Below are 44,454 nucleotides of genomic sequence, written 5' to 3' on the forward strand. Positions count from 1 at the left end.
AGACCCCCTGCACAAGGGTTGGTTGGTGAGGTAGGAGATTTCTTAAGTCAGTGACATTCAGCTTAGGACAGATTGAACGGCTAAAACGACCATGTACCAGTAAAAAACCTTCTGCCTTCTGCCTTTTGCTATACAATCACACCAGACACCCTCCTATTGTGTAGCCAGTTGTTCTTTAAGACCGTTTTAATGGCAGCCAGCAGCCAATTACCCGATGAATCCGCAAGAAAATCAAGATTACAATCGCAGACTTCAGGATCTAGAAGCAGAACTCAACAAAGATCGACCCCTGTCATCAGTAGAAACACCGTTCTGGCAAGCGCTTGACCGCTATATCAATCGATCGCAAGTGGAAGCGATTCGCACTCGAGTCGTCAATTGGTTTAATAGCCTGCCCACTCCCGGTAAAGTGACTGTTGTTGCGATCGCAGCAATCGTCGGTATTTCGCTGTTCTTGAGCGTACTCCAACTCGTGGCTTCCCTGATGAGTCTTGCCATTCTAGGAGTAATACTGTACTTGGTGTATAAATTCTTCGTGACACCCCAGTCTCCCAAGTAACTACAAATCCTTTCCTCATGGCGTGAGGTTTAAGCATGGCTAGCCCTAGCATAAAAAGAAGTCAAAATCAAGAGGTTGGCCAGTCGCTTCCGCTGCGACTTCGCTGGGTTTTGCCGATGGTGATGCGGCGTTGTGCCGCTGTCGTGGTTGAAGTATCCCTGGTGGCGGGGAGTGCGCTAATTCCTTACAGCATTGGTTGGTATGCCAAAGACCACTCCAAGGCCGAAGCCGTACCTCTTAACCCAGTGCTGGCTTCAACAGAGGAGGCGATCGCCAAAACACTCGGCTATCCCTTGCGCGAACAGCTGACTCAGGAGGTTGCCCCTCTTACCAATTTATTCTGGTGCGGAGCTTTAGTGATGCCTGTTGTGGTGACAGGCTGGCAACTCTATCTTTTGGGAAAAACGGGTAAAACTACGCCCAAACGTTGGTTTGGAGTACAAGTCGTCACCGCCTATGGTCATCCTCCAGGCTTGATTCGTGCTATTTGGCGTGAGGCTGTCGGACGCTGGGGAGTGCCGATGGGAACGGCTTATCTCTTATGGCGCTATACGGGAGCCTTTCCCGATGTCGGGATTTTACTAGGACTGGCAGGATTAATGCTCTTGGCAGAGAGCAGTTGTTACCTGTTCAACTCTCGACGCCGCACCCTGCATGACCAACTGGCAGGAACCTATGTCTTGGATGCGCGAAATAATTTCTCATCCTACCCAAATTCCGTTCAAACTGGGCGATCGCTCGGACGTGACCAGACCGTTACCCTAGATATGGAAGACGGTTGGTACTCCTCACAGGAGGAAGGCTCAACGGGTCAACCCTCAAATCGAACCGTCACAACCATCGTTCTCACCTCCCAGGCACCCAGGCGACAACCGCTAAATCTTTGGCTGTGGATGCGCCGATATCCTGGTCTTACCTTGCTGATTATCGCCTTTGCCAGTATGGCGTCTATCCTGGGAACGTTTGTGGGTACCCAAATCTATATTCAAAGTCAGGCTAATCGGCGGGAGTTCAAAAATCAGGATAATCAGGTGTTTCTGGGGCTGGTGAAGCAATTAAGCTCGACTCCTGGCAATGCCATAGAAGAGCGACAAGGAGTCATCTTGGCGCTGGCAAGGCTTGACGATACTCGTGCAGTTCCTTTTTTAGTGGATTTGCTAGCTCAGGAAAAGACGCCCAGTGCGATCGATGCGCTTCAACAAGCACTGGTGAGTAAAGGGCCGGAGGCGTTAACACCTCTGCAACGGTTGAATCAAGCTCTGCAAAACGACCAAGAGACGCTACGGCGTCGAGGCACACCTCAATCTCAGCTGTTGGTTGCGTTGCGGCAACGAGCCACGAAAAGAGCGATCGCTAAAATTCTCACCATCTATACGGGTCAACTCCACGAAACTGACCTAAGCCGTACCGAGCTGAGCCAGGTTAGTAGCGGTTCTGCCCAATTTACCCTGGTTCTGGACAACCTGATTTTGTCGGGCATTAACTTCCGCTCAGCCAAGTTGACCAATGCCAGCTTACGCAATAGCATCTTCTACGGGCCAGGTAACGATGAACGCTTAGGCACCTTTGATGATTGGATTGTTGACTTAAGCGGTGCTGACCTCAGAGAAGCCGATCTAACGGGCTCCAATTTGACGAATGCCCTCTTGAATGGCACCAATTTGATGCGGGCTACACTCAGCCGAGCCAAATTATCTAACAGCCGCCTGAGAAACGCAAACCTCAGCAGCACCGAGCTGATTAGTACTGATTTGCGTCAAGCTGTTTTAGAAAATGCCAGCCTAACGGGTGCTCATTTGGGAGAGGCAAGATTAGCCCGTGCTAATCTGCATGGTGCCCGCCTTGGACAAGTTAAAGCCGTAAGAAGTGATTTTACGTTTGCAAATTTGTCTGAATCGAACTGGCACAGTGCAGATCTTTCAGAGGCCAATTTAAGCAACGCTGACCTCCGAGAGGCTGACCTCAGCTCTACCAAACTCACGGGAGCCGATCTGAGGAATGCCCAATTGCAAAATGCCACGTTACGTAATTCCAATCTGAGCACGGCTGACTTACGAGGGGCGAATCTGGCAGGAGCCGATTTACAGGGAGTCAATTTTGCTAGTGCACCTCGCGTCCAGTCGAATCAATTTCTAGCCAAGCCCCCAATTGCTACCTCAGCTGCTCGCATCAAGGGCGTTAATTTTGCCCAAGCTATCAATTTAGGTACCGAGCAGCTTAAGTTTATCTGTAACAATGGTGGGCGGCATCCGCAATGTCTTAATGATAGATAATTGCAGTCAAAAGCCGAAATCAAAAAATGTTTCTTGATGTTGGTTCTTTCTGAATACAAATCTTTTTCTTCAGGATACAAATCTTTTTCTTCAGGTAGTTATGGATGCTGTTTAAGGCAAAATCTGTGAGACCAACACATCATCAAACAATCAAAACCAGTCCTGTGCCAGCTATCAGTTGATGTCGATTTTCCGATGAGCTTGACCAACTCGTGCGGTCTTTAGGTCACAGCTTGTCCATAGTGACACCAATATGAACAGAGGATGTAACAGATCTATAGATTCAAACCATTGCCTCCAGAAGGCTGGTACCATCCACAATCGAAAATCCAACATCCAAAATCGTATGACAAACTATGGACAAGTGTAATCAACAATCCGGTTGCCTTATTTAAAGCTCTTGGAGTGAAGAATGAGGTGGTGTAGAAATCTGGCTGGGAGCGCTCAAAGCCTTATCTGCCTCAACCGCTACATCAGCTTTATCCTGAACCCGCTGGACTTTTGCTCCCAATTTCCGCAACTTCCCTTCGAGGTCGTCGTAACCCCGGTCTAAATGGTGCAGACGCTGAATCGTTGTTTGCCCATCGGCGGCAAGCGCGGCTATCACGAGGGCTGCCGACGCTCTGAGGTCTGTTGCTACCACAGGGGCACCCGATAACATAGACACTCCTCGGATGAGGGCGTGCTTCCCTTTTACACGAATATCTGCGCCCATGCGATTCAACTCAGGCACATGACCCAGTCGATTTTCAAACACCGTTTCGGTGATAACGCCATCCCCTTCGCTCTTGGTCAGTAGTGCCATAAATGGCGCTTGCATATCAGTAGGGAACCCTGGATAGGGCAAGGTTTCAATATCTGTTGCTCGTAGTCTGCCCGGAACAAGCCGTAAGCAGTTGGGACCTTCAGCGATTACCTTAGCACCAATATCTTGCAGCTTAGCAATCACAGCGGTGAGATGGTCTGGAACCACGGGTGAGATGGTAAGTTCCGAGTAGGTAATTGCCCCAGCCACTAGAAATGTTCCGGCCTCAATGCGATCAGGAATGATCGGATAGTCCACCGAGTGCAAGCTGGGAACACCGGAAATGACAATAGTGTTTGTGCCAGCACCACGAATCCTGGCTCCCATTGCTCTACAAAAATTTGCCAAATCTACCACTTCTGGCTCTTGGGCGGCGTTTTCAAGGGTTGTTTCCCCTTCTGCTAATGTTGCCGCCATCATCAGGGTTTCCGTGGCACCCACGCTGGGGTAGTCCAAGTAAATTTTTGCCCCCTTTAACCTCCGATTGCTTCCAGGGACATAGGCGTGGACAATTCCATGATCGATGTGTACCTCAGCTCCCATAGCTTGTAAACCCCGGACGTGCAGGTCTACAGGTCTAGCACCAATGGCACAACCGCCAGGTAGAGGCACGCGAGCCACTCCCATTCGTGCCAGCACTGGACCAATCACAAAGAAACTGGCTCGTAGCTGGCTGACCAACTCGTAGGGCGCTTTCGACTGCCCGATGTGACTGGCATTGATCTCTAACGTGTCACCATTATGTTCAATCTTCACGCCCAGAGCCGCGAGAATCTGGCTCATCCGCTTAACGTCTACAAGAGACGGTACATTGCGCAGTCGGCAATCTGTAGGACAAAGTACAGCCCCTGCCATAATCGCCAAAGCCGAATTTTTGGCTCCGCTAATTTTGACATGCCCGTGAAGAGAGTTATTGCCCCAAATCTGCAAGACTGATTTGTCTTCTTCAGGTAGAGAGTGGGTATCTGTCAGGTTCAGAGAGTGATTGATGGGTCTATCCTCCAGAATCAGCTAATTTCTTGGCATTTTTTAAAATTTGGTTCTGATTCTACCTGAAAGATTCTAAATGTCCAGATTTATCAGGCAGCTTACTGGTTTACCAGTTTCGGATTGTAACCTGTTCTAGCTCATATCTTTAGAAAAAAAAATTAGTTGACGAATTCCCGCAATTGCGGCATCATTGGAAACTGCATGGAAAAATACAACGCAAGCGGAACTGGCGGAATTGGTAGACGCGCTAGATTCAGGTTCTAGTGTTCGCAAGGACTTCCGGGTTCAAGTCCCGGGTTCCGCATCCCAAGTTTGGATTTTGGATTCACGGCTGATAGGCTCAGCTAGAGCCGATGAATTAATTGCAGGTGCAATTAATTCCGTCAGCAACGGCGACATGGAAAAAGTTTTCAGCGATTCTGAGCAATTCGCCAACGCAGTCCATCCCTAATCCAAAATCTAAAATCGTGATATCGTGATGCTGACAAGTACTCAGAATCCTCTGGTAAAGCAAATTAGGAAACTGCACAGTGCCAAGGGACGGCGAGAGCAGCAACTCTTTTTGCTAGAGGGAACTCATCTTTTAGAAGAAGCTTGTGCGGTAGATTATCCGTTGGTAACGGTCTGCTTTACGCCAGAATGGCAAGAGCGTCATCAGCAACTTGGGCAAGAGGCGGCTTCCCGATGTCAACGGGCAGAATTGGTGAGTCCGGAAGTTCTGAAGGCAATCGCAACGACTGTGCAACCGGATGGGGTCGTGGCAACGGCACAGCGTAGTCTTACCCCGAATTCAACGCCTCTTCAAGGGGTGCCTCTCCTCACGGGTGTAGGTCTAGCTTTGGAGACGCTGCAAGACCCAGGCAACCTCGGAACAATCATTCGTACAGCAGCCGCAGCAGGTACCGATCGCTTGTGGTTGAGTACGGACAGTGTAGACGTTGACAATCCGAAGGTGTTGCGCTCTTCAGCAGGTCAGTGGTTCCGGCTTCCTGTAACAGTCAGTCCTGATTTGCAAGATGTTGTTACCCAATGCCAGACTCAAGGAATACAGGTTATGGCAACGCTCCCTGATGCCACCTTGAGTTACTGGGACGTAGATTTACTTTGTCCCACCCTAATTCTGTTAGGGAATGAGGCCGCTGGACTTAGAGCTGACTTAGCCATGCGAGCTGATCGGCAGGTAAAAATTCCTCTGATGCCAGGAGTAGAGTCATTAAATGTCGCGGTCGCAGCGGCCTTGATGTTATACGAAGCCCAACGCCAACGTCGAAACAAAGCTTGAAGGTGGTTAGACGATTGAAGCTTAGAAAGTTGTTAGGTTTATCTCCTACAAAGGCTAAATTGGAGAGTTGGAAGGTTCAAACTCGTCTTCATAATCCGCTAATTGGTAAACTTGCAACTTGCAACTTCTTAACTTGCAACCCTTCTACTCCCTCTCTTGATCCAACATCACATTTTGTAGCGGCTCTAGGTTGTCAAAGAAGGCATCAACATCAGCCCCCGCTTCATGGGAGGGTAAGAAATTCAGTGACAGGTTATTTCTGCCAAGCCGATCTAGAACACTTGAGATTTTAGTTGGACAGAGAAACTCAAACCACAGTTGTTGCCACGCTTGTCTCTATGGCAGCCAGATGAACAGGTGAATTAAACTAAATACTTGTGTTCATGGATTACTCAAGTTAAGAATAGGGAGGCGATAGGCATTACACAGATGAATGTGAGTCAAGAATTTGATTACGATTTGGTCATTATTGGAGCTGGTGTAGGGGGACATGGCGCGGCTTTACATGCAGTCAGCTGTGGATTGAAAACCGCAATTATTGAGGCGGCTGAGATGGGCGGTACCTGTGTTAATCGAGGCTGCATCCCGTCAAAAGCGTTATTGGCGGCATCGGGTCGGGTGCGGGAGTTACGGAACGCCCACCACCTCAAGTCTTTGGGTATTCAGGTGGGAAGTGTGGAGTTCGATCGCCAAGCGATCGCAGACCACTCGGGTAATCTGGTAAATAAGATTCGCGGAGATCTAACCAATAGCCTCAAACGCTTAGGCGTCGATATTATTCAGGGTTGGGGTAGGGTCGCTGGACAGCAAAAAGTCTCCGTGGCAACAGACAGCGGCGAAAAAACCATCACAGCAAAAGATATTCTGCTATCCACAGGTTCCATTCCTTTCGTTCCTCCGGGGATAGAGATTGATGGCAAAACGGTGTTTACCAGTGACGATGCCGTAAAGCTCGACTGGTTACCCGACTGGGTCGCCATTATTGGTAGTGGTTACATTGGCCTGGAGTTTGCTGATGTTTACACGGCACTAGGGTCTGAAATTACGATGATCGAAGCCCTTGACCAATTGATGCCGACCTTTGACCCGGATATTGCTAAGCTGGCAACACGAATTCTGATCACACCCCGCGATATTGAAACCCATGTGGGCGTGTTTGCTACAAAAGTTATCCCTGGTTCGCCAGTAGTCATTGAATTAACTAATCCCAAAACTAAAGAAGTGGTCGATGTTCTGGAAGTGGATGCCTGTCTGGTGGCAACCGGGCGGATTCCAGCCACCAAAGATTTAGGGCTAGAGGCTGTCGGGGCACAAACCGATCGCAGGGGCTTTATTCCTGTGAATGAAACGATGGCAGTCCTTTCAGGGGGTGAACCAATACCACACTTGTGGGCAATTGGGGATGCTACGGGTCAAATGATGCTAGCTCATGCGGCATCGGCTCAAGGCATTGCGGCAGTAGAAAATATGTGCGGTCGTCACCGTACTGTAGATTATCGCAGCATACCGGCAGCGGCCTTTACTCATCCAGAAATTAGCTATGTGGGACTGACAGAGCCAGCCGCCAAAGAGCTAGGTGAAAAGGAGGGGTTTGAAGTCGCAACGGTGCGGTCGTACTTTAAGGGCAATTCCAAAGCGATCGCAGAAGGAGAAGCGGATGGTATGGCTAAAGTCATCTACCGCAAAGATACAGGCGAAGTCCTCGGCGTTCATATTCTGGGACTGCATGCCTCGGATTTGATTCATGAAGCATCTAATGCGATCGCACAGCGCCAATCCGTTAACACCCTCGCCTACTTAGTCCATGCTCACCCCACACTGTCGGAAGTTCTGGACGAAGCCTACAAACGTGCTGTGCTTAGTCATTAGTCAATTCAGCGTTGTTAGTTGTTAGTTGTTAGTTGACCAATGACCAATCACCATGACCAATGACCAATGACTAGTAACCCATTCATGCAAATTCGCCGACGCCCACCCAGTCCAGCGGTTGATGTGAGCATCATTCGTTATCAAGTTAAAGTCCCAGACGCTGAGCCACGCCATATCCTGGAAGAAATTGTCTGGCACAAAGAGACGGAAGTTGACCAGATGCGGGAACGCCTGTCTTTGGTGGAGTTGCGCAAACAGGTGCAAGCCGCACCTGCCCCCCGCGACTTTAAGGCCGCCTTGCTCTCTGGTAAAACTCGTCCTGCGCTGATTGCTGAAGTCAAGAAAGCATCTCCCAGTAAGGGGGTCATCCGTGAAGATTTTGATCCAGTAGCGATCGCTCTTGCCTACCATCAAGGCGGTGCAACGGCTATATCTGTGCTAACCGATCAAAAATTCTTTCAAGGAAGCTGGGAAAACCTAAGGAAGGTTCGTGCTGGTATTGACCTGCCAGTCTTATGTAAAGAGTTCATTATCTATCCTTATCAAATCTACCTCGCCCGCTCTTATGGAGCTGATGCGATTTTGCTAATTGCTGCCATTCTGTCGGATCAAGACCTCCAGTACTTTGTCAAAATTGCCAAGTCTTTGTCCATGACCCCTTTGATTGAGGTTCATACTCTTCAGGAGTTAGACCGCGTCTTATCTCTAGATGGGGTTACCCTAGTGGGTATTAACAATCGAAACTTGGAAGACTTTTCGGTCGATCTGCAAACGACCCGCCAACTGCTGGAGGCGCGGGGAAACCAGCTCCAAGAGCGTGGCATTTCGGTTGTCAGTGAGTCAGGACTTCACACAACAGCTGATTTGGATACGGTGGCTTGTGCAGGAGCCACGGCTGTTCTTATCGGTGAATCATTGGTGAAACAACCTGACCCCGCTTGTGCGATCGCTGATCTGTTTTCCAAGGCGTAGCTCGTGTCCTACGAACGCTTTTCCAACAGGGAGAACCCTAAAGGCTTTCACTATGCGCTGGCGACGAGACCCCTGCTTATCAAAAGCGCAATCGCCCTAACAGGATGCTCCGCTATCGCAGATTCGTCCATTTCGAGGTAGACCAGCTTTCATGGAGCCAATTCCCCTTCCTTCTTATATCCATTACGAACTGCTTCTCCAACTTCTAGAGCGTCAAACGTCGTTTGCTGTTAGTCAAAAACCAGCCGTTCGCGAGCAGGTTCATCAACTGATCGGCACCCTCCGCAAAGCTTTAGCCCAACAGAAGCAACTTGAACAAAGCTGTCAGCGATCCAACTTACCCATTGAGTATCGTTGGTCTCTCAACAGCGCTAACTTGGAGCCAAACCATTCCCCAGATGTTTTTCCCCTAGGTCAGAAGCCTGAAGTTAGCAAGTGATATTAGAGCCCGTTACATGGGCACGTTAAGCCAAAGGAATTAAAAATTGGTAAGGTGTGATGCGTAATTCATAATACCGTTTTGGATGAGGATGCTCCCATCTCCTCATCCTCACCTACGGCTCAAGTCATCTCTGGTTAACCTGGGCGGTCTACAGTGAGCTAGGCATTCTCACCCGTCTTTAATTACGAATTCCGAATTAATCATTATGAATTATGTTGATCCACTCCCACGGCTTGAATCGGTTAAGGGATAGCCCAAACAGGGAAGAGGGGTGGAGGTGAGGGCTCCCACCTCGTCAAAGATGAGCATTTGAGCTTAAGTTAACGCCAATGGCTCTCTAGGCACAAATTACTTGTTTGCCGATCCTGGTTCAGTGAGCTGGCGGTGCTGTTCGGCATTGACCGTATCAGGCAAAGCCTTACTGACGTTGCCCTGAATCTTCGTTTTGAGCGAACCTGCGATGATGTGGTCTTTGCCTGTCATCAGTGCCTCGAACCCCTGTTTAGCGACTTGAGCCGGGTCATCCTTCTCGTTCGCGCCCGCCTTGGTGTCATCCATACCTGCGCGATGGAAGAAGTTGGTATCGGTTGGCCCCGGCATCAGGGCAGTAACGGTGACGCCCGTATCCTTCAACTCGTTACGCAGCCCCTCCGAGAAGGAGTGTACAAACGCTTTGGATGCGGCGTAGACGGCCTCAAACGGTCCGGGCATGATGGCTGCGATGGACGAAGTGAAGAGGATACGACCCTTGCCGCGTTCGACCATGTCCTTCACGACCCGTTTGGCGAGATGCACAGATGACACGACGTTCAGGTTGATGAGATTCAGCTCGTCCTTCAGGTCAGTCTCGCGAGCAAAATCACCGCCGACACCGACACCTGCGTTAATTGCGATCGCCTCCACCGCTCGACCAGTCGCCTTAATCTGGTTGTAGAGTGTCTCAACACCTTCATACGTGGCAAGATCTGCCTGCACTGTCTCAACCCCCGCACCCAGCCCCTCGAAGGCTTGAGCGGCTTCATTGATACTCGGTCCGGTGGCTGTGACGAGGAGATCGAAGCCGTTTTGGGCGAACTGTTTGGCGAGTTCGTAGCCGATGCCCTTAGAGGCACCCGTCACGACAGCCAAGGGTCGGGTCAACGAATTGTTCATTGCTCTTATCCTTATGTAAGACTACTCAAGCGTGTTTTGAAGCTTTCTGCCCTAAAGCCATCCTAAAGATTGAGAAGTCTCCTCTCCTCTGACTAATGAAGTGCGATGCTTTCTCTACTGCTCTATCTAAGGGATGAGCCAGTGGCACAGCTATTGCAAGTTTTAGGGGAAATATGAGGCAATAACTCTGGCTTATCCTCAAAGTCGGCTTTCGCCGGACTGCCGGACTGTAGGGAAACTTTTTCTTATAGATGAAAGTTGAGCAACGGTACTTATTAACTGAAGGATAAGCTGTTAATTTGAGGTGAATAGGTAACGGCGAACCCAAAATGCAGCTATTAAAATAAACTTTTAGTTCTTGCGATTTCTCTCAAACCCAAGACGGATTAAAGCAATTCCTTAGCCTGACACAATTTATTTATAGGATTTGACTCAGATTATAAACAGTAATGATTTAGCTCAAGTATTGGGGGAAAAATGCTAAAATCTTGGATGATAATTGGTGGTGTAACCTTTTTAGTTGCTCTAGGTAGTAGTTTGATTAAACCAAAGGATATCTCTTGGTCTCAACGCCTAGATCGACCGAAGTGGCTATTCTTTGAGCCAGCTATCCCATTCATCTGGACTGTCATTTTTGCTTGTGGAGCCGGGTCAGCTATTCTCGTCTGGGAAAAAGAGCCAGGGAGTCTTAGAACTTGGTTACTCATGGGATTTTACCTGCTAGTCGAAGTGATCACAGTCGCTTACATCCCTGCTACCCTGAGACGACGGAGCCTGGAAGTTGGCACGGTTTTAGGGTGGATTGGTGTAATCTTAGGAGCTCTGCTGACGCTGGTTGTTTGGCCTATTTCTCGACAGGCTGCTCTTTTACTACTTCCTTACCTAATTTGGAGTCCGATTGGAAGTTACACAACCCGGAGGATGATTGACCTCAATCCTGATGCTGCATAGGAGTTTAACCTTAACATCAGATCAGACAAAACAAAAAAAATTTCTCGCTTCCATCACACCCAAGCAAGTTGTGCGATCCTGGATTATGCGCAGTGAGAAGATGGAGGACTAGGAAATGGACAACAAGCTCATGCTGATGATTCCAGGGCCAACGCCAGTACCGGAACAAGTGTTACTAGCCTTGGCTAAGCACCCGATTGGGCACCGTACCGGCGATTTTAGCGCCATTATGGCAGAGGTGACCCAAAACCTCAAATGGCTCCACCAGACCGAAAATGATGTCTTGGTGTTAACAGCTAGTGGTACCGGGGCGATGGAAGCGGGTATTATTAACTTCTTGAGTCCGGGCGATCGCGTTCTGGTGGGATGTAATGGTAAATTTGGCGATCGCTGGGCAGATTTGTGTGCAGCCTTTGGTCTTGATGTCGATAAAATTACAGCAGAATGGGGTAAAGCCTTAGATACCGAGCAGTTTAGAGAAAAGCTAACGGCTGACACTGACAAGAAAATCAAAGCCGTCATTATCACCCACTCTGAGACATCGACAGGCGTCCTCAACGACCTAGAAACCATTAACCGTCATGTCAAAGAACACGGTGAAGCATTGATGATTGTTGACGCCGTTACCAGCTTGGGGGCGGTTAATCTACCTATTGATGCCTGGGGGATTGATGTCGTGGCTTCAGGTTCCCAAAAAGGCTACATGATTCCCCCCGGACTGGGGTTTGTTTCCGTGAGCCCTAAAGCCTGGGAAGCTTATAAAACCGCTAAGCTACCACGCTTCTATCTGGATTTAGGGTTGTACAAAAAAGCGGCGGCGAAAAATAGTAATCCCTTTACCCCGCCCGTCAACCTGGTTATAGCACTACAAGCGGCGCTACGTATGATGCAAGCTGAAGGGTTAGAGTCCATCTTCGCACGCCATCAACGTTTGATGAGGGCGACAAGGGAGGCGATTAAAGCGCTTTCCTTACCCCTGTTTGCTTCTGATGAGGCGGCTAGTCCGGCGATTACGGCTGTGGCCCCCGTGTCCGTTGAGTCAGAACAAATCCGTGCCGTGATGAGAAAGCGCTTTGATATTGCTCTAGCGGGAGGACAAGACCACCTGAAAGGGAAAATCTTCCGCATCGGTCACCTCGGCTTTGTTAGCGATCGCGACATTCTCTCTGCCATTGGCTCTCTTGAGGCCACCCTTCAGGAGTTGGGATACGAATCTCTGACGCCTGGAGCGGGTATTGCGGCGGCGGCTAGGGTGTTTGCTCAATCATAAGAGTTGAATGTTGAAAGGTTGAATGTTGGAATGTTAAATATTGAAGCTTGAAATGTTCCTATTACTCTTATAACCTGCAACCTGCAACCTAAAAAAAGAGCGAGTCGCTCATTGACCCGCTCTTTTTTGTATGGGATAAATTGTGAATGAAAACAAATTATTGGAATTTGCCTGGGAGTTATGCCAACCCAAAGGCGTAAGCGCTTGGACATGATTCGTTTGCTCCTTGCGGATTTGTCCAGTCTTAGACGGTTTCCAGCCAGTCATAAATCCGCTCTAGCTGATCGAGCGTTACTAAACCGTACTGCCAGAGAATCATCGGCAAGGGGCCTGGGTCTTGTTCCCGATATCGTTGCGCCATTGCCAGCGAATCTGTGGGAATGGCTAACTCGTCTTGAAGAAAACGAAGGAATCGAGTATAAGTTGTAGGGTTCATATTTGCTTTCACCTCCTCTTGTCTGCTCTATTTTGGATTTAGAGGTCTGCGTCTTGAAAGTCTCGGTAGCCAGTCTTTCATCCGTCCACTGTTTGCCGATTCTGATTCTCTATATTGAGGGTGAGAACCTTAGCAACTTGTGTCCGAAATCACCAGCTATCGAAGATTTTCGTCAACTAAGTTTTTCTTCTACGCTTGTCGCCTTACGAAATTTCCGTACCAGAGGCACTGCCACTAGAACGTTTCCAGTTCGTAAGAGAGCTTATTGCGCTGCGCTGAACCGGTTAGAAAAAACCAGACGCGGCGGTCTTAAGCAGCGCTTGCTTAATTTATTAGCTACTCAAGCGCTTTTATTAAAGCCATCTGTAAAATGGCAGATTCAGAAACGAGCCTACGCTGTGCCTTAAACTTTCCCCACACCATAACGCCAATGGTAATCCGATTGGCATGACCAGCGTAAAACCCCACCTTCTCTGCTCCCCCTCTGGAACTGAAGCGCGAGTAGGCTTTTCTTTTCATAGTCAATAATACTTATATTATTGACCCTTGAAGTCTGCCTAAGGAAAGAGTAGCTCATTTTCTCTACAGAACTATAAGATGTGAATTAGTTTTTTTAATATTCTTAATAATAATTTAAGAAGTTGGTCGCACGGTAGGGGGTTTATTACCGTTGAGGAATTTAACGTTGACGCGATCGCCCACCTTCAAACCGAGTTCAGCAGCACGTCCCGCACGTAGTTCAATCACTTGGTCAATAATAATCGTGTTCTCAGGGCCATAGGAGGGACAGGGGTCGGCGGTACAGGGGGGAACATTCGCGGCGATCGCTTTGACTTGTCCTTCTCGCAGAAAAATCATATCGAGCGGAATTTTGGTGTTCTTCATCCAAAAGTTAACGGGTTGTGGCGGATCGAAGGGGAACAGCATCCCTCGGTTACCAGCCAGAGAGGTTCGGTACATCAACCCCATTTGCTGCTGCTGGTGCGTCCGTGCCACTTCGAGTAAAATCCGTTGAGCTTTAATCTCGGCTTGAGCAGAAATTGGTAACATTTGACCAGCGTTCGTGGGAGATGATGAGACGACAGGGGAAGCTAGAGGCTGTTTGCCTAAGAGTACCTCGCTTCCCTGTTCAGCGGGCACTGATGACGCACAACCCATGAGCAAAAGACTCAGTACTATTCCTGATAAACCCATTTGACACTTCATCAAAGTTTTCCCGCTCGATATCCGATCTGTTCGTTACAGGGTGTTCAAAAACAATCCTTGTAGGGAACACCATTAATATCTAAGCGATCGCTGGCCTGTTGATAAAGTTCCCTACTGAAAATAGCTGATTTTGAAAACGGGCGATTTCAAGAAAACCCAGCCCCCATTTCCTACACCCTAAGACTCCCGCAACACGTAACCGACGCCCCTTACTGTCTGAATCAAGCGCTTTTCGCCCTCATCTTCAATTTTGAGACGTAAATAGCGAATATAAACCTCAATGACATTCGACTCTCCCATAAAATCGTATCCCCAAACATTTTCGAGAATCTGTTCGCGGGTTAAGACCTCGCGGGGATGCATCATCAAATACTTGAGGAGTTCAAACTCTTTCATGGTCAGGTCAATTGCCCGTCCTCCGCGCATAGCACGACGGGTAGTCAGGTCTAAAACCAACTCCCCAAATCTTAGCTGCTCTGTCGCACTTGTTTTCGGCTCTAGATAGAGGCGCACCATCTGTAAAAAGGGTTCAGTGCGATAGGGTTTGAGGAAATAATCATCGGCTCCAGACTCTAAACACGCCACGCGATCATCAACAGTGTCACGAGCCATAAGCAACAGGATCGGTACGCGAGAGCCTGAACTTCTAATCTGAGTACACAATTTCAGTCCTGATTCGCCAGCAAGCGCTCGATCCACGACGACCATCGCCGGTTGCAGTTCACAGGCTTGATGCCAGCCACTAATCGCATCATGAGCAACAATAGTACAATATCCTGCTTCTTTCAAATCCAGGCTCAGTCGTTCAGCAAAAGCTTCGTCTGTTTCTACAACTAAGACACAGGGATTAGGATCGAGGATAGCAGAGTGCATAGGCAGAACTTGTACTTTCAACTTGGGTACTGTACCTAAGTTATCTCCCTTTTTGTCGCATGTCTTGGCGATCTGTTACAGGCGAGGTTTGCCTGACAGTTTACCACTAATTGGGACAGGTGAAGAGAGGGTCACAGATGAGAGTGTTGAGCAAAGAAACTTCATGCTGGAATTTTTAAGAATCCTTGGAGATGCAAGGGGGTTTATTCCTCACGGACACTGCTATCTCTGGAAAGCAGAGTTGATCTGGCTTCATATCGTCTCGGATTCTTTGACGGCGATCGCTTATTATGCAATTTCCTTCATGCTGGTCTATTTCGTCCATAAAAGACGAGATGTGCCCTTTGACTGGATTTTTCTAATGTTTGGCAGCTTCATCGTCGCCTGTGGTACGACCCATTTATTTGAAGTATGGACGCTTTGGCACCCGACTTACTGGCTATCGGGTTTGATCAAAGCCATTACCGCTTCGGTTTCATTAGCGACGGCTGTGCTGCTAGTTTTTTTAATTCCTCAGGCACTTATTCTCCCAAGCCCTGCCCAACTTGAGGTGATCAATGTTGCACTGAGAAACGAAATCACTCAGCGAAAGCTCTCAGAGGAAATGTTGCAACGAGCTAATGAACAGCTAGAAGTCCGGGTGGGAGAACGCACCGCAGAGTTAGCTTTAATTAATGAATCACTGCAAGCGGAGATAGAAACGCGCAAACGAACTGAGGAAGAACTCCAAAAATCTCTCAAAGACTTGTCAGATATCAAATTTGCTTTAGATCAATCGGCAATTGTAGCGATCACTGACGCCAGGGGAGTCATTACCTATGTTAATGATAAGTTTTGTGAGATCTCCCAGTATTCTAAAGAAGACCTGACAGGAAAAACCCATAAAATCATCAATTCGGGTTACCATCCAAAAGAATTCTTTAAAGACCTTTGGTCAACGATTTCGACGGGTAAAGTTTGGCAAGGGGAAATTAAGAACCGAGCCAAGGATGGCACCTATTACTGGGTTGATACAGCAATTGTTCCATTTTTGGATGAACAAGGAAAACCCTTTCAATATTTAGCGATTCGATTCAACATCACCGAGCGCAAGCAGTCAGAGGAGGAACTGCAAAAAAGCTATAACCTCTTACATTCAGTCATTGAAGGCACACCTGATGCTATTTTGGTCAAAGACCTCCAATGTCGCTACGTCATGATCAACTCGGCGGTTGCCAGAATCCAAGGGAAGCCTGAGTCAGAAATTCTGGGTAGAGATGATCGTGAGTTGTTTGGATGTGAGTTCGGGCTTCCCCTAATGGGAAATGACCGCCGCATCATGACGACGGGTAAAACTGAGCTCCTTGAGGAAGATGTACTAATAGGGGGCACTCTGCGGACGTATCTCTCCACAAAAAGCGTTTGGCGGGATGCCCAAGGACGTGTCATCGGTTTGATTGTGATTTCCAGGGACATCACCCATCGCAAACGAGCCGAGCAATCAATCCGAGAACTGAATCACAACCTGGAACGCCGTGTTGCTGAACGCACAGCCGAACTCGAAGCAACCAATCAGGAACTTGAGTCATTCTCTTATTCTGTTTCCCACGACCTCCGGGCACCGCTGCGGGGGATTGATGGCTTTAGCCAAGCCCTTTTAGACCGCTACGCCGACCAGTTAGATGATAAAGGCAAGCATTATCTCCAACGTATCCGTGTCGGTACGCAGCGCATGGGAGAACTGATTGATGATTTGCTTAAGTTGTCACGGGTGACCCGTAGTGAGATGCAGCGCACGCAAGTCGATTTGAGTGCCCTGGCAAGGGAGATTGCCACAGAACTCCAGCATACACAACCCGAACGGCAAATCGAGTGGGCGATCGCACCTGGACTGGTGGTCAGTGGAGATGCGAGGCTTTTGCGAATTGTGCTGGAGAATCTGCTGAACAATGCTTGGAAATTTACTTCATTGCAGGTACTAACACAGATTAAATTTGATTTCATCCCTCAGGAAGATGCTAAATCTGTCTATTTTGTGTGTGACAACGGTGCTGGTTTCGATATGGCTTACGTTAATAAACTATTCGCAGCCTTCCAGCGCTTACACAGCCAAACACAGTTCCCCGGTACTGGGATTGGACTAGCTACTGTCCAACGTATTATTCACCGACATGGAGGTCGAGTGTGGGCTGAAGGCGCGGTTGAACAAGGAGCCACATTCTACTTCACGTTGTAACCTAAAGACTGTTCTTTCCCTGTCCCTCAAGACTAAACTAGGACTTACGCACTGAAACGAAATCTCGTTGTTCTGGGTGTTGGCAAAGAAGCGGGAAGCCTTATTCTACCGTTGCGAATCTGGCTGAGTGCGTAAGTCCTATAAACTTACTCGGCAAAAGTTTTCCATCCGTTCGAGCGCTATCGGAGGGAGAGGCAAGAAGGGGGAAATTTGCAGGGGTGGGTTATTTCAGCCAAGCGGGTGTAATCATCTGACCCAAGGAAGTGCCCTTCTTTTGATAGAAGACAACCTGGACGATTAAAAGTTAACTTTTCTGACGTTTGAGCAAAACAGCTTATCCAACAAGTAGTCGTAGAGTAATGGGATTTGTCATAGCTGCTCCTCAACGAACTGCTGCCCATATAAGGAACTGATAATGAAGAGGCTATTGCGTGTTCTTCTCGTTGAAGACTCACTAGACGATGCAGAACTGCTAGTCATTGAACTAGAGAACAGCGGCTATCATCCCATATATAAGCGAGTGGATAGATCAACCTTACTCGCAGCCGCAACAGACAATCTGACGGACTCTGAGTTCGACGTAGAGGTGAAAACCTATACCAACACAGAACCGTGGTTTTTAACCCATGTCCAAAGCCTTGACATTGCGATTCAATACCTGGGTGGCGATGGTGTTTTGCGCACCGACAAAAGCGATCGCTATGATGTTGTTTTATTAGACCTCTCCCTCCCCGACTCAGTAGGATTGGATACCCTCAAAAAGTTTCAGCATCTTGCACCCGATCTCCCAGTTGTTGTACTGACGGGGGTAGACAATCGCTCACTAGCCTTAGAAGCTATGGCAGTCGGTGCGCAGGATTATCTCGTCAAAGGTCAAATTTCAGGGGAATTGCTAGAGCGTGCGATCCGTTATGCGATCGAGCGCAAAAAAGCTGAAGCACACCTGAGAAAAGCATTGGAACAGGAACGGGAACTCAACCAGCTCAAGCTGATTCACAGCGAAAAAATGGCGACATTGGGACAACTCGTTGCCAGTGTTGCCCACGAAATCAATAATCCTGTTAACTTTATCTTTGCCAACCTCACCCATGTTGATAACTACACGCGAGACATACTCGCTTTAATCGACCTTTACCAGCAGGGTTCTATCCACTGCGAGCCTGCAATCCCAGACAAAATTGAAGAGATTGACCTTGATTTTTTAAAGGAAGATTTGCCCAAAATTATAGGCTCCATGAAGATAGGAGCTGAACGCATTTATGAACTTGTGCTGACGTTACGGAACTTCTCCCGTCTAGATGCAGCCCAAATGCAACCCGCCAACATTCATGAGGGCATTGATAGCACTTTATTGATTTTGCAGGATCGTCTGAAGGAAAAGTTAGGGCGTCCGGCGATTCAAATAATTAAAGAATACGGCAACCTTCCCCTAGTTGAATGTTATGCCGGACAATTGAATCAGGTGTTTATGAACATTCTGAGCAATGCCATTGATGCGCTGTCTCAAGCTAGCTTGCAGAGAGCAAATAAAGCCAATAAAAACAGTTTTTTAACTATTATAATTCGTACTCAAATTTTAGAAAAAAATCAGGTAAAAATTAGTATTAAAGATAATGGATTGGGGATGAATGAATCTGTTAAAGCAAAATTGTTCCAGCCTTTTTTCACAACAAAAGAAGTGGGGCAAGGTACAGGTTTGGGATTATCTATCAGCTATCAAATTGTGGTAGAAAAGCACGGTGGGCAGCTGCAATGTATCTCAGCTTTAGAGCATGGGGCAGAGTTTATTATGGTGATTCCCATTAAGCAAAAGAGTCAGTCATAACGTCCGGCTACAGGCATCCTATTTGATTTTTGATAATTATTAACGAACCACAGAGGCACAGAGGAGACCGAGGGAGTTCATCAGGAAAGAAGGAGCCTCTCATAAATGATTGAGGCGTAATCTAGTCAAATCAATTTGAATTATATCCTCTAGGAAGATGCTGAATTGGCCTCTTTGTGTTCAACAAAAACATTGGTTTGAGATGGCTTAAGCAAACCCACTAGTCGGAGCTTTTGGGCGCTGACACTCAAAAGTTCGGTTCGTTGATTCCGGCATCGGATGCGCAACTGTACAGCGGGATTATTACCCGCTTGGGAGTCAAGTTGAGTTTGAACACAGGGTAGAACCAGGAGCAACCTTGTCCTTGAGGCTGTAAGCTGAAAGGAGGTTCTTTATTTGCTCTCAATAGGCTAAACAGGTGGCTCAAAAAAACGCTCTACTCCTAGTGGAAGATAATCCTGACGATGAAGAATTAACTTTGCTGGCTTTCGAGCGAAGCAGGATTACCAATGAGGTCGTGGTAGCCCATGACGGAGAAGAAGCGCTAGACTATTTATTCGGTACAGGAATGTACGCAGGTCGTGACCTGAGCATCATGCCAGCTCTAATCCTCTTAGATTTACAATTACCGAGAATAAATGGATTGGAAGTATTACAGCGACTGCGTGCTGACAACCGGACAAAATTGCTTCCCGTCGTTATTCTCACAACATCCAATGAGCAGCAAGACTTGATTAATAGCTACAGTTTTGGATGCAACAGCTACATTCGCAAACCTGTAGATTTTCAACAATTTATGACAGCCGTACAGCAATTGGGGATGTATTGGCTAATTTTGAACGAACTACCATCATTCTAAGGACTTTGCTCATAATGAATAGGCCACTGCGTGTTTTGATCGTTGAAGACTCGGAGGATGATGCCGAGCTGTTAGCGTATGAACTAGAGTGCAGGGGTTATGACTTCGTCTATGAACGAGTAGATACAGCAGCGGCGATGAACGCCGCACTCGATAAAGAAGCGTGGGATATCATCATCGCTGATTATACCTTGCCCAGTTTTAGTGCCCCAGCCGCATTGACTTTGTTGCAGGAAAGAGAGCTAGATTTACCCTTTATTATTGTGTCTGGCACGATTGGTGAGGATATAGCGGTTGCGGCGATGAAAGCGGGTGCCCATGATTACCTCATGAAAGGTAAATTGGCACGACTTGGCCCCACGATTGAGCGTGAGTTACGCGAGGCGAGTGAGCGACGCAAACGGCGTGAAGCGGAACAAACTGTGCGTCAAAATGAAGAACGATTTCGAGCATTGATTGAAAATGCCTTAGATATTATCACAGTGGTTGACTCTGATGGAATTATTAAGTATGAAAGCCCCTCTCTGGAAAAGGTTTTGGGTTACAAACCAGAGGAATTAGTCGGGAAAAATATTTTTGATTACATTCATTTTGAGGATAGGGCAACCCTCAGAAAAACGCTGAATCAGGTCGCCCAAAACCCAAGCCTGACTCTATCCATCGAGTTTCGTTTCCAGCATCAAGATAGATCTTGGCGAATTCTTGAAGCAGTAGGTAAATATTTTCTTGATCACAATCACGATATCTGTGTTGAAGGGTCTGGTGTAGCGAGACTTGAGAGTAGCGCCATCCCTACCAAACAGTCGAGCATTGTACTCAACTCCCGTGACATCACCGAGCGTAAGCGATCTGAAGAAATTCGCAATAATCTGTTAAGGGAAAAAGAACTAAGTGAAAGTAGATTCAACTTTGTTTCTATGATGTCTCACGAGTTCCGCAACCCGCTTACCCGAATCCGAGTGTCTAGCGAATTACTCAAGAATTTCAGAAACAGAACGACGGAGGAACAACAAGAACGCTGTCTCAATAATCTTGAATCTGCTGCCAGAGAGATGACGCAACTCTTAGAAGATATTTTGATAATTGCTAAAGCAGAAGTTGGGACATTAAAATTAGAGTTTAAACAATTTGATTTAGCAGAGTTTTGCTATAGCTTAGTAGAAGAAACGCAGGATTTAGCGGATAATAAACATACCCTGAATTTTGCGGCTAAAGGTGAATGTAGACAAGCTTGTATGGATGAAAATCTCCTGAAGCACATCCTCAATAATTTGTTATCGAATGCGATTAAATATTCACCCGAAGGCGGTGATATCTGGTTTGAAGTCACTTGCCAAAATGGAGAGGCTATCCTGCAAATTCAAGATCAGGGAGTCGGCATTTCACTAGATGATCAACCAAAACTGTTTGAGCCGTTTCATCGGGGGCGAAATGTCGCTAAGATTCCCGGTACAGGTCTAGGATTGTCCATTGTCAAACGGTTTGTGGACTTGCACGGCGGCAAGATTGCTATCAAAAGTGAGGTAGGAGTAGGCACCACGTTTACAGTTACACTGCCCTTAAATAGTCAGAACTCTATACAAGGACAGCGTGATGCAAGGGAGTGCCATGCCATCTAATGGGACAATCATGCTGAAAAGCCTAGTGCAAGAAGGCAGTTCGCGTAGCGTTCTCCTTCTTGAGTAGACAGGAGGCAGTTCGCGCAGCGTTCTCCGCAGGAGTAGGCAGAAGGCAAGAAAGTTTGTACAGTAAGCTTTTTAACCTTTTTCAACTGGATAGTTATTTAGGCCACGCTGCACTAGAGTTCTCTTTATGGCAAGGAGGGAATCGCTCTACTCCTGCCAGCACCCGATCGCAAAAGCTAATATCGGAGATATACCGCATTAGCGAGTTTTGATCGTAAAAAGGAAGTTGTATCAGTGACCCAATCTATCTCTAAATTGGTCGATAACCTGCCAACCAATAGCATGACAGTTTACATGCTGCGATCGCTAGATTTTATCGTCCCCGGTGAATGGCAAAACGTTGTGGGGTTTGAAAACACGATTCGTGCGGTTACGGGTGTTACGGATAGAGACTTAATTGGGGAAATTGGTGACAGGGCGATCGCACTTTACAATAACCCTTCTGAAGTTTATCAACAAACCTTATGGCTTTATCAAACCGTTGATCGGGCTGATAATGCGATCGGTGCAGCCGCACTTGCCAACAAAATTGGCGAAAAAATCAGCTTTTTAGGTTTCTTAAACCAGCTAACTCCCAAAGCGGACACCGTACAAACCATCGATCTGTGTCTGAAACTTGTTGTCGAGGCGATCGCCTTTTGTCGGCTGCATGGTATTCCTACAAGTATTGAGGCGTTTAGCTCATCTTTAGCTAACTATCATAATGAATCCGTAATCCGCATGGCTGCTCTGATTGCGGTTGATGGATTAATTCCCCTTGGCCCCAACTTTATCCTAAAAGCTCAATCTGTTCTTGGGCAATTAAATACCGCTCAATTAGAAGGAAATCCGACCTTTCAAAACCTCAGCAGCGCAATCCCTGGCGGCAGTACTGCTGGTAAATTGGGCTTTATTGGCGAAAATTTCGCCTCAGTTAAAGGCTGGATGAATAATTTTGTTATCTCTCGGAGCTTAACCCCCGATAAAGTAGTCGTACACTTGCAACAGTTTATGAACGTCGCTGATAGTAAGTTAGACTATGTAGCCGCATTTCTTGATATGTCAACTAACTACTATGAACACACGGGTACTCAGACTGTTGCCCGAAACCTAATTTTACGAGCAGCTCAAGAGACGAAGGGGAAAGGAAAGGGTAAAGAGAAAAAGAAGAAAGACAAAGACAAGGATAAAGAAAAGAAGAAGAAAAAAGATTAATTAATCTGTCTTAAATTTAATCAAGGCTGATAGCTACATTTTCTGATTATGAAAATATTAGACTGTGAGCAAATGAGTGTTTGCTCTTTTCTTTCTTTTTTGGAGGCTTCAACGTTAATATGGCTAGTGAAAAACAAAGCTTGACGATTTTTTTATTGGCTTTGAGCATCTTGACTGGAAGCCTCGTCTCTTTTTCCAAGTCTGTCGTTGCTGGCATGATTCTGGTAGATGACCGCTGCCGACCCAACTCAAGATTACCAGAGTCGGGCGGAGCCTTTGTCAATTATCAATCGGAGTTTAAAGCGAAGTTCCAAACCTATTGGTTTTCAGCAGCTCGCTATCAGGATGGGGCTTACATTCTTTGTCTTTCTAAACCCAATTTTAAAGAGCCTCAACCCTTGAAGGCGAGTCAACTGCAAAATCAATTCATTCGCAAAATCGTCAAAGCCCCTAACAGCAATACTGTTTTTGTGGTTACGGTAGCAGAAGGGAATGGCAGCCGTGTACCTTTGACAGAGTATCAGTTGAATCTAAGCAATCCTAACCAACCGAGTGTGACTCGGCTGCGGAAGAAATAGCGCTACTTGAATCTATATAGCAAAAGGCAGAAGGCTCTAGGGCAGTTCGCGCAGCGTTCTCCGCAGGAGTAGGCAGAAGGATTGTTACCGATACATCGTCGTTTCAGCTGTTAAATCTGCCCTAACTTTTATGGGGATAGCTATAAAAGTAGTGAAGTAAGGTGTATTATTTAACGCACCCTACAACAGACGTTCTAAAACACAACAAGGAGAAAGATATGATTAAAAATTGGTCACATTTTTTATTAGCTCTAGCTTTGTCCGCTTCTGCGATTACTGTAGGGCTACCCGCTCAAGCCGCACAAGTTTGCAAAGTCACCGACCCTACGGGTACTCCACTCAATGTTCGATCTCAACCAAATGGTCGAGTCATCAATAGTTTAAAAAATGGCAGAGAAGTCACTATTGAAGCCATAACCAATGATAGTAAAGGTCGTGCGTGGGCTAAGGTAGGTGGTTATGACAAGGGTAAATACAGGGCGTGGGGCTGGGTACTTCGAGAATTTATTAGCTGTTATGAGAGCTAAAATCTCCCAACTCGACGATTAGGCATCACGCTGGAGTGTTAATGAGGATAAGGCGATTTACACAAGAAGATAAGCGCGATCGCATTAAAAATCCGGAATTCGTAATGTGTCATGCGTAATGATGATGATGACCTGTCACAACGCAATCTCTGTACTCAAACACTCACTGCTAAAATGTTGGGTCGGAGATTCATGGCTCATTCATGTCTATTTGGGTTTGGTTATCAAGAGTAACGTTACTGAGTTTGGTGGGGACTGCTGCCCTTGCCGCTTTATTATTCTCAACGCCTGGTAAACACAACAGCGATCGCGCCAAGGCTACCGACGAAGCTAATCGCCTCCAAGCGGCGGCTATCACGCCAGAGGAAATGACAGTCCTCAATTTGTCGGCTCCTATGCCACCGCCGCCCATACCTCAATCCGATTTCCCGATGGAAGCTGGGGATGGCGAAAAGGTTCCAACGAAACCTGAGGATGCCAAAACAGCTTCTACGAAGCCTGAGAAGGACAAAGAAGCTTCAAAAAAGCCTAAGAATGGCGAAAAAACTTCAACAAAACTTGGAGATGACAAAGAAGCTTCCACGAAATTTAAGAAGGACAAAAACACTTCAACAAAGCCTAGGAATGGCAAAACAGCTTCAGCAAAGCCTAGGGGTACTCAGAAAATCCCTGCTCCTCCTTTCAATCTTCAGAAAAGCCTGATTACCTTGTCCCCTCTGTTTGCCACCCCTACCTCCTTAGGAATGGTAGCAATTGGTGCAGCTGAGGGAAATTATCGATTGGTCGTAAAAAACGGCGTCCTCTACGTGCAGCAGACGCCACTTTACTTCGGACATACCGATCCGGGAAACTTATCTTGGGGTGCTGTGGTGACCAATTTTGGCCCATGTAGTGACCAAGGGCGTAGTGGTGGGAATATAGCTTTGGCGGAGCAAATGTGCTTAGAGCGATCGCGCAATGCACTGCCTGTTCAGTTGGTAGATTTAAACGCCGTTGGGATTAATCCAATTGAGGATATCGAAGCCTTGCTCAACACGGCAGATTTATACAATCAGGCAAGCCCGATTCACTCCCGTTTCTTTCCTAAAGCCTTGGCGATCGCACGCCGGGGAGGGCTAAGCGGAATTGAAGCGATCGCTTGGGCAAGAACTGCCTCTTTCTACCTCAATTCCAATAATGAGCTAGATATAGAAAAGGGTATAAACCAAGCATCGGGGTTGTTAGGTATCTGTGCCCGAGAGAATCGTCCGGTAACGGAGTGGCAATGTGTCTATGGCGATCAGATGCGACGGGTTAAAGAGATTACCAACGTTTTAGACAAATATCGGCGTCTCGCCCGAAAGTAGAGTGATTGTGATACCAGCCTAAACCCAGCGACATTAGAATTAGGCCAATAGTGGGTAACCCATTCTGACCCCTTTCGCGATGATGTCAACCTGATTGTGTAACAGCAGGTAGCAGCAACGAAAGGGGTTGATCTGTTGGCGTGTAGAAGAGCAGAGGAGCGATCAACAACGCTTGTACTCCTTGGGCGATCGTCAAAAAACTTTCCCAGAATTGTTCCTGCTCACTTTGAGATGGGAATAGTAAGAGCAATGGTTATTTACGAACTTTTACACCACTGCTCACAACGCTGATAGAGGAAGAATTCTAGGGCGCTTGTCACCCCCTGAACTCCCAATGACCCTCAACCCATTTACGACCTATTCCTAAGAAGCCTGATTCCCAATGCCCAGGAATCCAAACTCTCTTAGGTGCATCCCGACGAATTTCATCCCGACGAATTTCGTTTCGACGAATTGCCTCACGAGCTTCCTGATGTTGGTCATACTGGCGGTGGTTATTATAGGCTTGAGCGAGAACCAAAGGTGCTTGCTTCACTAATGGGAGAGATGCCATTTCTCTAGCTGAGACGGGCTTGGCTATTAAGGATATCAATCCCAGTGGAAATATCAATGTGGCTATTGTAATCCTAGGATTCATACTCCATTCTCCTGAAAGTATTTACTGCCTTAATGATAGGAATCCTTCCTTGGAAGCATCAGGGAAGAAAGTCACAAATCCTGGCATGACTTTTTTCCTGCGATCGCCCCGGCTCGCCTTCGCCTCACCCGCCTCCTAAATCCTTTTTTTCCACCAAGCAGAATTTTATCTCAGGAGATTTCTTGGGTTGGAACTTTGGTTTAGCGGAGAAAAATTATCGATTGCTTGTAAAAATATAAAATAAACCTTAGAGAGTTGTCTGAGCAGATTGCGGAAGAGCTAAAAGCTTCGACAAAGACGTATGCATTCTGTTTGCATCCTAATCGTCCTGGCGCTCACTTACACTACGATCGCTTTGATGTTTTCGTTTTGCAAATTCAAGGCTATAAGAAGTGGCAAGTCCAGTTGAATCGTTGAAGAAAACCGTATTTGGAGTGCGTGTTAAAGCCAGGAGACTTGTTATATCTGCCAAGGGGACATTGGCATAAGGCTGTTGCCTCTAAAGAGCCGTCTTTACATTTAACCTTGGGAATTTCATTCAATAATTTTAATGATAGTCCTCTCAGAGAATCAACGTTCTCTCCAGTCCTACTAAGACTCACAAATAAATTACTTCAAAGATTTTAACTTTGAATGAGTGTTGCCGTCATGGGTTCAGCCTGAGAGAATTTCTCTCTATGGCAATTCTACCGATGTAGGTTTGGCAATGTGAGGTAAACCCCAACCTAACTTTTCGCGTAAAATTCGGAAAAACTCCGGGGGTTGCAAGCGAATGAATCGAGCTGAAAATTGCGATCGCTCCACCTTGACACTATCATCCGGTAACACGTAACACCCCGCATTACCATCTACTACCAAAATTAGCTGATTGGGCGCTGCCGGAAAAATCGTCACCGGTTCACTATCGGCAAATACCAATGCCCTAGACGCCAACGAGTGAGGACAAATCGGTACCAATTGCAGCACCGGCACCCCAGGCGTCACCACCGCTCCCCCTGCACTGAGCGCATAAGCCGTCGAGCCAGTCGGCGTGGAGAGAATCACACCATCTGCCGCAATATCTACCAATGCATGATGCCCAATTTGAATTTCAAAATGGCACATACAGGTCAACGGCTCCCGATGAAGTACCAGCTCATTCAAGCACAGCGCTTCCCACCAAATCGCTTCCTTGCGAACAACCTGAACCGCCAGCATCGTCCGCTCTTCAATCTCATACTCTCTTGTGAGTAACTTTTCCAAGACACGAGGCAACTCGTTCACATAAGCCTCAGTTAAGAAACCCATGTGACCGGTATTGATGGTGAGCAACGGGATACCATAGGGAGCTACCTGGCGAAACGCCGCTAAAACTGTACCATCTCCTCCCAATGCGATCGCAAAGGTCATCTTTTCATCAAAACCAGGAGGTGCCAATTTATCGATTGGTGTATGACAAATCGGCGAGTCAGGGCGTGAATAACCCAGAATTCCTCCGACTCCTGTCGTCATATAAACGTCCCAACCTGCCGCACTCAACTTGTCTTGCAACTCTACGGCAAGGCGACAAGCTACGGGTTTGAGATCGTTATAAATGATGCCTGCTTTGGGTATGCTCACCAGTCTGCGTAGGGGTCAAGTAAACTGAACTAGCGCTTTGGTGTGACCTTGAACAAGGACTTTCCCTGGCAATACTTACCAACGGTTCACTACAAGAGCGACTACGTAAAGAGGCACGGAGTAGAGAGAGTAACACTCATCCATCACTCCTATGCCTGTTTCAGGGAATGCCTTGAGGAAGGAATCCAGTATTTTTGCTTATCAACTTATTTTATCTTGATATATGATAATCGCCATTTCTCTGTCAAAACATCCTTTACTGAGTTTTAAAGGGAGTCTTTTTCTTCTTTTTCGCTTTGTCTTTCTCGAATTCGATCTCCTTGAGCTTTTTCATGATTCGGCTGAAGTAGTCTTGCATGTAAGCTTCTAAGGTTGTCGTTTCTTTGGGGTCTAGACCGAATACTTGGTAAACTTCATCCATTGGAGCATCCAGGGGTTTCCCGTTTGCCAACACTTCGGTAAAGGCTAAGCGATCAGATACATTCCAACCCCACTGAAAAAATCGCAGAATCTGGCGCACTGTCCGCAGTAAATTCAGGGGGAGTCGAGCAATTTTGGCTTCTTTCCCGGACGAGCGCTCACACAGGCGGATAATCTCATAAGCTCCCCAAGCTCTAGTCCCTACGACGGGAAAAGTTTTATTTTCCGTTTCTGGAACCTCAAGGGCGCGAACTGCAAATTTGGCAACGTCTTGAGTGTCCATATAAGCAATCGGAGAACTCTCCCCAGTAATCCAAACTGCCTGTTTGTCTAAAATCGGAATGGCGTACTGACCAATTAGCCCTTGCATAAAGCCACAAGGTCGCAAAATCGTGTATTTCAATCCCGATTCAGCCAAGAAAAGTTCCGTACACCGCTTGATTTCCATCAATGGCACATTCGGAAAATTTTGAGCATCTAAAATTGAGAAGAAAATAAAGCGTTCAACACCCGCCGCCGCTGCGGCTTGAATCAATGAAACTTGACCGTCCCAATCCACCTGCTTGATGGTGAGAGAGTCTGTCGCTCTCGATGTTGCCGCATCAATAACAGCTGTGACTCCTTCGAGGGCGGGCTTTAGGGTTTCGGGAGCGGTGAGATCCCCTTGTACAAGTTCGGCTCCCCATTCTTTGAGAAAGGCAGCTTTTCTGGGACTGCGTACCAAACATCGGACCTGATGGCCTTCGTCGAGTGCACGACGAACCACCTGTCTTCCCAGGGTGCCAGTTGCACCTACGACCAACAAGTTCATCAAGGAATTTTAGTAAAGAATCTTAAACTTTCTCAATAATCTTATCAGAAATCGGTGATCGATTCCATGTAAAAGTCACTCAAAGCACTCTAACCTTGCCAAAACTCTAGTTTCGCAGAAGGCCGATGGAGGGACAAAACCAAGCATTACTCTGGCTTGCCCTGCTCACCTCACATCGGCTCAAGCCTTAAGCTTCCTCCTCGCCTCCCTGGATTTTGAGCAGTAAAAAGCCCAATCCCAAACCAACCAAAATCAGGGTAAAAGACAATACTGCTGCGTTAAACATCTCACCGTTCATTCTTTTTAATCTCCTAATGGATTGGTAAAGTGTGTGTCAAAGGGCGATCGCCCCAAGGAGCAAAGGTATTTGCCAAGCCTGTGCTTAGCGATCGCCAAACAGTTGGAGCAGTCTGAAAGCTTACACCCTAATCAGTAAGCCTGCTCATGCCGCCTGGAACTAGATGCTCTCAAGCATCCAGACTCATTGGGTGTATTGTAGAACAGCGCGAGAGTCAATCTCCAGGAACAGGTGCTACCAATGGTTGTCGTGGCTCAGAATTGGAGGGGAAATCCAAAAATGAAGACCGAGAAAACTTTCTTTACAGAAAAAAACCGCTCACAGCCAGAGCGTCCTCACTTAGCGGTGACATTGGGAGACCCAGCGGGAATTGGCCCAGAGGTGATACTCAAGGCATTGGTCGATCCAGAAGTAACGAACGATTGTGAAATTACGGTCATAGGCAGTCGATCGCTTTTGCAAACCACTTACACCCAACTGCGGCAAACCCTGGAAAATAAAGAGACCTTGGTTGATCCAGAACGATTATCGATTCTCGATATTCCTTTAGAGGCAGCCCTTGAGCGTCAAATTACGGCAGGCGTTGGGACGGCGGCGAGTGGTGCGGCAAGTTTTGCCTATTTAGAAAGGGCGATCGCGGGTACCCTTGCAGGTGAGTTTGATGGTATCGTCACCGCCCCCATCGCCAAGTCATTATGGAAGGCTGCAGGACATGATTATCCGGGACAAACTGAAGTTCTGGCGAAGTATGCCGGAGTTGAGCGATTTGGGATGTTATTTGTGGCGCGATCGCCTCACACCGCTTGGTTACTTCGCACTCTTCTTGTGACCACACATATTCCCCTATGTCAAGTCCCAGATACCCTAACGCCGGACTTAATGAGCAAAAAACTGGACCTGCTCGTAGAGTGTTTACAGGTTGATTTTGGCGTCGAGACACCTCGGATTGCGATTTCTGGCTTAAATCCTCATAGTGGCGAACAAGGGCAGTTGGGTCGTGAAGAACAAGATTGGCTCATGCCTTGGCTAGAGCAAGAGCGTCAGTTACGCCCTAAACTGTGGCTTGACGGGCCAGTCCCACCCGATACGCTTTGGGTCAAGGCTGGGCAAGCATGGTATGGCTCTTCCATCCAAGACCCAAAATTTAAAATCCAAAATCTTCCAGATGCCTATCTGGCGCTTTACCATGACCAAGGCTTAATTCCTGTCAAACTCATGGCCTTTGACCGAGCTATCAACACCACCATTGGTCTACCTTTTGTGCGTACCTCTCCCGATCACGGCACGGCGTTTGATATTGCAGGTCAAGGTATTGCCAATGCCACAAGTATGAAAGCGGCTATTCAACTAGCCTCTGAACTTGTCAATCACCGTTTAAGGAAGGTTTAGAAAGCTGTCAGTAATGAGCCACAAGCATTGTAGCCGTGTTCATGGGAAAAATGGAACCGATACACTATCTAATTTGTCCAAGGAAAGCGTTACACCCCGCCTCGCTTTCCTCCCCGCCCATGTAACGTATGGACGAGGTATCCAGCGGGTCAATCCGATGAAAATTAAGCCTCTGATTTTTCTGACTATCGCTGTGCTGTTTAGCACTCTGCTCAATAGAGCGGCAACCGCCAAACCTCTAGAGCAATATGAGCAAGAAGTGAGTAATCAGCTTCAACACGCCATTAAAGCCGCAAAAGATGAGGGCTATCAGCTATCGTTCCCTACTAATGTGGCGAAATTGTCTCGCAAAGCCGAAGCACCAAAGACAGTATTGCTCTATCCGAATCGCGAGTATAGTTTCGTCGCTGTGTGCGATCGCAATTGCGATCAGATCAGACTGGCGATTAAAGACAGGGAAGGCAAAAGCATTATGGTCACACCCACGGCTGATCCTGTTGCTGTTGTAACCTTTAAGCCACCATCCGAGGACAGATATCAGATCACGGTAAAAATGGAAAAATGCTCATTACAGTCTTGTTATTTCGGATTGGGAATCTTTGCTAAGCGCTAGACGTGGGCGATGCGAGCCTGAGCAATTGCCTAGTCGCGTAGTAGACGCTCAAACGTAAGGCATTACCTCAAAGGATGGGTAAGCACCACAGCCCTAAAAATACAGATCACACAAGTCGTCTGCCGCCACTCACAATGACTTACATCCTGTTCAAGGGGCGTCTACAAGTTCCTTACGATCAGTCCAGTAGGAAGGTCACCGGGGATTTGGGTGGAAATAAGTAAAAAAAAACTGCCCCCCAAGCACGGAAGGAGGGCAAATTAGTAGTCCAAAAGCTTCCAACTAACAATGTACTAATCGGCTGTGAAAATTTTGTGAAATAGGCACAGAAGAAACGAACAATCTGAGAATTTCCTAAAAAAATGCCCTCCCGGATCTTCCAAGGGTGAGGGCATAAAAGCAGTAGTTTTGAGTCTATGAAATAAGTGTGAAGAATTTGTGAAAATACTATTTTTCCGTATGGTATTTTTATAATCGCTTGTTTCTCCCCTAAATCAAGGCTCACCGCTCTTAACAATTGACACTAAATTGCTCTCATTTCCATGCGGATGAGCTAGGTTCTAGCTAGACCAAAATTCGATTTATATCTGATAGAATTAAATTAGCCGAGTTTAGGAAGCTAGGTACTCATAAAACCAGGATTTTATAAAAACACATTTAAGAAAAGCGATTAACTGCAAATTATTGCAAGGTTACTCTGAAACTAAAGAGTTAATCAATTAAAGGGTTAATCGTGATTACTAAGAGAGGGGAATTTTATGAGTATTGAAACGAAGCCCAACAAAAATCTGTTTCCCGAGCCGCGCCACCAGGCAGCCGGATTCACTCAAGAAGAGATGCAAGATATTCAGCGATTCGCTGATGAACATGGCATTCAGGGCGCAGCAAGAATCAAACTGTTCATATTGCTCAGAGAGATTAGAGCAAACCGTGGTGTTGAAAGCCATCACGGCAACAGACAAAACCGTTGAGGCTAAGCTAACCCTCATCTAAATTGCAGATTCCAAGAGTAGGGAAGAGATTTCTTGTGGGATGGGCATCCTGCCCGTCCAAGTCATGCAAGTTAAATGCACAACAGCTTATCTGTGTGCCGCCACATCTTGGCGTTCTCTGGAAGTGTTATTTTGCCCAGTGCTTAGCTCTTGAAACCGCTTCGAGCCAGGTGGGAAAACACCCCTGTGCCTGGGTAACCCCTTCACCCGGCTGGAAAACGCGATCAATTTGACGATTTGACGTGAGTGCCGTGTAATCTTGCCAAAATCCCACCGCTAAACCAGCCGCAAAGGCTGCTCCTTGAGCTGAGGCATCCAGGACTTTTGGACGTTCTACAGGAATACCCAAGACATCTGCTTGAAACTGCATTAAGAAGTTATTCTGGCAGGCTCCTCCATCTACTTTTAACCGAGCAATTTCGATATTGGTATCCTGATTCATGGCCTGTACGACTTCTTTCACTTGGTATGCGATCGCCTCTAGTACCGATCGCACCATATGTTCCCGCTGCACCCCGCCCGTAATGCCAAAAAACGCACCTCTGGCATTCATATCCCAGTGGGGTGCACCTAATCCACTGAGCGCCGGGACAAAATAAACACCACCGTTATCCGCGACTCGCTGTGCCATCAGTTCCGTATCCGCCGCCGCCGTAATCACCTTAATCCCATCCCTCAACCACTGAATACAGGCTCCGGTTGTGAAGATGCTGCCTTCCAAGGCATAGCCGACTTTGTAATCCGAGGAATGGAGAGAATTTTCTCCGACTCCCTCCCCCTCAATCTCTGGCTGTGTCCAAGCGATAGTGGAGAGCAGTTGATTTTGCGAGCGCGGCAACTGTTCACCTGTATGAGCAATTAGAAAACATCCCGTTCCGTAGGTACACTTGAGCAAACCGGGGCGATTGCAACCATGAGCGAATAAGGCCGACTGCTGATCACCCAACATCGCGGTAATTGGTATCGCATCTCCCAACAACTCAGGCTGGGTGTAACCGAATAACCCCAAACTTGGCTGAATCTTCGGCATCAGATGCCCTGGAATACCAAAGAGTGCTAACAGCTTGCTATCCCATTGCTGCTCTTTTAGATTCATCAACATCGTGCGGCTGGCATTGCTGTGTTCTGTTGCATGAACTCGGCCTCCTGTCAAGTTCCAGAGAATCCAAGTATCAATGGTTCCAGCCAGGATGTTATCTAGGTCAATGGGGGGGTCTTGCTGTCGTTGAATATGCTCTAGTAGCCAAGCCAGCTTAGTGGCAGAAAAGTAGGCATCCAGGACTAAGCCGGTGCGATCGCAAATTTCAGCTGCATAACCCTGCTCAGCTAACTGATGGCATAGGGGTGCGGTGCGACGGTCTTGCCATACAATCGCATTATGCAAAGGTCGTCCTGTCGTTTTGTCCCATAACAAACAGGTTTCTCGCTGCACGCTGATCCCAATTGCCGCGACAGCAGAAGCTGCCACCCCCGCCTTCTGCAACACTGTCTGCATTGCCCACAAGGTATCTTCCCAAATGTCTCTGGGGTCATGTTCTAACCAACCGGGTTGCGGGTAATACTGAGTTAGTTCTTTATACGCTTGGCTAACAATTGCGCCTTCAGCATTGAATAGAATTGCCCGATTGCCTGTAGTACCGAGGTCGAGGGCGAGAATATAGGTAGGTGCGCGATCGGTCATGGCTTAGCTGGGGATTGTTAGTACCTATAGTACTGATAGTTTCCAGCCGCCGTGTTAGACCCCTCTGAAAAAGAGTCAACTTCTTTCGGTGGCAGACAGTATTCATCCGCTGTTGAGATAGCCGTTTCAACTTCAGGAACATCACAGGTAAGCTGCTCAGCCTCTAGTTTGCACTAGTGCTGTTGACAAAAATCTTGTGGGATGGGCATCTTGCCCGTCCCAACTATGTAATTTAAATGTGGAATAGCTTATCACCTTTGTCTCCCGGCTCGTGCTGGGGAATTTTGCGTGCGTTTTCTTTTTCTTTCTGTCTCAAACAAAAAAGGCTTAAGCTTTTATGCCTAAACCTTTTATCGCTTGAATCCAATCAGTGAGACCGATTGAGATTCGTTTAATTTCTACTTAGCCCTGCATAGCTTAGCAAGGCAAAGAAAGACTCACTAGGGCGAGAGCCATTGAGCTTAGTAGCGGCGAGAGAAGCTGTTATTTCCCCGGTTTCCACCACCAAACGACCCTCTGTCTTCACGAGGCTTGGCCTTATTAACTCTCAGGTCACGACCCATCCATTCAGCACCATCAAGTGCCTCAATGGCAGCCGTTTCTTCAGCCTCTGCTCCCATTTCCACAAAAGCAAAGCCGCGTACACGGCCTGTTTCACGGTCAGTGGGTAGCTGAACCCGCTTGACTGAACCATACTCTGCAAAAACACCATTCAGGTCTTCTTGCGTGACATCGTAAGACAAATTGCCTACATAAATTGACATAGGTTTTCTCCCAAATCTGAGGTGTGTAGAGATTTAGATTTCGGAGAGAAGCCTGCCAGGAGCAAAAGGAAAAAGCCTATTAATACTATCAACAAACACTGCCACCGAATTTATTCTCACTCATTAATATAGCACGGTAGTGATGAAAATGGCTTCGGTGTTACGGGAACAATATCTGCTCTAGAGGAAATACTTGAGCTATACATTACAATAAATCTTATTCCGAGAGCATTACAGCCCTAAATATTTTTTTACTTTCGGATGATACATCCAGGAATAGGCCATGCGGATGAGTTGACCTTCCAAAACTAAAGGTCGAAGGATGAGCTGACGTAAATTTGCCCACCCTTACAGACTTCGAGCGAACATTGACCTCTGGGTTGGTCAACTTCCGCCTTAACGAACGAGTACCCTCACCTGCCCACTGTCATTGGTATATCCAGAATTTGGGAAGCTGAAAGCGCTACTGGGGTCGAGAGTATCATCGAAGATCACTTCTACCCCGTCACCGATTGGGGCTGTGGATGGAGATTTCGTCACTCGACCCACATTTGTTTGGACAGGATACTCCCCTCCTTGGGAAGTTCCGCTAAAGAAGGTTTGGAAATCGCCGTTGATGGAGCGATTTTCCACTTGGCGCAGGGATTGACCCGACAGCGTCACTGAACTGGGCTCAGAACCAGTTGGTCTAGCTGACTGCGCGTTGGCTGCGGAGGCTAAGCCAGTAACTACAGCTGTGGTACCTAAAGCGAGAAGTATTTGACGAATCATGTTAACTTGCTCCGTGTATTTAATTGAATTTATTTAAAGTTATTAGTTTGAGGGGGTTGATATTAATAAAAACTTAAGCTCTCTGAGTAGAGAGACTTAGACGGTTAAGGCAGGTTATATCACTACGTATTATTCTACCAACGTTCTTGCGATCGCTGACCTAAAATTGGCGATCAGCTTTCTTCTTAAGGAGCGGCTACGTTAGCTTAACGGAACACGCTAGTGTCCAAGAGGGCTGTGACGTTGGCCTACTAGATTCTCCTTGGAACACAGAGTAGCGTTTAGGCAATCACTCTTCTTCTAAGAGGGGGTCAGCCTGTTTGCCCTCATCAAAGTATTTCCAAGCACATACCAGTAAACTAATAGCTTTACGGTAGTAAACCTATGTTCGGGAATTACGAATAATCCACTCGTCAGAACCGCATTGATGAGTTCTGTCTCTTGCAATACTCTATTTATCAGAAACAGGAATTCAGAACTGTATTCTCTGAAACCACAGCATCAACATTAGGAGGAAACAGCTATGGCACTGATTCGTTGGGAACCCTTCCGGGAAATTGACAGCCTACAGCGGGAAATGAACCGTTTGTTTGAAAGCTTATCACCGACTACTACCAGTAAGGAAAACCTTGGGGTCGCTTTTATTCCTCCTGCGGAAATCCAGGAAACTCCAGCAGCAATCCAGCTAAAACTGGAAGTTCCTGGTATGGAAGCGAAGGATTTGGATGTGCAAGTAACTGCCGAAGCCGTATCAATTAGCGGTGAACGGCAATCTGAGACGCAAACGGAGGAAAAAGGCGTCACCCGTACCGAATTTCGGTATGGTAACTTCCGGCGAGTCATTCCGTTACCGACTCCCATCCAAAATGACAAGGTTCAAGCTGAGTATAAGAATGGCATCTTAAGCCTGACTTTACCAAAATTTGAAGCCGAAAAAACAAAGGTTGTTAAAGTCAATCTCGGTTAATCTTCTCCTGGTTTTAACTCAGCTAACTATGTATCAGCTACTAAAAAGCGATCAGGAGTATGTCCCCGACGTAGAGGGCAGTAGGAAAAAACCTTTGACTTTCTAGTCTTGGCTGTGCTGCTAACTAGTCAGTTATTTCTGCCGCCCTGCACTAGAGTTTTACTCCCTCTCTCCATATTGGGAGAGAGGGAGTTCACATCTAATACCTCTATAGACTGACGAAAATGTAAATCATTTCAGATAACTTGGATACAAATAGAAGAAATTTGCAAAGACTTTTTGCTAATTCTCTTCAAGAGCCAATTTTGAAAGAACAAATTTTGAAAGAAAAGGACAATAAAGTTATGAGTACCGAAGATAGAGCAAAAGCCACTGGCAAAAATCTTGAAGGTAAAGCTCAAGAAGCACTAGGCAATATCACTGGCGATCCTAAAGATAGAGCTGAAGGGAAAGCCAAGCAAAGTGAAGCTGAAGCTAGCCATGCTAAAGAAGATATCAAAGACAAAATAAAGCAGGCGATCGACTAAGCTCTTTAAAAGTCAAAAGCCTAAGCATGACCAACATCCTGACGGCTGGCGGCATGTCAATTAAATACATAAAGGCTTAGTATCCTGACTGGTTACTAGCAAGGGTCTAGATAGCTTTATGGCTACCTAGACTTTTCGCATTCTCTTTAGTTTATTTGTCTACTAATAAGACTTCACTTAATTTACTTACGCTATTCTCACTCTGTTTTAATTGGCGAACACACCAACTGCTTAGCAGTTGGCGTAAGTCACAACTGTTTATCTTTTGTTTATGATCGCGATTGCATCATCCCTCTGCCAATGTGTATCTGAATCAAACGACGGAGTTTATGCGAGGGTTTAGACGGGTCAGGTTGACGCAACAAACCTGCTATATTTCTCAGGATTTGGATGGGCGTTACGATGAGCCCCCACGGAAATCCCCACCATCCCAAAAACAATGAAAATAAGGCATCTTTGATTTTCTCAGTTCGTCCACACTTGGGACAGCAAATCTGGGGCCTGCTGACCCAAGAAGTTAACACCAATGCAGACCAAACGCGGTGTGATGTATGTACATCAACAGGCCCTCGACCCCCGCAACGCGGACACATCCCTTGATGGACGCCTCTGACTTGCTCTTCTAAAACCTCTACTGGAATTTGATGAGCGGCAATGAGCGCATAGCCATTTTGTTGACAGCTCTCATTACAGAATCGATAGTTCTGATATCGAACGCCACCAAATAAGATATTTGTTCCGCAGTAGTCACATTTCGCCATGTGTTGGACACTCCATGAAACAGTTCCACTCTTTCCACCTATAGCTCTGGCGGCTCAGAGCGTATGCAGTTTTACAGGGTCGCCTAAAAAATTCGTCATTGGTAATTCGTAGTTAAGTTTCCCGATGACGGTTCAGACAGTAACATTTTCCCTAGGGATTGTATCTACGATTCATAATCATGGAACGTGGGGCATAGTCGCTGTATTAAAGGGCAAGAAAAAAATACGTTTTGGAAGCGCACCAACGACCTAGAATTTAATAACAAAATTGAATCGGTACGAGAGGGTACTTTATTTCCAGGAAATATTATTAGTTTTAATTCATAGGACTTGTATCTGAAACTAAAGCCCTCCTCATACGACGCAAGTTTATGAGAGATGCGTTGGTTACGAGAAGAGTTTACTAGTAACCGCTTTTATGAAACGTGCGATTGCCCAAGGGGCACCAGCGAAGCTGATCGCACTTAGGCCAACCGTGTTACCGAATTGTAACGGGTTTTTCATAACCCATGCGATCGCACTTAGGCCAGCCGTGGTGCTCCAGAGGCTGACAGCAGGGACAGTCAGTGATTAAGTTTTTTTAGGAAGGCTTGATAGCTGAAACAAACAATGATCATAACTGAAACTCCTCGACTCATCCTTAGGCGTTTAACCTGGAACGACCTAGATGATTTAGCGACTCTGTATGCCGATCCAGATGTGATGACCTTCCTAGGCGGTACACTGACATACGAAGCTACAAAGCAGCATCTTGATATGTAAGGCAACTAGCAGATATTCTCTGAAGGGAATCAGAGACCTCAATCTACCCTGATGCAGGAGGGCGGGGACATAGGGAGGGGGAGGCAAAGAGGAATTTTCTAGGCGTTGTGGTGTAAGCCGTTCACGAGCAATTACTTATGACTATCCCTGTTGAAGAATTCTTGCCCTATCCCCCTCTTCCTGAGCCTATCTCTAGCAACTAAGTAAAATTGATGATTGACATCTATCTAGCGAAAGAGATAAGACTTGGAAATCTAAGCAATCTCCTCTCTTTGCACAAAACTATTCATCATGTGGAAACCTTCTACCAATACGGGCACTCTGCTTCTTCTATCCAGTCTTCTGGCATTGGGTAGTGTTGGCTGCTCTGGCGAGTCCGCTGAAAATTCTCCCAGCCCTTCTACTAGTCCATCAGCCAGGCCTTCTACTAGTTCATCAGCTAGTCCTTCTGCTAGTTCATCAGCCAGCCCTTCTGCTAGTTCATCAGCTAGTTCACCAGCCAGTTCATCAGCTAGTTCACCAGCCAGTTCATCAGCCAGCCCGTCTGCTAACCTAACTTCAGTTCTTAAAACCCAGCATCCGCGTCCTCCAAAGGTAGCTGCGTCGCCTACGGTAACACCTTCTCCAAATTCCGACGCTTACGATCGCGCAATGGATATCGCTACCGGTGCGTCTACAATCAGCAAATCAGCTGTCTCCCGCGATGATTGGAAACTAGTGGTCAACTCCTGGCAACAGGCAATTAACTTATTAAAACAGGTACCAGCTTCTAGCCCTCAGCACGCAATCGCTCAAAAAAAGTTGCCTCAATATCAGCGTTTTCTGGGAGAAGCGAAGGAAAAAGCAGCTCCGCTGATGAAAAAAACTACGCAGGGTGATATCAATCCACAGTTTTTTTCCATTCCTATCAAAGGGAGAAGGGGCGGAACCCCCATCATTGAGGTTACTTTTAATGGCTTACGTACATTTGAAATGCTTTTTGATACAGGGGCTAATGTTACCTTAATTCCGCAACAAATTGCCTATTCATTACAATTAAAGCCTCAAGGTTTTACCCAGGTTACTGTTGCTGACGGTGCAGCTATTGTCGTCTCTAAAACTACTCTTAAATCCCTGGAAATCGACGGTCGAATCAAAAAAAATATGTCAGTGGTTGTCGCGCCTCCAGCAATGGAAGAAGGACTATTGGGTCAAGATTTTTATGAAGGCTATGATGTTTCCATTAAAGAAAATATCATCGAATTTCGCAAACACTGACGAAGATTATCGGTTGTCTCTTTATCTCCTATCTTTGACTGCAACTTAGTATTAGGATTGCCCTTTGAGTCCAATACAGTTTTTTGTAGGGTCACGATATATTGTGACCAAAATATAACAAAAGGCAAAAGGCGGAGGGCAGAAGGTTTATTACTGGTACGTCGTCGCAACAGCCGTTAGATCTGTCCTAACCTTTATGGCGACAGCTATAATTCGTAATTCGTAATTAATTAATTTTGGTCGCAAGCCCCTAACTTTATTTAGGTAAAACAAAATCAGGCGCAGCATCAATATCCAAGCCCCTAAATTTATTTATGGGGCATCAATTACGAATTACGAATTATCAATTACGAATTGGAGCGCAGCGACGTGACCCTACCGTGTAGTATATGCAACTGAGATTTTGTGTCTTTGTCAGTTGACAACTCTTTAGCTGAGGCCAGTCGAGGAATTCTCGTTATTATTGATGAGGTCTGTAAAGACGTGATTCAGCTGCCCCGTACTCGAATGGGCTCTAGTCACTACTTTATTGGAAGGGAAGAAGAATGATTTAATCGCACTAATAAGGGGAAATTCATTCATTTTAGGAAGACTTATAGCAATCTGCTGATTGCCCACGGCTAAAACTTGAAACCAGGTTGCCATTGTTGTCGGTAATTCTTTACTGAACCGCAGAGCCATTGTCGGAGTTGAGAGAGACTGAGCGTAGGCGGGGGACAAAAACGGTTGATACTGTTTGGCTTCTGGCGTCAGTTGTTTGACAAAGGCTAAACTGACACCTTTTAAGAGTTGCCGTAGCGGATCGGCTTCTTTACCGATATGCTCTTTGACGAGAGTGCTTCGAGCCAGAGCTTCGTTGAGATTGGCTCGGTCAGTGACACTCAAGTGAGTGCCACCGATCGCAGAAACAAGATACTTGGGGCCGCCTAACTGAGCAAAAGACCGTAACTGATGGTCGAGTGAAGGCGCGATCGCATCCTCTGTACTAGTCAAAATTAAGGTGGGGACAGTTACTTGAGTTAAACCCTTATTGCCAAACAAGCGTCCAGTCATGGGGTTGAGAGCCATCACTTGCACCACCCGCCGATCGCGTAGCTCGATGCGATCGCCCGGTAAATCAGTCGCAGCACACTGAAACCAGTCAGCGGGCGATCGTCCAATAGGACTACGGTTTTTACAAAACTGCCGTAGTTCTTTTAAGTTTAGCTCTCCCCCAGCCAAGGCTAAGGCCGTGTAGCCCCCTAAGGAGTGACCAATAACAGTGACTTGTTGAGTATTCAGTTTGCCCTGCCAAGGGCCATCCTCCTCCTGATTCAGTTTGGCAAACTCGTCTAGCACAAAGCTGACATCTTTGGGACGGTCAATAAATTCCGAGGCGGATAACAAATCGCCTGGGTTGCCACCCAGAGAGATACCATTAAGCCAGGTAAAGTTGCTGCCAGGATGCTCTATGGAAGCGACAGTGAACCCATAGGACGCTAAATGACGAGCAATATAGCTTAAAAAATTGCGATCGGAACCAAAGCCGTGGGAGAGAATGACCAGGGGGCCAGAAGTCTCCCGTGACCAGTAGAGGTCAACAGGAATTGTACGCTGTCGTTGTCGGTCTCGCAGGACTAGAGTTTCCTCCCGCACGTATTGGGAACCGAGGGCTGTTGGATCGAAGCTGGGGCGGAAGGTAGCGTCGTCTGTGACAGCCAGTTCTTGCTTGAGCATCGGACCAATCGCAAGGCTCTGCCAGTAGGAGGCGTTGAACTGAAGGGCAATAGAAAGCGCTTCTGTGGCATCTACCGTCACGTTCTTCTCTGGGTAAGCCCTTAAGAAACCAATTACAGAAAGACCATTCGCTTGCCTGGACGCCAAAAACAACGCTGCTTTGAGTTGGTCTACTCGGCTTTCGGGCAGAGCTAGACCAATTTTTTCGAGTAATCTTGCCCCATCGGAAGATCGAAGCAGGTCGTTGAGAAATTTCTCGGTCATGTTGGGATCAATTTGCAGGTGCCTAGTCAGTATCTGCCGCACCTGTGGAGTCAGCACCGCACCGTAGGGTTTGAGGACGGAGGGCAACTCGCCCGTCTCCGCAAAGGTTTCTAATTCATCGACCCCAACAGATTGCTCAAAAGGCCCTAAGCGCAGAGTGAGGCGTTCAGCGGCTCTTGCCGGTGTAGCGAAAGCCCAACTTAGAGCAATGCACAGGGAAAATAGAGTACTCTGTCCAATTGTCTTGATGGAACGTCCCGAACCGATCCATTTGCTGTGGTGAGAATGCCGAGATGCCCTGCCACCAGAGCTGTTGAGCTTAAACTTCATAATGAGTAATTTCACGCTGTGTGAGAGTAGCTATTTACTAATTTTGCTCAAAGCGACCCAATTAGGGCGTCAAGTGTTTCCCCTGCATTTTTAGCAATATATTATTTTTTGCAAGGTTGAGTCAGCGTTTCAGGACTAGAGGCGGCTTCAAGTTCACAAATCTCGACATAAATTGCCATGTTTCCAACAGGGATTGAGAGCTAAGTCTGGAATCCTACTGGCTCAATATGTTTTTATCTTAATCAGCTAATCTCTTTGCCACGGGCATCGCCTTGGGCTTGAGCGAGTTTCCCAAACAACTTTAGTGAAACTCGCCCAGGAGTAGATACAAATGCATTCCATGAAAGCGAATCTGGAACATCTTAAAAGCCCTACCCTGGCTCCTAAATCTTCTTGGGTGAAGGCGACGAGGGGCGTGAGACAGAAGTGCCAGGGTCTGTTTCGGGTGGATAATCGGGAGGAGGTTCCCCTTGCAACTGCTGACGCCCATTGCGAATCACCCGAAGCATATCAGTGAGTTGCTGCTCGATACTGGTGAGGACGGCATCGGCGTAGTCATCGGCACCGTTTTGAATATCCTCGCACTCAGCAAGAGCCATCAGGCGCATCTGCTCTAGTTCTTGTTGCGCTTGCAGGCGCATCCGCTCAATTTCAGCCAGAGTTTGTTCTTGGATGGCTTCACATTCTTGCTGCACTCGTTTGCGGATTTGGTTAGCTTCAAGTTCCGCCTGCTGAATAATGCCCATTTCATCCAAAATCTGGTCAGCCCGTCGCTCTGCTGTTTCCATGATTTCTTGGGCATATTCTTCCGCTTGCAGGAGAATTTCTTCTCGCTGACGGACAATTTTTTCCGCGTCTTCAAACGCAGCAGGCAAATTTTCCCGCACTAAATCTAGTTGAGCCAACAACACTTCTTCATCCACCACCGTGCGTCTGGTCAAGGGGATATGCCAGCTATCGACGATCAGGATCTCTTCCATTCGGTTGAGTTCCCGCTGGATATCTACACCTCTCGATCCATTCGAGGGTGGTTCACCTGAGTTGTTGGATTCGTCTCGGTCGGGGGGGTCGCTCCGGGATGGGTCTCGGTGTAACATCGGCAAATATCTAGCGCAACCTGCTGAGGAACAAGATGATTGACAGAGCCGCCAAATTTGGCAATCTCCTTCACTACGCTACTACTTAAGAAACTGTACTCGTTAGAGGTAGCGAGAAAAACGGTTTCAATCTCATCCCAGAGGGTTTGATTAGTATGAGCCATCTGGAGCTCTTTCTCAAAATCTGAAACGGCTCGTAGCCCCCGCAGTAGCACTTTAGCATTCCTCAGTCTCGCATATTCCACGGTCAAACCGTCGAAGCTGTCCACTTCTACATTAGACACGTGTGGTGTGCATCGGCGAATTTGCTCGATTCGCTCTTGTACGGTAAATAAAGGTGATTTATCAGGATTGCGCAGCACTGCAACAATCACATGGTCAAAGACCCTTGAGCCACGTTCGATAATGTCGAGGTGCCCTAAGGTAATCGGATCGAAACTGCCTGGGTAGATTGCAATCACTTGAAGAGTATCAAGAGAAGATACTGAGGCATTATACCGAGCGATCGCTGTTTATGATTAAGTGCAGTTAAGAGTGTCAATTTGACATCTTGCATCAGTTACAACAATCCACCAGGGAATAAATGATAGTGTGCCGTTAGCTACTTCAGTGCGAGCTGCTTTCAGCCGCAGCGCTAGTATCACGCCGACGCTCCTTACGTCGCTATCCTCGCCAACCCGCTGTATTTGTCGTAAGGAAGCAATGCTCTTACTCCAGCCGCTACGCTCGCCCCACGGACTACAATGCAGAAATATCTGGATTTTCCGGCTCAGTTTGTGGTCAAAAACATCTTCTATGGAAACTGCTATGACTCCAAGTCAATTCAATCGCAAAACTCTATATGAAGCAGATTACCTGCGCTGGATAGAAACGACTGTAGAAAAATTGCGGAGTCAGGACTATGCAGATGTGGACTGGGAGAATTTGATTGAGGAAATCGAGGACATGGGGAGGAGTGAACGGAGAAGTTTAGAGAGCAACTTGATTGTAGTCCTCCTTCACTTACTGAAATGGCAATACCAACCTGAGCGTAGAAGTGGCAGTTGGGAAGGTAGCATTATTGAGCATCGCAGGCGTATCAAGAAAGCATTGAAAGAATCTCCCAGCCTCAGGCCATATCTGGAGAGTATCTTTGCTGAGTGTTACATAGAAGCTGTCAAACAAGCAAAAGCTGAAACCGGTTTGCCATTAGAGACTTTCCCTGTGCAGTGTTCTTATGAGTTGGCAGAAGTAATAGATGATGAATTTTTACCTGAGCGAAGTATTCAGGAGGAAGGCTAATAGTTTAGTATTCGATTAGCTCTAGCGTATCGCAGGAACTTAGCTACAACTCTTGAACGATAACAAAGCTCAGCTCGCGCCCTATTCTTCCTTGTTGCTGACGTCATCAATGCGATCGCCGTCGGTAGTGCGCTTTGTGCGATCGCTAATTTAGTTCTCGTTCCGACTTCTCTGCATCTTGGTTGGTTAATCTACCAGCTCATCTAAG

General features: G+C 46.9%; 43 protein-coding genes, 1 tRNA gene and 2 pseudogenes. 29 read left to right on the top strand and 17 right to left on the bottom strand.

Translation table 11 applies throughout. The annotated features are described in order from the left end of the window. The first annotated feature begins 214 nt into the window (after nucleotides 1-214). Both V6C93_RS23680 and V6C93_RS23685 read left to right on the top strand, forming a co-directional pair. Nucleotides 215-559 carry a hypothetical protein gene (locus V6C93_RS23680; protein ID WP_333479134.1) on the top strand — a complete coding sequence of 115 codons (345 nt, stop codon included), beginning with the start codon at nucleotides 215-217 and terminating at the stop codon, nucleotides 557-559. Nucleotides 560-594: 35 nt separating this feature from the next. Further along, nucleotides 595-2,832, top strand: a complete 2,238-nt coding sequence (locus tag V6C93_RS23685; RefSeq protein ID WP_333479135.1) for a pentapeptide repeat-containing protein — start codon at nucleotides 595-597, stop codon at nucleotides 2,830-2,832. Nucleotides 2,833-3,223: 391 nt separating this feature from the next. Here the strand turns inward: V6C93_RS23685 and murA are convergent, their stop codons facing one another. Further along, the gene (murA, locus tag V6C93_RS23690) at nucleotides 3,224-4,642 is read right to left on the bottom strand and encodes a UDP-N-acetylglucosamine 1-carboxyvinyltransferase (RefSeq protein WP_349262820.1); all 1,419 of its coding nucleotides are present in this window, start codon (nucleotides 4,640-4,642) and stop codon (nucleotides 3,224-3,226) included. A 205-nt stretch (nucleotides 4,643-4,847) separates the two neighbouring features. Between murA and V6C93_RS23695 the strand changes: the two genes are divergently transcribed. The 6 genes from V6C93_RS23695 to V6C93_RS23720 all read left to right on the top strand — a co-directional run bounded on the left by V6C93_RS23695 (nucleotide 4,848) and on the right by V6C93_RS23720 (nucleotide 9,189). Continuing rightward, nucleotides 4,848-4,931 (top strand) — tRNA-Leu (locus V6C93_RS23695). A gap of 15 nt (nucleotides 4,932-4,946) precedes the next feature. After that, entirely contained in the window at nucleotides 4,947-5,078 is a 132-nt protein-coding gene (locus V6C93_RS23700) for a hypothetical protein (protein WP_333479137.1), read from the top strand. A 27-nt stretch (nucleotides 5,079-5,105) separates the two neighbouring features. After that, nucleotides 5,106-5,909 (top strand): RNA methyltransferase, encoded by an 804-nt coding sequence (locus V6C93_RS23705; RefSeq protein WP_333479138.1) that lies wholly within the window; start codon nucleotides 5,106-5,108, stop codon nucleotides 5,907-5,909. A gap of 435 nt (nucleotides 5,910-6,344) precedes the next feature. Further along, nucleotides 6,345-7,778 carry a dihydrolipoyl dehydrogenase gene (lpdA, locus tag V6C93_RS23710; RefSeq protein ID WP_349262821.1) on the top strand — a complete coding sequence of 478 codons (1,434 nt, stop codon included), beginning with the start codon at nucleotides 6,345-6,347 and terminating at the stop codon, nucleotides 7,776-7,778. 84 nt (nucleotides 7,779-7,862) lie between these two features. Then, nucleotides 7,863-8,750 (top strand): indole-3-glycerol phosphate synthase TrpC, encoded by an 888-nt coding sequence (gene trpC / locus V6C93_RS23715; protein WP_349262822.1) that lies wholly within the window; start codon nucleotides 7,863-7,865, stop codon nucleotides 8,748-8,750. A 151-nt stretch (nucleotides 8,751-8,901) separates the two neighbouring features. Then, nucleotides 8,902-9,189 (top strand): DUF5340 domain-containing protein, encoded by a 288-nt coding sequence (locus V6C93_RS23720; RefSeq protein WP_333479141.1) that lies wholly within the window; start codon nucleotides 8,902-8,904, stop codon nucleotides 9,187-9,189. Between the two features lie 351 nt (nucleotides 9,190-9,540). Here V6C93_RS23720 and V6C93_RS23725 read toward each other — a convergent pair whose 3' ends face one another. After that, nucleotides 9,541-10,344 carry an SDR family NAD(P)-dependent oxidoreductase gene (locus V6C93_RS23725; RefSeq protein ID WP_333479142.1) on the bottom strand — a complete coding sequence of 268 codons (804 nt, stop codon included), beginning with the start codon at nucleotides 10,342-10,344 and terminating at the stop codon, nucleotides 9,541-9,543. 477 nt (nucleotides 10,345-10,821) lie between these two features. Between V6C93_RS23725 and V6C93_RS23730 the strand changes: the two genes are divergently transcribed. Both V6C93_RS23730 and V6C93_RS23735 read left to right on the top strand, forming a co-directional pair. Next, a complete protein-coding gene (locus V6C93_RS23730; RefSeq protein ID WP_333479143.1) occupies nucleotides 10,822-11,295 on the top strand; it encodes a TspO/MBR family protein in 474 nt (157 codons plus the stop codon). 115 nt (nucleotides 11,296-11,410) lie between these two features. Continuing rightward, the gene (locus V6C93_RS23735; RefSeq protein WP_333479144.1) at nucleotides 11,411-12,565 is read left to right on the top strand and encodes an alanine--glyoxylate aminotransferase family protein; all 1,155 of its coding nucleotides are present in this window, start codon (nucleotides 11,411-11,413) and stop codon (nucleotides 12,563-12,565) included. Nucleotides 12,566-12,809: 244 nt separating this feature from the next. Here V6C93_RS23735 and V6C93_RS23740 read toward each other — a convergent pair whose 3' ends face one another. From V6C93_RS23740 to nblR, 4 genes are all read right to left on the bottom strand, one after another. Continuing rightward, nucleotides 12,810-13,001 carry a DUF2949 domain-containing protein gene (locus V6C93_RS23740; protein WP_333479145.1) on the bottom strand — a complete coding sequence of 64 codons (192 nt, stop codon included), beginning with the start codon at nucleotides 12,999-13,001 and terminating at the stop codon, nucleotides 12,810-12,812. A gap of 336 nt (nucleotides 13,002-13,337) precedes the next feature. After that, a complete protein-coding gene (locus V6C93_RS23745; RefSeq protein WP_333479146.1) occupies nucleotides 13,338-13,520 on the bottom strand; it encodes a hypothetical protein in 183 nt (60 codons plus the stop codon). 114 nt (nucleotides 13,521-13,634) lie between these two features. Then, nucleotides 13,635-14,207, bottom strand: coding sequence for a DUF192 domain-containing protein (locus V6C93_RS23750; protein WP_333479147.1), 573 nt, complete (start codon nucleotides 14,205-14,207; stop codon nucleotides 13,635-13,637). A gap of 177 nt (nucleotides 14,208-14,384) precedes the next feature. Further along, entirely contained in the window at nucleotides 14,385-15,080 is a 696-nt protein-coding gene (gene nblR / locus V6C93_RS23755) for a response regulator transcription factor NblR (RefSeq protein ID WP_333479148.1), read from the bottom strand. Nucleotides 15,081-15,243: 163 nt separating this feature from the next. Between nblR and V6C93_RS23760 the strand changes: the two genes are divergently transcribed. The 8 genes from V6C93_RS23760 (at nucleotide 15,244) to V6C93_RS23795 (ending at nucleotide 25,309) form a co-directional block, all read left to right on the top strand. Then, nucleotides 15,244-17,295 (top strand): PAS domain-containing sensor histidine kinase, encoded by a 2,052-nt coding sequence (locus V6C93_RS23760; RefSeq protein WP_333479149.1) that lies wholly within the window; start codon nucleotides 15,244-15,246, stop codon nucleotides 17,293-17,295. A gap of 415 nt (nucleotides 17,296-17,710) precedes the next feature. Next, a complete protein-coding gene (locus V6C93_RS23765; protein WP_333479150.1) occupies nucleotides 17,711-19,120 on the top strand; it encodes a sensor histidine kinase in 1,410 nt (469 codons plus the stop codon). Nucleotides 19,121-19,538: 418 nt separating this feature from the next. Next, nucleotides 19,539-19,979: a response regulator gene (locus V6C93_RS23770; RefSeq protein WP_333479151.1), complete on the top strand. Its 441-nt coding sequence runs from the start codon at nucleotides 19,539-19,541 to the stop codon at nucleotides 19,977-19,979. A 14-nt stretch (nucleotides 19,980-19,993) separates the two neighbouring features. Further along, entirely contained in the window at nucleotides 19,994-21,598 is a 1,605-nt protein-coding gene (locus V6C93_RS23775) for a sensor histidine kinase (RefSeq protein WP_333479152.1), read from the top strand. A gap of 348 nt (nucleotides 21,599-21,946) precedes the next feature. Next, complete coding sequence (locus V6C93_RS23780; RefSeq protein ID WP_414644262.1) at nucleotides 21,947-22,858, top strand: hypothetical protein; 912 nt, start codon at nucleotides 21,947-21,949, stop codon at nucleotides 22,856-22,858. Between the two features lie 119 nt (nucleotides 22,859-22,977). After that, nucleotides 22,978-23,436 (top strand): hypothetical protein, encoded by a 459-nt coding sequence (locus V6C93_RS23785; RefSeq protein WP_333479154.1) that lies wholly within the window; start codon nucleotides 22,978-22,980, stop codon nucleotides 23,434-23,436. 218 nt (nucleotides 23,437-23,654) lie between these two features. Continuing rightward, on the top strand, nucleotides 23,655-23,963 hold the full coding sequence (locus V6C93_RS23790) for an SH3 domain-containing protein (RefSeq protein WP_333479155.1): 309 nt from the start codon (nucleotides 23,655-23,657) through the stop codon (nucleotides 23,961-23,963). Nucleotides 23,964-24,166: 203 nt separating this feature from the next. Further along, entirely contained in the window at nucleotides 24,167-25,309 is a 1,143-nt protein-coding gene (locus tag V6C93_RS23795; RefSeq protein WP_333479156.1) for a hypothetical protein, read from the top strand. A gap of 316 nt (nucleotides 25,310-25,625) precedes the next feature. Here the strand turns inward: V6C93_RS23795 and V6C93_RS23800 are convergent, their stop codons facing one another. Continuing rightward, nucleotides 25,626-25,946: a hypothetical protein gene (locus V6C93_RS23800; protein ID WP_333479157.1), complete on the bottom strand. Its 321-nt coding sequence runs from the start codon at nucleotides 25,944-25,946 to the stop codon at nucleotides 25,626-25,628. A 255-nt stretch (nucleotides 25,947-26,201) separates the two neighbouring features. Between V6C93_RS23800 and V6C93_RS23805 the strand changes: the two are divergent. Beyond that, nucleotides 26,202-26,573 (top strand): annotated as a pseudogene (locus tag V6C93_RS23805) (JmjC domain-containing protein). A gap of 48 nt (nucleotides 26,574-26,621) precedes the next feature. Here V6C93_RS23805 and V6C93_RS23810 read toward each other — a convergent pair. From V6C93_RS23810 to V6C93_RS23820, 3 genes are all read right to left on the bottom strand, one after another. After that, complete coding sequence (locus tag V6C93_RS23810) at nucleotides 26,622-27,539, bottom strand: NAD(+) kinase (protein ID WP_349262824.1); 918 nt, start codon at nucleotides 27,537-27,539, stop codon at nucleotides 26,622-26,624. A gap of 262 nt (nucleotides 27,540-27,801) precedes the next feature. After that, entirely contained in the window at nucleotides 27,802-28,776 is a 975-nt protein-coding gene (locus V6C93_RS23815) for an SDR family oxidoreductase (RefSeq protein ID WP_333479159.1), read from the bottom strand. A gap of 187 nt (nucleotides 28,777-28,963) precedes the next feature. Continuing rightward, nucleotides 28,964-29,074, bottom strand: a complete 111-nt coding sequence (locus V6C93_RS23820; RefSeq protein WP_190497622.1) for a PetM family cytochrome b6-f complex subunit 7 — start codon at nucleotides 29,072-29,074, stop codon at nucleotides 28,964-28,966. A 279-nt stretch (nucleotides 29,075-29,353) separates the two neighbouring features. On the opposite strand from V6C93_RS23820, the gene pdxA reads away from it, so the two are divergent. The 3 genes from pdxA to V6C93_RS23835 all read left to right on the top strand — a co-directional run bounded on the left by pdxA (nucleotide 29,354) and on the right by V6C93_RS23835 (nucleotide 32,047). Next, the gene (gene pdxA, locus V6C93_RS23825) at nucleotides 29,354-30,463 is read left to right on the top strand and encodes a 4-hydroxythreonine-4-phosphate dehydrogenase PdxA (RefSeq protein ID WP_333479160.1); all 1,110 of its coding nucleotides are present in this window, start codon (nucleotides 29,354-29,356) and stop codon (nucleotides 30,461-30,463) included. A gap of 13 nt (nucleotides 30,464-30,476) precedes the next feature. Then, nucleotides 30,477-31,076 (top strand): hypothetical protein, encoded by a 600-nt coding sequence (locus V6C93_RS23830; protein WP_333479161.1) that lies wholly within the window; start codon nucleotides 30,477-30,479, stop codon nucleotides 31,074-31,076. Nucleotides 31,077-31,834: 758 nt separating this feature from the next. Further along, nucleotides 31,835-32,047 carry a hypothetical protein gene (locus tag V6C93_RS23835; protein WP_333479162.1) on the top strand — a complete coding sequence of 71 codons (213 nt, stop codon included), beginning with the start codon at nucleotides 31,835-31,837 and terminating at the stop codon, nucleotides 32,045-32,047. A 148-nt stretch (nucleotides 32,048-32,195) separates the two neighbouring features. On the opposite strand, the gene glpK is transcribed toward V6C93_RS23835, so the two are convergent. From glpK to V6C93_RS23850, 3 genes are all read right to left on the bottom strand, one after another. Then, a complete protein-coding gene (glpK, locus tag V6C93_RS23840; protein ID WP_333479163.1) occupies nucleotides 32,196-33,749 on the bottom strand; it encodes a glycerol kinase GlpK in 1,554 nt (517 codons plus the stop codon). A gap of 461 nt (nucleotides 33,750-34,210) precedes the next feature. Further along, entirely contained in the window at nucleotides 34,211-34,513 is a 303-nt protein-coding gene (locus V6C93_RS23845) for an RNA-binding protein (protein WP_333479164.1), read from the bottom strand. A gap of 396 nt (nucleotides 34,514-34,909) precedes the next feature. Next, a complete protein-coding gene (locus V6C93_RS23850) occupies nucleotides 34,910-35,284 on the bottom strand; it encodes a hypothetical protein (protein ID WP_333479165.1) in 375 nt (124 codons plus the stop codon). A gap of 523 nt (nucleotides 35,285-35,807) precedes the next feature. Between V6C93_RS23850 and V6C93_RS23855 the strand changes: the two genes are divergently transcribed. Continuing rightward, nucleotides 35,808-36,251: an Hsp20/alpha crystallin family protein gene (locus V6C93_RS23855; protein WP_333479166.1), complete on the top strand. Its 444-nt coding sequence runs from the start codon at nucleotides 35,808-35,810 to the stop codon at nucleotides 36,249-36,251. Between the two features lie 344 nt (nucleotides 36,252-36,595). Further along, complete coding sequence (locus tag V6C93_RS38435; protein ID WP_349262825.1) at nucleotides 36,596-36,778, top strand: CsbD family protein; 183 nt, start codon at nucleotides 36,596-36,598, stop codon at nucleotides 36,776-36,778. Nucleotides 36,779-37,047: 269 nt separating this feature from the next. Here the strand turns inward: V6C93_RS38435 and V6C93_RS23865 are convergent, their stop codons facing one another. Continuing rightward, the gene (locus V6C93_RS23865; protein ID WP_333479168.1) at nucleotides 37,048-37,539 is read right to left on the bottom strand and encodes a hypothetical protein; all 492 of its coding nucleotides are present in this window, start codon (nucleotides 37,537-37,539) and stop codon (nucleotides 37,048-37,050) included. A 112-nt stretch (nucleotides 37,540-37,651) separates the two neighbouring features. Here V6C93_RS23865 and V6C93_RS38440 point away from each other — a divergent pair. From V6C93_RS38440 to V6C93_RS23880, 4 genes and pseudogenes are all read left to right on the top strand, one after another. After that, nucleotides 37,652-37,857 (top strand): annotated as a pseudogene (locus V6C93_RS38440) (cupin); the annotation flags it as partial. 100 nt (nucleotides 37,858-37,957) lie between these two features. Continuing rightward, nucleotides 37,958-38,113: a hypothetical protein gene (locus tag V6C93_RS23870; RefSeq protein ID WP_333479169.1), complete on the top strand. Its 156-nt coding sequence runs from the start codon at nucleotides 37,958-37,960 to the stop codon at nucleotides 38,111-38,113. 35 nt (nucleotides 38,114-38,148) lie between these two features. Then, the gene (locus V6C93_RS23875) at nucleotides 38,149-38,301 is read left to right on the top strand and encodes a GNAT family N-acetyltransferase (protein WP_333479170.1); all 153 of its coding nucleotides are present in this window, start codon (nucleotides 38,149-38,151) and stop codon (nucleotides 38,299-38,301) included. A gap of 651 nt (nucleotides 38,302-38,952) precedes the next feature. Then, the gene (locus V6C93_RS23880; protein ID WP_333479171.1) at nucleotides 38,953-39,558 is read left to right on the top strand and encodes a retropepsin-like aspartic protease; all 606 of its coding nucleotides are present in this window, start codon (nucleotides 38,953-38,955) and stop codon (nucleotides 39,556-39,558) included. Between the two features lie 429 nt (nucleotides 39,559-39,987). Here V6C93_RS23880 and V6C93_RS23885 read toward each other — a convergent pair whose 3' ends face one another. From V6C93_RS23885 to coaD, 3 genes are all read right to left on the bottom strand, one after another. Further along, on the bottom strand, nucleotides 39,988-41,868 hold the full coding sequence (locus V6C93_RS23885; protein WP_333479172.1) for an alpha/beta hydrolase: 1,881 nt from the start codon (nucleotides 41,866-41,868) through the stop codon (nucleotides 39,988-39,990). Nucleotides 41,869-42,251: 383 nt separating this feature from the next. Next, nucleotides 42,252-42,848 (bottom strand): ATP synthase F0 subunit B, encoded by a 597-nt coding sequence (locus tag V6C93_RS23890; RefSeq protein WP_333479173.1) that lies wholly within the window; start codon nucleotides 42,846-42,848, stop codon nucleotides 42,252-42,254. Between the two features lie 23 nt (nucleotides 42,849-42,871). Beyond that, complete coding sequence (gene coaD, locus V6C93_RS23895; RefSeq protein WP_333479174.1) at nucleotides 42,872-43,426, bottom strand: pantetheine-phosphate adenylyltransferase; 555 nt, start codon at nucleotides 43,424-43,426, stop codon at nucleotides 42,872-42,874. 346 nt (nucleotides 43,427-43,772) lie between these two features. On the opposite strand from coaD, the gene V6C93_RS23900 reads away from it, so the two are divergent. Continuing rightward, on the top strand, nucleotides 43,773-44,246 hold the full coding sequence (locus tag V6C93_RS23900) for a DUF29 domain-containing protein (RefSeq protein ID WP_333479175.1): 474 nt from the start codon (nucleotides 43,773-43,775) through the stop codon (nucleotides 44,244-44,246). The last annotated feature ends 208 nt before the right edge of the window (nucleotides 44,247-44,454 follow it).

The organism is Allocoleopsis sp. (assembly GCF_036703385.1).
In the GTDB taxonomy this organism is placed as follows: Bacteria; Cyanobacteriota; Cyanobacteriia; order Cyanobacteriales; family Coleofasciculaceae; genus Allocoleopsis.

What these genes read in the sequence shown, in the direction of transcription:
- V6C93_RS23680 (WP_333479134.1), top strand. Translation starts at nt 215, where the DNA reads ATGAATCCGCAAGAAAATCAAGATTACAATCGCAGACTTCAGGATCTA.
- V6C93_RS23685 (WP_333479135.1), top strand. Translation starts at nt 595, where the DNA reads ATGGCTAGCCCTAGCATAAAAAGAAGTCAAAATCAAGAGGTTGGCCAG.
- V6C93_RS23705 (WP_333479138.1), top strand. Translation starts at nt 5,106, where the DNA reads ATGCTGACAAGTACTCAGAATCCTCTGGTAAAGCAAATTAGGAAACTG.
- trpC (WP_349262822.1), top strand. Translation starts at nt 7,863, where the DNA reads ATGCAAATTCGCCGACGCCCACCCAGTCCAGCGGTTGATGTGAGCATC.
- V6C93_RS23720 (WP_333479141.1), top strand. Translation starts at nt 8,902, where the DNA reads ATGGAGCCAATTCCCCTTCCTTCTTATATCCATTACGAACTGCTTCTC.
- V6C93_RS23725 (WP_333479142.1), bottom strand. Translation starts at nt 10,344, where the DNA reads ATGAACAATTCGTTGACCCGACCCTTGGCTGTCGTGACGGGTGCCTCT.
- V6C93_RS23730 (WP_333479143.1), top strand. Translation starts at nt 10,822, where the DNA reads ATGCTAAAATCTTGGATGATAATTGGTGGTGTAACCTTTTTAGTTGCT.
- V6C93_RS23735 (WP_333479144.1), top strand. Translation starts at nt 11,411, where the DNA reads ATGGACAACAAGCTCATGCTGATGATTCCAGGGCCAACGCCAGTACCG.
- V6C93_RS23740 (WP_333479145.1), bottom strand. Translation starts at nt 13,001, where the DNA reads ATGAACCCTACAACTTATACTCGATTCCTTCGTTTTCTTCAAGACGAG.
- V6C93_RS23745 (WP_333479146.1), bottom strand. Translation starts at nt 13,520, where the DNA reads ATGAAAAGAAAAGCCTACTCGCGCTTCAGTTCCAGAGGGGGAGCAGAG.
- V6C93_RS23750 (WP_333479147.1), bottom strand. Translation starts at nt 14,207, where the DNA reads ATGAAGTGTCAAATGGGTTTATCAGGAATAGTACTGAGTCTTTTGCTC.
- nblR (WP_333479148.1), bottom strand. Translation starts at nt 15,080, where the DNA reads ATGCACTCTGCTATCCTCGATCCTAATCCCTGTGTCTTAGTTGTAGAA.
- V6C93_RS23760 (WP_333479149.1), top strand. Translation starts at nt 15,244, where the DNA reads ATGCTGGAATTTTTAAGAATCCTTGGAGATGCAAGGGGGTTTATTCCT.
- V6C93_RS23765 (WP_333479150.1), top strand. Translation starts at nt 17,711, where the DNA reads ATGAAGAGGCTATTGCGTGTTCTTCTCGTTGAAGACTCACTAGACGAT.
- V6C93_RS23775 (WP_333479152.1), top strand. Translation starts at nt 19,994, where the DNA reads ATGAATAGGCCACTGCGTGTTTTGATCGTTGAAGACTCGGAGGATGAT.
- V6C93_RS23780 (WP_414644262.1), top strand. Translation starts at nt 21,947, where the DNA reads ATGACAGTTTACATGCTGCGATCGCTAGATTTTATCGTCCCCGGTGAA.
- V6C93_RS23785 (WP_333479154.1), top strand. Translation starts at nt 22,978, where the DNA reads ATGGCTAGTGAAAAACAAAGCTTGACGATTTTTTTATTGGCTTTGAGC.
- V6C93_RS23790 (WP_333479155.1), top strand. Translation starts at nt 23,655, where the DNA reads ATGATTAAAAATTGGTCACATTTTTTATTAGCTCTAGCTTTGTCCGCT.
- V6C93_RS23795 (WP_333479156.1), top strand. Translation starts at nt 24,167, where the DNA reads ATGTCTATTTGGGTTTGGTTATCAAGAGTAACGTTACTGAGTTTGGTG.
- V6C93_RS23800 (WP_333479157.1), bottom strand. Translation starts at nt 25,946, where the DNA reads ATGAATCCTAGGATTACAATAGCCACATTGATATTTCCACTGGGATTG.
- V6C93_RS23815 (WP_333479159.1), bottom strand. Translation starts at nt 28,776, where the DNA reads ATGAACTTGTTGGTCGTAGGTGCAACTGGCACCCTGGGAAGACAGGTG.
- V6C93_RS23820 (WP_190497622.1), bottom strand. Translation starts at nt 29,074, where the DNA reads ATGAACGGTGAGATGTTTAACGCAGCAGTATTGTCTTTTACCCTGATT.
- pdxA (WP_333479160.1), top strand. Translation starts at nt 29,354, where the DNA reads ATGAAGACCGAGAAAACTTTCTTTACAGAAAAAAACCGCTCACAGCCA.
- V6C93_RS23830 (WP_333479161.1), top strand. Translation starts at nt 30,477, where the DNA reads ATGAGCCACAAGCATTGTAGCCGTGTTCATGGGAAAAATGGAACCGAT.
- V6C93_RS23835 (WP_333479162.1), top strand. Translation starts at nt 31,835, where the DNA reads ATGAGTATTGAAACGAAGCCCAACAAAAATCTGTTTCCCGAGCCGCGC.
- glpK (WP_333479163.1), bottom strand. Translation starts at nt 33,749, where the DNA reads ATGACCGATCGCGCACCTACCTATATTCTCGCCCTCGACCTCGGTACT.
- V6C93_RS23845 (WP_333479164.1), bottom strand. Translation starts at nt 34,513, where the DNA reads ATGTCAATTTATGTAGGCAATTTGTCTTACGATGTCACGCAAGAAGAC.
- V6C93_RS23850 (WP_333479165.1), bottom strand. Translation starts at nt 35,284, where the DNA reads ATGATTCGTCAAATACTTCTCGCTTTAGGTACCACAGCTGTAGTTACT.
- V6C93_RS23855 (WP_333479166.1), top strand. Translation starts at nt 35,808, where the DNA reads ATGGCACTGATTCGTTGGGAACCCTTCCGGGAAATTGACAGCCTACAG.
- V6C93_RS38435 (WP_349262825.1), top strand. Translation starts at nt 36,596, where the DNA reads ATGAGTACCGAAGATAGAGCAAAAGCCACTGGCAAAAATCTTGAAGGT.
- V6C93_RS23865 (WP_333479168.1), bottom strand. Translation starts at nt 37,539, where the DNA reads ATGGCGAAATGTGACTACTGCGGAACAAATATCTTATTTGGTGGCGTT.
- V6C93_RS23870 (WP_333479169.1), top strand. Translation starts at nt 37,958, where the DNA reads ATGAAACGTGCGATTGCCCAAGGGGCACCAGCGAAGCTGATCGCACTT.
- V6C93_RS23875 (WP_333479170.1), top strand. Translation starts at nt 38,149, where the DNA reads ATGATCATAACTGAAACTCCTCGACTCATCCTTAGGCGTTTAACCTGG.
- V6C93_RS23880 (WP_333479171.1), top strand. Translation starts at nt 38,953, where the DNA reads ATGGATATCGCTACCGGTGCGTCTACAATCAGCAAATCAGCTGTCTCC.
- V6C93_RS23885 (WP_333479172.1), bottom strand. Translation starts at nt 41,868, where the DNA reads ATGAAGTTTAAGCTCAACAGCTCTGGTGGCAGGGCATCTCGGCATTCT.
- V6C93_RS23890 (WP_333479173.1), bottom strand. Translation starts at nt 42,848, where the DNA reads ATGGAAGAGATCCTGATCGTCGATAGCTGGCATATCCCCTTGACCAGA.
- V6C93_RS23900 (WP_333479175.1), top strand. Translation starts at nt 43,773, where the DNA reads ATGACTCCAAGTCAATTCAATCGCAAAACTCTATATGAAGCAGATTAC.